The organism is Variovorax sp. FW305-3-2-15-B-LB1 (genome assembly GCF_058787635.1).
The window spans coordinates 227528-284058 of sequence record NZ_JBYSZY010000001.1; the positions used below are offsets into that span (position 1 = coordinate 227528).

General features: G+C 67.4%; 50 protein-coding genes (1 of these 50 cut by a window edge). 33 read left to right on the plus strand and 17 right to left on the minus strand.

What is annotated here, in order from left to right:
- A protein-coding gene (locus tag AC3WQR_RS00960; RefSeq protein ID WP_447745421.1) for a porin crosses the window boundary here: on the plus strand, positions 1-12 show its end. 1149 nt of this gene lie to the left of the window's left edge; 12 of the gene's 1161 nt are visible here — the last part of the coding sequence; its start codon lies beyond the left edge, outside the window; its stop codon occupies positions 10-12.
- A gap of 10 nt (positions 13-22) precedes the next feature.
- On the opposite strand, the gene AC3WQR_RS00965 is transcribed toward AC3WQR_RS00960, so the two are convergent.
- Positions 23-427 carry an OsmC family protein gene (locus tag AC3WQR_RS00965; protein ID WP_307693297.1) on the minus strand — a complete coding sequence of 135 codons (405 nt, stop codon included), beginning with the start codon at positions 425-427 and terminating at the stop codon, positions 23-25.
- Between the two features lie 178 nt (positions 428-605).
- Here AC3WQR_RS00965 and AC3WQR_RS00970 point away from each other — a divergent pair, with 178 nt between their 5' ends.
- From AC3WQR_RS00970 to AC3WQR_RS00985, 4 genes are all read left to right on the plus strand, one after another.
- Positions 606-815: a hypothetical protein gene (locus AC3WQR_RS00970; protein WP_139702348.1), complete on the plus strand. Its 210-nt coding sequence runs from the start codon at positions 606-608 to the stop codon at positions 813-815.
- 293 nt (positions 816-1108) lie between these two features.
- Positions 1109-1573, plus strand: a complete 465-nt coding sequence (locus AC3WQR_RS00975; protein WP_062471967.1) for a hypothetical protein — start codon at positions 1109-1111, stop codon at positions 1571-1573.
- Positions 1574-1707: 134 nt separating this feature from the next.
- Complete coding sequence (gene fusA / locus AC3WQR_RS00980) at positions 1708-3768, plus strand: elongation factor G (RefSeq protein ID WP_447745425.1); 2061 nt, start codon at positions 1708-1710, stop codon at positions 3766-3768.
- Positions 3769-3841: 73 nt separating this feature from the next.
- Entirely contained in the window at positions 3842-4405 is a 564-nt protein-coding gene (locus AC3WQR_RS00985; protein ID WP_447745428.1) for a hypothetical protein, read from the plus strand.
- Between the two features lie 13 nt (positions 4406-4418).
- On the opposite strand, the gene AC3WQR_RS00990 is transcribed toward AC3WQR_RS00985, so the two are convergent.
- The 7 genes from AC3WQR_RS00990 to AC3WQR_RS01020 all read right to left on the minus strand — a co-directional run bounded on the left by AC3WQR_RS00990 (position 4419) and on the right by AC3WQR_RS01020 (position 15623).
- Entirely contained in the window at positions 4419-6806 is a 2388-nt protein-coding gene (locus AC3WQR_RS00990; protein ID WP_492740935.1) for a DNA polymerase II, read from the minus strand.
- A 127-nt stretch (positions 6807-6933) separates the two neighbouring features.
- Positions 6934-8910, minus strand: coding sequence for a penicillin-binding protein 2 (gene mrdA, locus AC3WQR_RS00995; protein ID WP_447745432.1), 1977 nt, complete (start codon positions 8908-8910; stop codon positions 6934-6936).
- Between the two features lie 99 nt (positions 8911-9009).
- On the minus strand, positions 9010-10125 hold the full coding sequence (locus AC3WQR_RS01000) for a DUF3800 domain-containing protein (protein ID WP_447745434.1): 1116 nt from the start codon (positions 10123-10125) through the stop codon (positions 9010-9012).
- 34 nt (positions 10126-10159) lie between these two features.
- Positions 10160-11368: a branched-chain amino acid ABC transporter substrate-binding protein gene (locus tag AC3WQR_RS01005; RefSeq protein WP_447748781.1), complete on the minus strand. Its 1209-nt coding sequence runs from the start codon at positions 11366-11368 to the stop codon at positions 10160-10162.
- 65 nt (positions 11369-11433) lie between these two features.
- Positions 11434-12195, minus strand: a complete 762-nt coding sequence (locus AC3WQR_RS01010; RefSeq protein ID WP_062471949.1) for an SDR family NAD(P)-dependent oxidoreductase — start codon at positions 12193-12195, stop codon at positions 11434-11436.
- A complete protein-coding gene (locus tag AC3WQR_RS01015) occupies positions 12192-13757 on the minus strand; it encodes a class I adenylate-forming enzyme family protein (protein ID WP_492740936.1) in 1566 nt (521 codons plus the stop codon). Before AC3WQR_RS01015 ends, AC3WQR_RS01010 begins: the two co-directional genes overlap by 4 nt.
- Before the next feature lie 102 nt (positions 13758-13859).
- Complete coding sequence (locus tag AC3WQR_RS01020) at positions 13860-15623, minus strand: acyl-CoA dehydrogenase family protein (RefSeq protein ID WP_447745440.1); 1764 nt, start codon at positions 15621-15623, stop codon at positions 13860-13862.
- A 234-nt stretch (positions 15624-15857) separates the two neighbouring features.
- Here AC3WQR_RS01020 and AC3WQR_RS01025 point away from each other — a divergent pair, with 234 nt between their 5' ends.
- The gene (locus AC3WQR_RS01025) at positions 15858-16508 is read left to right on the plus strand and encodes a TetR/AcrR family transcriptional regulator (RefSeq protein ID WP_492740937.1); all 651 of its coding nucleotides are present in this window, start codon (positions 15858-15860) and stop codon (positions 16506-16508) included.
- A gap of 134 nt (positions 16509-16642) precedes the next feature.
- Here AC3WQR_RS01025 and AC3WQR_RS01030 read toward each other — a convergent pair whose 3' ends face one another.
- Both AC3WQR_RS01030 and AC3WQR_RS01035 read right to left on the minus strand, forming a co-directional pair.
- Positions 16643-17665, minus strand: coding sequence for a leucine-rich repeat domain-containing protein (locus tag AC3WQR_RS01030; RefSeq protein WP_447745445.1), 1023 nt, complete (start codon positions 17663-17665; stop codon positions 16643-16645).
- Between the two features lie 63 nt (positions 17666-17728).
- A complete protein-coding gene (locus tag AC3WQR_RS01035; protein ID WP_447745448.1) occupies positions 17729-19069 on the minus strand; it encodes a UDP-glucose dehydrogenase family protein in 1341 nt (446 codons plus the stop codon).
- A 96-nt stretch (positions 19070-19165) separates the two neighbouring features.
- Here AC3WQR_RS01035 and AC3WQR_RS01040 point away from each other — a divergent pair, with 96 nt between their 5' ends.
- Genes AC3WQR_RS01040 through AC3WQR_RS01055 form a run of 4 tightly spaced genes read left to right on the plus strand, consistent with a single transcriptional unit; the run spans position 19166 to position 23085 of the window.
- Entirely contained in the window at positions 19166-20197 is a 1032-nt protein-coding gene (locus tag AC3WQR_RS01040) for a glycosyltransferase family 2 protein (RefSeq protein ID WP_492740938.1), read from the plus strand.
- The gene (locus AC3WQR_RS01045; RefSeq protein WP_447745453.1) at positions 20194-21192 is read left to right on the plus strand and encodes a hypothetical protein; all 999 of its coding nucleotides are present in this window, start codon (positions 20194-20196) and stop codon (positions 21190-21192) included. Before AC3WQR_RS01040 ends, AC3WQR_RS01045 begins: the two co-directional genes overlap by 4 nt.
- Positions 21182-21943, plus strand: a complete 762-nt coding sequence (locus tag AC3WQR_RS01050; RefSeq protein ID WP_447745455.1) for a hypothetical protein — start codon at positions 21182-21184, stop codon at positions 21941-21943. Before AC3WQR_RS01045 ends, AC3WQR_RS01050 begins: the two co-directional genes overlap by 11 nt.
- 8 nt (positions 21944-21951) lie before the next feature.
- Positions 21952-23085, plus strand: coding sequence for a glycosyltransferase family protein (locus AC3WQR_RS01055; protein ID WP_447745458.1), 1134 nt, complete (start codon positions 21952-21954; stop codon positions 23083-23085).
- A 69-nt stretch (positions 23086-23154) separates the two neighbouring features.
- On the opposite strand, the gene AC3WQR_RS01060 is transcribed toward AC3WQR_RS01055, so the two are convergent.
- Positions 23155-24096, minus strand: a complete 942-nt coding sequence (locus AC3WQR_RS01060; protein WP_447745461.1) for a DMT family transporter — start codon at positions 24094-24096, stop codon at positions 23155-23157.
- 135 nt (positions 24097-24231) lie between these two features.
- On the opposite strand from AC3WQR_RS01060, the gene AC3WQR_RS01065 reads away from it, so the two are divergent.
- From AC3WQR_RS01065 to AC3WQR_RS01095, 7 genes are all read left to right on the plus strand, one after another.
- Complete coding sequence (locus AC3WQR_RS01065) at positions 24232-24828, plus strand: TetR/AcrR family transcriptional regulator (protein WP_447745464.1); 597 nt, start codon at positions 24232-24234, stop codon at positions 24826-24828.
- Positions 24829-24965: 137 nt separating this feature from the next.
- Entirely contained in the window at positions 24966-25085 is a 120-nt protein-coding gene (locus tag AC3WQR_RS01070; RefSeq protein ID WP_235926458.1) for a LuxR C-terminal-related transcriptional regulator, read from the plus strand.
- Between the two features lie 192 nt (positions 25086-25277).
- Positions 25278-26240 carry a homocysteine S-methyltransferase family protein gene (locus AC3WQR_RS01075; RefSeq protein WP_447745468.1) on the plus strand — a complete coding sequence of 321 codons (963 nt, stop codon included), beginning with the start codon at positions 25278-25280 and terminating at the stop codon, positions 26238-26240.
- A 364-nt stretch (positions 26241-26604) separates the two neighbouring features.
- The gene (locus tag AC3WQR_RS01080) at positions 26605-27654 is read left to right on the plus strand and encodes an SAM-dependent methyltransferase (RefSeq protein ID WP_447745470.1); all 1050 of its coding nucleotides are present in this window, start codon (positions 26605-26607) and stop codon (positions 27652-27654) included.
- Positions 27654-28445 carry a DUF1295 domain-containing protein gene (locus AC3WQR_RS01085; protein WP_492740939.1) on the plus strand — a complete coding sequence of 264 codons (792 nt, stop codon included), beginning with the start codon at positions 27654-27656 and terminating at the stop codon, positions 28443-28445. Before AC3WQR_RS01080 ends, AC3WQR_RS01085 begins: the two co-directional genes overlap by 1 nt.
- Positions 28442-29074, plus strand: coding sequence for a DUF6134 family protein (locus AC3WQR_RS01090; RefSeq protein WP_447745476.1), 633 nt, complete (start codon positions 28442-28444; stop codon positions 29072-29074). Before AC3WQR_RS01085 ends, AC3WQR_RS01090 begins: the two co-directional genes overlap by 4 nt.
- Complete coding sequence (locus AC3WQR_RS01095) at positions 29071-29502, plus strand: DUF2177 family protein (protein WP_447745479.1); 432 nt, start codon at positions 29071-29073, stop codon at positions 29500-29502. The genes AC3WQR_RS01090 and AC3WQR_RS01095 overlap by 4 nt, the downstream gene beginning before the upstream one ends.
- Here AC3WQR_RS01095 and AC3WQR_RS01100 read toward each other — a convergent pair.
- Both AC3WQR_RS01100 and AC3WQR_RS01105 read right to left on the minus strand, forming a co-directional pair.
- On the minus strand, positions 29465-30121 hold the full coding sequence (locus AC3WQR_RS01100; RefSeq protein ID WP_307693336.1) for a ChrR family anti-sigma-E factor: 657 nt from the start codon (positions 30119-30121) through the stop codon (positions 29465-29467). The genes AC3WQR_RS01095 and AC3WQR_RS01100 overlap by 38 nt on opposite strands.
- A 2-nt stretch (positions 30122-30123) precedes the next feature.
- Positions 30124-30672: a sigma-70 family RNA polymerase sigma factor gene (locus AC3WQR_RS01105; protein ID WP_447745483.1), complete on the minus strand. Its 549-nt coding sequence runs from the start codon at positions 30670-30672 to the stop codon at positions 30124-30126.
- A 215-nt stretch (positions 30673-30887) separates the two neighbouring features.
- Here AC3WQR_RS01105 and AC3WQR_RS01110 point away from each other — a divergent pair, with 215 nt between their 5' ends.
- Genes AC3WQR_RS01110 through AC3WQR_RS01120 form a run of 3 tightly spaced genes read left to right on the plus strand, consistent with a single transcriptional unit; the run spans position 30888 to position 34281 of the window.
- Positions 30888-32273, plus strand: coding sequence for an NAD(P)/FAD-dependent oxidoreductase (locus tag AC3WQR_RS01110; protein WP_447745485.1), 1386 nt, complete (start codon positions 30888-30890; stop codon positions 32271-32273).
- Complete coding sequence (locus tag AC3WQR_RS01115) at positions 32270-33058, plus strand: DUF1365 domain-containing protein (protein ID WP_447745488.1); 789 nt, start codon at positions 32270-32272, stop codon at positions 33056-33058. The genes AC3WQR_RS01110 and AC3WQR_RS01115 overlap by 4 nt, the downstream gene beginning before the upstream one ends.
- Positions 33055-34281 carry a class I SAM-dependent methyltransferase gene (locus AC3WQR_RS01120; RefSeq protein WP_454900689.1) on the plus strand — a complete coding sequence of 409 codons (1227 nt, stop codon included), beginning with the start codon at positions 33055-33057 and terminating at the stop codon, positions 34279-34281. Before AC3WQR_RS01115 ends, AC3WQR_RS01120 begins: the two co-directional genes overlap by 4 nt.
- Positions 34282-34559: 278 nt before the next feature.
- Here the strand turns inward: AC3WQR_RS01120 and AC3WQR_RS01125 are convergent, their stop codons facing one another.
- Positions 34560-35501, minus strand: coding sequence for a LysR family transcriptional regulator (locus tag AC3WQR_RS01125; RefSeq protein WP_492727614.1), 942 nt, complete (start codon positions 35499-35501; stop codon positions 34560-34562).
- A gap of 136 nt (positions 35502-35637) precedes the next feature.
- Between AC3WQR_RS01125 and AC3WQR_RS01130 the strand changes: the two genes are divergently transcribed.
- The 3 genes from AC3WQR_RS01130 to lhpI are packed head-to-tail and all read left to right on the plus strand — an operon-like array spanning position 35638 to position 41585.
- Entirely contained in the window at positions 35638-37116 is a 1479-nt protein-coding gene (locus AC3WQR_RS01130; protein WP_492740940.1) for a short-chain fatty acid transporter, read from the plus strand.
- A gap of 16 nt (positions 37117-37132) precedes the next feature.
- Positions 37133-40600, plus strand: coding sequence for a molybdopterin-dependent oxidoreductase (locus AC3WQR_RS01135; RefSeq protein ID WP_447745498.1), 3468 nt, complete (start codon positions 37133-37135; stop codon positions 40598-40600).
- Positions 40601-40640: 40 nt separating this feature from the next.
- Complete coding sequence (gene lhpI, locus AC3WQR_RS01140; RefSeq protein ID WP_447745500.1) at positions 40641-41585, plus strand: bifunctional Delta(1)-pyrroline-2-carboxylate/Delta(1)-piperideine-2-carboxylate reductase; 945 nt, start codon at positions 40641-40643, stop codon at positions 41583-41585.
- A 21-nt stretch (positions 41586-41606) separates the two neighbouring features.
- Here lhpI and AC3WQR_RS01145 read toward each other — a convergent pair whose 3' ends face one another.
- Positions 41607-42575, minus strand: a complete 969-nt coding sequence (locus tag AC3WQR_RS01145; protein ID WP_095946992.1) for a LysR family transcriptional regulator — start codon at positions 42573-42575, stop codon at positions 41607-41609.
- 103 nt (positions 42576-42678) lie between these two features.
- On the opposite strand from AC3WQR_RS01145, the gene AC3WQR_RS01150 reads away from it, so the two are divergent.
- The 4 genes from AC3WQR_RS01150 (at position 42679) to AC3WQR_RS01165 (ending at position 46843) form a co-directional block, all read left to right on the plus strand.
- Positions 42679-43665, plus strand: coding sequence for a Bug family tripartite tricarboxylate transporter substrate binding protein (locus tag AC3WQR_RS01150; protein WP_082818001.1), 987 nt, complete (start codon positions 42679-42681; stop codon positions 43663-43665).
- Between the two features lie 90 nt (positions 43666-43755).
- Entirely contained in the window at positions 43756-45387 is a 1632-nt protein-coding gene (gene ggt, locus AC3WQR_RS01155; RefSeq protein ID WP_447745504.1) for a gamma-glutamyltransferase, read from the plus strand.
- A 398-nt stretch (positions 45388-45785) separates the two neighbouring features.
- On the plus strand, positions 45786-46580 hold the full coding sequence (locus AC3WQR_RS01160) for an alpha/beta hydrolase (RefSeq protein WP_447745507.1): 795 nt from the start codon (positions 45786-45788) through the stop codon (positions 46578-46580).
- Positions 46577-46843, plus strand: coding sequence for a hypothetical protein (locus AC3WQR_RS01165; protein ID WP_447745510.1), 267 nt, complete (start codon positions 46577-46579; stop codon positions 46841-46843). The genes AC3WQR_RS01160 and AC3WQR_RS01165 overlap by 4 nt, the downstream gene beginning before the upstream one ends.
- Positions 46844-47051: 208 nt before the next feature.
- Here AC3WQR_RS01165 and AC3WQR_RS01170 read toward each other — a convergent pair whose 3' ends face one another.
- Entirely contained in the window at positions 47052-47738 is a 687-nt protein-coding gene (locus AC3WQR_RS01170; RefSeq protein ID WP_447745512.1) for a TetR/AcrR family transcriptional regulator, read from the minus strand.
- Between the two features lie 95 nt (positions 47739-47833).
- Between AC3WQR_RS01170 and AC3WQR_RS01175 the strand changes: the two genes are divergently transcribed.
- From AC3WQR_RS01175 to AC3WQR_RS01200, 6 genes are all read left to right on the plus strand, one after another.
- Positions 47834-48634: a cyclase family protein gene (locus AC3WQR_RS01175; protein ID WP_447745515.1), complete on the plus strand. Its 801-nt coding sequence runs from the start codon at positions 47834-47836 to the stop codon at positions 48632-48634.
- A gap of 12 nt (positions 48635-48646) precedes the next feature.
- Positions 48647-49633, plus strand: coding sequence for a fumarylacetoacetate hydrolase family protein (locus AC3WQR_RS01180; RefSeq protein ID WP_447745518.1), 987 nt, complete (start codon positions 48647-48649; stop codon positions 49631-49633).
- 1 nt (position 49634) lies between these two features.
- Positions 49635-50876 (plus strand): thiolase family protein, encoded by a 1242-nt coding sequence (locus tag AC3WQR_RS01185; protein ID WP_447745521.1) that lies wholly within the window; start codon positions 49635-49637, stop codon positions 50874-50876.
- Complete coding sequence (locus tag AC3WQR_RS01190; RefSeq protein WP_492740941.1) at positions 50873-51871, plus strand: Bug family tripartite tricarboxylate transporter substrate binding protein; 999 nt, start codon at positions 50873-50875, stop codon at positions 51869-51871. Before AC3WQR_RS01185 ends, AC3WQR_RS01190 begins: the two co-directional genes overlap by 4 nt.
- A 1-nt stretch (position 51872) precedes the next feature.
- Positions 51873-53486, plus strand: coding sequence for an AMP-binding protein (locus tag AC3WQR_RS01195; RefSeq protein WP_492740942.1), 1614 nt, complete (start codon positions 51873-51875; stop codon positions 53484-53486).
- Positions 53487-53559: 73 nt separating this feature from the next.
- The gene (locus AC3WQR_RS01200) at positions 53560-54855 is read left to right on the plus strand and encodes a porin (RefSeq protein WP_492740943.1); all 1296 of its coding nucleotides are present in this window, start codon (positions 53560-53562) and stop codon (positions 54853-54855) included.
- A gap of 195 nt (positions 54856-55050) precedes the next feature.
- Here AC3WQR_RS01200 and AC3WQR_RS01205 read toward each other — a convergent pair whose 3' ends face one another.
- Entirely contained in the window at positions 55051-56427 is a 1377-nt protein-coding gene (locus AC3WQR_RS01205; RefSeq protein WP_492740951.1) for an MFS transporter, read from the minus strand.
- Positions 56428-56531 lie beyond the last annotated feature (104 nt).

A 56531-nucleotide genomic window follows, 5' to 3' on the forward strand; every position in this document is an offset into this window, starting at 1 on the left:
CATGCCTTCTGACCGGCCTGGATCAGGCCGCCGCCACCCCACGCTCGCTCGTGATCTCGGCGCCTTCGCGCATCGTCTTCGTGACGGGCGTGTTGGCCACCACCTCGAGCAGCCGGCTCCACTGCGCATCGGTCAGCGGTGCGCTGGCGTGCAGCACGCGGTGGATGTGCGCCTTGCCGTCCGCGTCTTTCGTGAAGCTCAGCTCGGCCTTGAACTCGCCCAGCTCCCAGCCCTTGCGCTGGGCGTACATCCGCAGCGTGATCGCGGTGCAGGCGGACAGCGCGGCCAGGTAGTAGTCATAGGGCGCCGGCCCCGCGCCCTGCCCGCCCAATGACGCCGGCTCGTCCGCCACCAGCTGGAACTTGCCGACCTGGATGCGGTGGTTGAAATTGACGTCGGTGGAGACGATCGTTGCGGTGTGGCCCATGGGTGTGCTCCTGTTGACAAGCAAGCATTCTGGCGCGGCCGAACGCCCGAAAACATCAGCACCAACGGGGTTGATCCAGACGCTCATAATGCTCGCCGGGCGGCCATGCCAGGGGTCGCCAGCCACCCGGCACAAGCGGGTGCGCCGCCTTCCTGCCTGGCATCGACGGAACGACACCATGAGCGCTTTGCACATGTTTCTACCGGTCTCCGAGCCCGCGCGCAGCGAGGCGCTGGCGCTTTTCATCAAGACACACCACGTGCCCCGCCACCTCGTGAGAGGCACCTCGCGCAAGATGCCGGACGACTGCGGTCCCCCCGCGCCGGTTCGCACCTCGCAGGAACAACCGCAGGCCGCATCCGCCCAGCCATCGGCCGCATCGGCCTAGGGCGGACAGACCGCAAGGAAAACAGCCCTCGCCGCGCCGGTCGCGCGCGGCGCGTGTTCGTGCGCCCTTCTTGGCTCGCCTCCGGCGGCCGCTGGGCATCGCGTGCCACATCGCCGCGAGGCAGCCCATCTTTCCATTCGCCTACACCGAAAACCCGGGATAAAACCCACCTTCATCGGTCACACTGGCGACATCGACAAAAGAATGCGCGAGTTGTCGCGACATACTGCACGAATGCAAAAAAATCACATGGAAACGAGCCGCCCCACGATGCGCTCGTTCCGCAGCCAGCCATGACGGAGTTGAGGGTCAGCTGGGAGCACACGTTCCCCGACGACGGGACGAAGCTGGTCATCCATTCGAACTGGGTTTCCAACACCCCCGCCACGCAGGCCTACCTCGAGGCCTTGGTCGCGCGGGTCGGGCAGATGGACCCGGCGCCCCACTGCGTTTTCGAGAAACGCCAGGCCGTCCCTTCGCGCTCGTTGCCGCCGGACCTCGGCACCTTCACCTCGGCCGAGTTCTGGCAGGTGGCCGAGCTGCTGCACCTGCAGGCCACCCCCTCCCTCGCCGCCGCGCGGCTGGTGCTGGTCGAGGGCATGCGTCCGGCCAAGGCGGCGAGGCAGCTCAACACGAGCCCGCAGGCGTTGACGAACACGTTGCGCAAGATCCGCACGGAGCGCGCGACCTCGTCGCGGCTGGGCAGGTTGCCCGCCGACCGGCCGCCATCCGAAGGCACCGCGCCACAGGAGCCCTGAGCGGCCGACCGGCGCACCCTCCCCGGCTTGCATCGGCACGGTCAATCCCGTACGCTGGCCCGGCGTCGATGCGCAGCACCCGAGCCCTTGCGGGCCGCCGGGCCGGCCTTGCGGACGCGCAAAGGAGTCCCGCCATGCCAAGCCGATCGAACGGCCTCGCGGCCGAAATGGAAGCAGTGCGAACGCTGGCGCTGGTGGGCGCGGCGGCCGCTGGCAAGACCTCCCTGGCCGAGGCCCTGTTGTTCAAGGCGGGCGCCGTCGGCGCGTGCGGCAGCATCGAGCGCGGCAGCACCGTCAGCGACCACGACCCGCTCGAGCGCCGCATGCTGCATTCGCTCAACGCCTCGGTGATGCACCTCACGCACGCCGGCACGCGCATCCACCTCATCGACACGCCCGGCGGCCCCGACTTTCTCGGCCAGAGCCTGCCGGCGCTGGAGGCGGTCGAGACGGTGGCGGTGGTCATCAATGCCGCCACCGGCATCGAGCCGATGGCGGTGCGCATGATGGAGTACGCGGCCTCGCGCCACCTCGCCCGCGTGATCGTCGTCAACAAGATCGACTCGCAGGGCGTCTCGCTGTCAGGCCTGCTGGCCGACATCCAGGCCACCTTCGGCCGCGAATGCCTGCCGCTGAACGTGCCCGACGGGGTCAACCGGCAGGTGATCGACTGCTTCTTCAACCGCTTCGGGCGCTCCGACTTCGGCCCCGTCGAAGCGGCGCACCGCGCGCTGGTGGAACAGGTGGTCGAGGTCGACGCGGCCTTCGTCGACCGCTACCTCGAGGAAGGCGACGTCGACCCGTCCGAGCTGCACGCACCGCTCGAGCAAGCGCTGCGCGAAGGCCATCTGATTCCGGTGTGCTTCACCTCGTCGCGCAGCGGCGCCGGCGTGGCCGAGCTGCTGGACGTGATCGTCAAGCTCCTGCCCGACCCGACCGAGGCCAACCCGCCGGAGTTCCTCGCCGGCGAAGGCGCGCAGGCCCAGCCCATGCAGGCCAGTCCCGACCCGTCGCTGCACGTGCTGGCGCATGTGTTCAAGGTCACGATCGACCCCTATGTCGGCAAGATGGGCATCTTCCGCGTGCACCAGGGCACGGTCACGCGCGACAGCCTTCTCTACATCGGCGACGGCCGCAAGCCGTTCAAGGTGGGGCACCTGTTCATGCTCCAGGGCAAGGACCATGTCGAGGTGTCGCACGCGGTGCCGGGCGACATCGTGGCGGTGGCCAAGGTCGACGAGATCCATTTCGATGCCGTGCTGCACGATGCGGCCGAAGACAGCCATGTGCACCTCGCGCCGCTGCCGTTCCCGGTGCCGGTGTACGGCCTGGCCGTGGAGCCCAAGCGCCACGGCGACGAGCAGCGCGCCTGGGAAATCCTGGGCAAGCTCGCGGCCGAAGACCCGTGCCTGCGCATCGAACATGTGGCCGCGACCAACGAGACGGTGCTCTACGGCCTCGGCGAGCTGCACCTGCGCCTCGTGCTCGAACGCCTGCGCGAGGTGTACCGCTTCGAGGTCCAGACGCGCCCGCCACGCATCGCCTACCGCGAGACCGTGACCGCGCCGGCCGAGGGCCACCACCGCCACAAGAAGCAGACCGGCGGCGCCGGCCAGTTCGCCGAAGTCTTCCTGCGCATCGAGCCGCTGGCGCGCGGCGCGGGCTTCGAGTTCGCGGACGAAGTCCGGGGCGGCGCCATTCCGAACCAGTTCATCCCCGCGGTCGAGAAAGGCGTGCGGGAGGTGCTGGCCTACGGCGCGATCGCCGGCTACCCCGTGGTCGACGTGCGCGTGGTGGTGTACGACGGCAAGCACCACAGCGTGGACAGCAAGGACATCGCCTTCGCGACCGCCGGCCGCAAGGCCTTCATGGCCGCGATCCGCGAGGCGCAACCGGCCGTGCTCGAGCCGATCGTGCAGATCGAGATCGCCGTGCCCGAGCATGCCGTGGGCGACGTCACGAGCGACCTGTCGTCGCGGCGCGGCCTGGTCACCGGCACCTCGGGCCTGGGGGCCGGCACGGTGGCCATCGGCGGACAGGTGCCCGAGGTCGAGCTGGCCAACTACCAGTCGCGGCTCAATGCGATGACCAGCGGCCAGGGGCGCTACACCATCGCGCTGTCGCACTACGAGGCCGTGCCGCCGACCGTGCAGCGCACGCTGATGGGGCAGTACCGGGTGCGCGACGACGACTAGGCACCCACCGGGGGCATGACGCTGCCATGGCCTAATGGCCGGCATCCGTCATTCGTCCCGCACGGGCTCCCCGATGAAGAAACTGCTGCCGCTGGTCCTGTCCATCTTGTTCGCCCTGCCCGCTTCCCAGACCCACGCCGCACCGCGCCAGCCGTACACCCCGGACCAGGCGCGGGCGCTGCTCACGCAGCTCGGTGCCCACGTGATGGTCATCAATTCCGACCAGACGCTGATCAAGAAGAAGCCAGCGAGCGCGTTCGACGTGCTGACCTACTACCCGCTGCCCAAGGCCAAAGTCGACGAATACCAACGCAACGGCCACATCGTCAACACGAACGACGACATCGCCGACGCTGCCACCTACCGGATCAAGGACTACGCGCTGACCAACGAGAAGAACGAAAAGCTGCGCCTGAAGGACGACGGCGGTGCGCCGTCGCTGCAGGACTTCTCGCTCTGGACCTACGACAACGCCCTGAGCAGCCAGCGGGGCTTCTACGTGAAGCTGGACAAGCCCTTCGAGCGCGTCAAGGGGCACCTCACGGTGGTGTTCGAGATGCCCGGGAACCTCCGGCACGAGACGCGGGTGCCGGTCGACCTGTCCATCACGGACAAGGACCCGCGGCCCGGCACCTGATCCTGCGGTCGCTTCACGGCGATCCTGGCTCGAAGAGCTCGCGCTGCGACGTCGTCAAGGCCGCGAAGCTGTCCCCCATGGGCTGAAGAATGGCATCGGCGATCGGCTGCAATTGCCGGGTGAGGTAGTGCTCGTAGTCGATGCGCGAATGGCGGGTTTCCAGCGGCTCCGGCCCGTTGCGGGTCATGACGTACTGGATCCAGCCGCCCTTCTGATACTGCTGGGTCCGGCCGACCCGGGCGTTGTGCTCGTCGGCGATGCGCGCGGCCCGCACCTGCGGCGGCACGTTGACCAGGTAGTCGTCGAGCCGATGGCGCAGGCGCTTGCGGTAGATGAGCAGGTCGTCCTTGGCGCCCGCCAGCGTCGCCTTCGCATAGTCGGTCACGAACGCCTTGTAGGGCTCGCCCTGGAAGATGCGTGACAGCAGGCCCTCCTGGAACTGGCGCGCCAGCGGGGTCCAGTCGCTGCGCGCCATCTCCAGGCCGCGGTACACCATCTCCTCCTTGCCCGCGGCATCCACGCTGAGACCGGCATAGCGCTTCTTGCTGCCCACCTCCGAGCCGCGGATGGTGGGCATGAAGAACTTCTTGTAGTGCGTGTCGACCTCGATCTCGAGAAAGCTCTGCAGGCCCTGTTCCTCGCGCAGCGTGCGCGCCCACCAGTCGTTGATGTCGCCCGCCAAGCGAGCCGCGACGGCATGCGCCTCCTCGTTGGTGTGGGTGCGCCGGAGCCAGATGAAGATCGAGTCGGTGTCGCCATAGATCGCCTCGTAGCCCCGCTGCTCCACGAACTCGCGCGTGAGCTTCATCATCTCGTGCCCGCGCAGGGTCACGGCGGACACCAGCTTCGGGTTGAAGAAGCGGCACTCGGACGCGCCCAGCACGCCGGCGAAGGAGTTCATGAGCAGCTTCAGCGCCTGCGACAGCGGCTCGTTCTTCGCCCGCTTGGCCTCGTCCCGCGCGTGCCAGAGCGTGGTCACGATCTGCGGCAGGCAGTGCCTGTCGCGCGAGAAGACGGTCTCCTGCGGTCCGTGGATGAGCCCGGTCGGATCGGCGGCGTTCGAGCCCTCGACGAGGCCCACCGGATCGACCAGGAAGGTGCGGATGATCGAGGGATAGAGGCTCTTGTAGTCCAGCACCACGACGGAGTCGTAGAAGCCCGGCTTCGAGTCCATCACGTAGCCGCCCGGATAGGCCTTGCTCGCGATCTCGCCCACGTTCGGCGCCACGTAGCCCAGGCGATGCATCCGCGGCAGGTAATGGTGGCTGAATGCGGCGATGGAGCCGCCGAAGTGGTCGGCCTGCAGGCCGGTGACCTGGGCACGCTCCATCATGAACTGCAGCAGCTTCGCCTTCTCGAAGATGCGCAGGACCAGCTCGCAGTCGCGGATGTTGTACAGCGCGAGCGCGGGCTTGTCGTGCTGGTAGCGCCGCTCGATCTCCGCCATCTTGTCGTACTCGTCGCCGATGGCCTTGCCTTCGCCCAGCAGCGTCTGCGAGACGTTCTCGAGGCTGAACGACGGAAAGCTCCACACCGCGGCCCGGAGCGCCTCGATGCCATCGAGGACGATCCGCCCCGGCGTGGGCGCGAACAGGTAGCCCTGCTTGCCCGGGTGCGTGCGCCACTCGATGGGCCGGCGCTCCCGCCCCAGCAGCAGCGGCACGCCGCAGTCGTTGGCGGTTTTCTGCAGCACGCGCAGGTCGAACTGGACCACGTTCCAGCCGATGAGGACGTCGGGGTCGTTGCGCTCGAACCAGTCGTTGAGCTGCTCGATCATCGCCTTGCGGGTCGGGCAGTAGACGAGCGAGAAATCCATGGGGTCGCCCGGCTCGGGCGACGGCTCGCCGAGCATGAAGACGACGCGCTCCGCCGTGCCGTCCAGCGCAATGGAGTAGAGCCCTTCATGCTGGCTCGTCTCGATGTCCAGCGACACGACCTTCAGCACCGGCCGGAACTCGGGCGCGGGGCTGAGCTTGCAGTCGACGAGCGTGGCGTGCTCGGCGCGCCCGCCTTCCACCCGCACGCCGGCGGTGATGAAGCGCTCCATCAGGTAGCGGTCGTGCGGGCGCACATCGGCTTCGAGCAAGGGGATGCCCTGCGCCTGCAGGGCGCGCGCCAACCGGCCGATCTGGCGGAAGTGCGTCGCATAGATGCCGAGGACGGCTTCCTGCTGGAAATTCTGGAGCGCGAGCTCACGCAACTGCACGCCCGGCATGGCCGCGAGGTGGACTTCCACCGCCGCCCTGTGCCGGGCGGCGACGAACGCGACGCTGCTGCGGGAGGTCAGCACCACTTTCCTCGGCCCGGCCTCGGTGGCCAGCCAGTACTCGATCTCCGTGCCGGTCGGTGCATCACGCCAGTGGCGCGTGAGGATGAAGCCCTGGAGGTCGGTGGAGGTCACGGGCGCTTGAAGATCGGGGCGAGGGAGAAGGCGGACTTGGGATCAGGAGATTCTCGCCCGGCCGCGTGCGAGCTGCAGCCGGCGTGGTGGCTTGCCATCCGCAAGGGGGCGCATCCGCCCCGCCCCCTCAAAGCACCGCAGCCTCATCCCCCTGCGCACCGTCGTCCACCACCGGCACCTCGCTGGCCACCAGCGGCTTGCCGATGGGCGCGCCGGCCTTCCCCACCCGGACCGCTGCCATGTCGGCGTCGTTCGGGTACTGCCCCGCAATCCAGTAGTCGAACACCCGCCGGACGATCGGCGCCGCGTGCGCCGCGCCGAAGCCCGCGTTCTCGACGATCGCGGCCACTGCGATGGTCGGGTCTTCGGCCGGGGCGAACGCCATGTACAGCGCGTGGTCGCGCTGGCGCGCCTCCAGCGCCTTGCCGCTCGCGCGCGCCTTCGGGCTCAGGCCCACGGCCTGCGAGGTGCCGGTCTTGCCGGCCGAGGTGTACGCCGCGCCCGCGAACACGCGCGTGCCGGTGCCGCCCTTGGTGACCGCCACCATCGCGTCGCGCACCACCTCGACGTGCTTGCGCGCATAGCCCAAGTCCTGGGCCGGCGGTTGGACCTGCCGCACCACCTCGCCGGTCGCCGTGTCGCGGATGGCCCGCACCAGGTGCGGCTGGTAGCGCACGCCGCCGTTGGCCAGCGTGGCGTTGGCCGAAGCCAGCTGCAGCATCGTGAAGCTGTTGTAGCCCTGGCCGATGCCCAGCGAAATCGTCTCGCCCGGGTGCCAGGTCTTCATGTCGGCGCGCCGGTAGGCCGCGCGCTTCCACGCCCTGCTGGGCAGTACGCCGCGCGACTCGCCCTGCAGGTCGATGCCGGTGAACTGCCCGAAGCCCAGGGGCGCCATGAAGTCGTGGATCAGGTCCACGCCCATCTCGGCGGCCAGCGAATAAAAATACGTGTTGCTCGAGAACTGGATGGCGCGGTGCATGTCGACGCCGCCCAGCCCGCCCCGGTGGCTGCGGAAGGTGCGCCCGCCGAAGTTGTAGAAGCCCGGGTCGTTCTCCACCTTGTCGGCGCTGCGCTTGCCGGTCTGCAGCGCCGCCATCGCCATGAAGGGCTTGTAGGTGGAGCCCGGCGGGTAGGTGCCGCGCAGCGCGCGGTTCAGCAGCGGGTTGTCGGGCGACTCGGTCAGCGCCTTCCAGTTCTCCGTGTCGATGCCCTCGACGAACAGGTTGGGGTCGAAGGTGGGCTTGCTCACGAAGGCCAGCACCTCGCCGGTCTTCGGGTCGATGGCCACGAGCGCGCCCCGGCGCTCGCCGAACATGTCTTCCACCAGCTTCTGCAGCTTGATGTCGAGCGACAGCATCACCGTCTGCCCCGGCCTGGCGGGGTGGCGCGACAGGCGGCGCACCGCGTGCCCGCCGGCCGAGGTTTCCATCTGCTCCACGCCGGTCTGGCCGTGCAGCGCCTTTTCGTAGCTCTGCTCGATGCCGACCTTGCCGATGTAGTCGGTGCCCCGGTAGTTGGCGCGCTCGTCTTCCTCCCAGTCGTCCATCGCGGTCTTCTCGCGCTGGTTGATGCGGCCGATGTAGCCGATCACGTGCGCGCCCACCTCGCCGTGCGGGTAGGTGCGAAACAGCCGCGCCCTGATTTCCACGCCGGGAAAGCGGTAGCGCTGCGCCGCGAAGCGCGCCACCTCTTCGTCGCTCAGGCGGGTGCGGATGGGCAGGGAGTCGAAGCTGCGCGAATCCTCGCGCAGGCGCTGGAAGCGACGGCGGTCCCTGGGCGTCACTTCGAGCAGCTCGCCCAGCTCGTCGACGACGGTGGCGATGTCGCCCACCTTCGACGGCGTGATCTCCAGCGTGTAGGCCGCGTAGTTGGACGCCAGCACCACGCCATTGCGGTCGAGAATCTGCCCGCGGTTGGGCACCACGGGAACGATCGCCGTGCGATTGCTCTCGGCCCGGTCCGCCAGCGTTTCATGGCGCACCACCTGCAGGTAGACCAGCCGCGCGCCGATCAGTCCGAATCCGAACAACACCGCACAACCGACCACCACCACACGGCGGCGAAAAAGAGCGAGCTCGGCGGCGGCATTGCGAATTTCATTCATCGGGCGAAACGGGGTGGGGAAAGAAGCGGAGAAGCCAGATAGGAGGCCCCGCCCGCCCGAAGGTTCCGCGTCGGCGGTCGACGAAACGCGATCGTCCGCTCAGGCCCACGCCTCTTCGGCACCGATGCGAACCCGGCGGGTCGGCACCACCTGCTGGAGGCCGTACCCCGTGCGCTCGTCCCCTTCAGAGATCAGCCGCATCATGGCCTCGCGCAGCGCGGGGCACACGCATCTGCCTGCGTGCAGGTCACGAAAGAAGCGCATCGTGGCGCCCGCTACCACCTCGGCCATCTGCACGCCGGCCGCTTCGTGCGACTGCCTGAAATCGAGGGCGGCCACGTCCTCGAAACGGTGGTCGGACGGGGGCGTGCACAGCAGTTCCATCGCACGGTCCGGTCCTTCGGCGGCGGCCTTTCCCTGCCCCAGGATGCGCTGCACCTCGAAATTCTGGTCGTGCACCAGCCGGACATCGGACAGGCTGTGCCGGTAGTAGAGGTGGATCCGGGCGTAGATGCGCATGAACGACGTCAGGTTCGGCAGCGTCCAGGCCTGCGTCGACGACGTGTTGAGCTCGGGAGGCGGAAGAAACTCCAGCCAGGGCTGATGCTGGACCCCACTCAGCGCGTGGTACTCGGTGTTCGCCGCTTCGACGATGCGGCCGAACCCTTTCGCGACCTGCGCCGCGGCCTCTTCCTCCTCCTCCTCGGCGGTGTGCGTGGCCAGGTCGCGCAGGCTGGCAAACGATGCGTGAAGTGTTCCAGCCTCCGGCGTCAGGCAGGACGCGACGAAGCTGTCCAGCACATGCGCATCGGCATGGACGTGCAGGAAATCCGAGACGGCATTCCTGAGGAAGTCGAGCCGCATCGACTCGGGGTAGCCCAGGCAGGACGGCAGCAGCTGGAACGACGTGATGCAGCTGCAGATGAAGTAGCGCTTGTCGACCAGCTCGACGAAAAGCGGGGCCCGCCGGTCGAGCAAGGCGTGGATCACGGCCGCGGAGAACTCCGGCCTGGATGCCTGCGATCGGGCTCCGGGTTCGCCCGAGGGAATGCGATGACGATCGCGCAACGCCTGGAGGCGTGCATCCCACTCCTCTTCGTCCTGCAGCCCCACGCCCGCCAATGCAAAGTAGGGTTGCCGCTTGAAGTCGTAGCCCATGCCGCTGTCGAGCATGTCGCCGCTGTGGCCGCTTTCGTCGATGTAGATGGTGGTCATGGTGCCGGGGCGAACGCCTCGCGCCGTCGTGCGGTCACAGGGGCCTCTTCATGCGGCAGGTCGTGGGCTGCTCGGCCGCCTTGGCGTCCACGCTCGCGATCTGCTTCCAGCCGAACCCGGTGCCCTCCTGGTCGTAGCGGACGCTCGAGCCGTCGACCTTCTCCCAGCTCTGGACGAACATCGCCTGCTGGGCCTGGTGGTCGGACTTGCGCAGCACCACGGGGCCGTTGATGCCCTCGAAGCGCAGGCCCTCGAGCTGGGCGGCCACCTTAGCCGGCTCGGCCGACTTCGCGCTGCGGATGGCGCCGGACAGCGCGACGACGGCGTTGTAGCCCATGCCGTTGATGAAGTCCTCGCCGAACTGCTTCTTGAAGTTGCCGAGCACGGCCGAGCTCTTCGCACCGGGGTCGTTGGGGTTGAAGGTCGAGACCAGCTTGACGCGGCCCTCGCCCGTCGCGCCGATGGTGCCGGGCACGCCGTAGTTGCTGCCGTTGAAGGTGTAGAAGTCGACCTTGAGCCCGAAGTCGTTGGCCGCGCGCACGATGAGCGCCAGGTCGGAGCCAGAGCTGGCCGTGATCACCGCGTCGGCGCCGGACTGGCGGATCTTGGCCATGTAGGGCGCAAAGTCCTTCACCTGCGCGGTCGGGTGCAGGTCGTCGCCCACGATCTCGATGTCCGCGCGCTTGCGCGCGAGCGACTCGCGCGATGCGCGCGCCGTGTCCTGCCCGTAGGCGTAGTTGGGATTGAGCAAGTGGATCTTGCGGATGTCCTTGCGGCCGGCCAGGTAGGTGGTGAGCGCATCGACCTTCATGTCCGAGTGGGCGTCGGTGCGGAAGTGCCAGTAGCTGCATTTCTCGTTCGTGAGCACCGGCGCCTGCGATGCGTAGTTCAGGAAGACGATCTCCTTGCCCGGATTGCGGGCGTTGTGCTTGTCGATGGCCTCGCCCAGCGCGATGCCCACACTGGACGAGCTCGCACCCTGGACCACATAGCGGATGTCCTTGGCCACGACCGTGCCGAGCAGCGCCACGGCCTCCTGCGGCGAGAGCTTGTTGTCGAAGGGAACGATCTCGAACTGGTAGGGCCCCGCCCACTTCTCCTCGTTCGCCACCCGCGCCGCGTACTGGAAGCTCTTCAACACGTTCTGGCCCAGGCCGGCCATCGGGCCCGACAGCATGTCGAGCGTGGCGATCTTCACGGTCTGCACGGGTTGGGCGCTGGCGGCCAGGGCGATGCACAGCATCGGCGCGGCGATGGTTTTCTTCAGGCTCACGGTAAGTCTCCTTGTGGATGTCGATCTGCGGGTGTTCAGACGATGACGGCGCCGCCGTCGGCAACGAGCGTCTGGCCGGTCACGAACGCGGCCGCGGGCGATGCCAGGAAGGCGATGGCGCCGGCGATCTCCTGCGGCTGCCCGACGCGCCGCAACGGCAATTTCTTCTGCGTGAACGACTGGATCTCGGGGTCCGCGAGCAGCATGCCGGCCATCTTGGTGTCGATCAGGCCCGGCGCGATGCAGTTGACGCGAATGCCCTGCGGGCCCCACTCGACCGCCAGGTCGCGGGCCAGTTGCATGTCGCCGGCCTTGGACAACCCGTAGGCGCCGATCGTCGAAGAGCCCTGCAGGCCCGCGATGGACGAGACGATCACGATGGCGCCGCTGCCCCTGGCCTGCATGTCGGGCCGAACGAGATTGGCCAGCCAGAGATTGCTCAGCACGTTGTTGCGCACGATCTTCATGAACATCTCGTCCGCGATCTCGGCCAGCGGCCCGTAGTGCGGGTTGGTGGCCGCATTGCAGACCAGGATGTCGATGGCGCCGAAGCGCTCGCGCACCTGCGCCACCATCGCGCGCAGCTCCTCGGGCTGCGAGATGCTGGCCTGGCAGGCAAAGGCCTGCCCGCCTTGCGCCCGGATGCCTTCGGCCACTTCCTCGCAAGCCTCGAGCCGCCGGCTGGAGACACAGACTTTGGCCCCGAGCAGCGCCAGGTGCTCGGCGGTGGCGCGGCCGATGCCGCGGCTGGCACCGGTCACGACAGCGACTTTTCCGTTCAGGTCGAACAGGTTCATGCGTGGATATCCTTGAAAGTGGAAAGAAGAGAGGAAGCCGGTGCGCCGATGTCTTGTCGCAGCAGATGCTTTTGCAACTTGCCCGACGGCGTGCGCGGCAGCGTGTCGACGCAGATGTAGTCGCGCGGAATCTTGTAGCGGGCCAGCTTGTCGGCCAGGAAGGTCTTGAGCGCCTCCGCGTTCGGCTGCCGGCCGGGCCGGGGCACGATGACCGCCACCACGGTTTCGCCCCAGTCCGGGTGCGGGCGGCCGATGACGGCCACGTCGGCGACGTCGGGATGGGGCGACAGCGCGTCTTCCACCTCCTTGGAGTACACGTTCTCGCCGCCGGTGGTGATCAGGTCCTTGAGCCGGTCCACCACGTAGTAGTAGCCGTCCTCGTCGACCCGGGCCAGGTCGCCGCTTCGGTACCAGCCGTCGGGCATGTAGGCGGCGCGCGTGGCCTCGGCGTCGTTCAGGTAGCCGCGCATGGCGGCTTCGCTGCGCAGCTGGATCTCGCCGACCTGGCCCGCGGGCGTCGCGCTGCCGTCTTCGGCAACCACGCGCACCTGCACGCCCGGCAGGCTGGAGCGGCCGATCGACCCTGCCTTGCGCAGCGCGTCCTCCGGGAACAGCGCGGTGCCCAGCGGGCCCATCTCGGTCATGCCGTAGACCTGCATGAACTGCGTCGTGCGATAGCGTTGCATGAGCCGCTTCGCCATGTCCTCGCCCAGCGGACCGCCGCCGTAGATCCACAGCCGCATCGAGCCCAGGTCGTGGCTGTCGAAGTCAGCGAGTTCGAGCGGCGCGAGCAAGGCGATGGGCGCGCCGAAGGTCAGCGTGACGCGGTGCCGCGCTATCGCTTCCAGGAATCCGCGCGGCGCGTACTCGCGCAGGAAGACCAGCGTGCCGCCCATCAGCAGCGTCCCGAAGGTCCAGTTGTTGAGCGGCGCCGCATGCCAGATCGGCATCGCGATGAGCATCCGGTCGTTGTGCGTCATCGACAGCGCCGCCGCGCAGACCAGCGCCGTGGTGAAGACCGCGCGATGGCTGTGCAGGCATCCCTTGGGCTGGCCGGTGGTGCCCGAGGTGTAGAGCACCTGCGCCAGTGCATCGTCGCTGACCAGCGCAGGCAGCTCGCCCGGTTCCGTGCGCTGCACCAGCGTGTCGAAGTGATCGAAGCCGACGTCCGCCGCGCCGGCCACGTCGCCGGTGCCCAGCAGGCAGGCCTCGGTCTCGATGCGTTGCGCCAGCGCGCCCAGGGCGACGTCGATGATGCAGAGCCTGGCGTCGCTGTGGCGCAGGATGAATTCGACCTCGGGCTTCTGCAGCTTGTGGTTGACCGGCACGATGACCGCGCCCAGGCGCAGTGCACCCAGCACGCCGATGAGGAAGTACGGCGTGTTGAAGCACATGAGCGCCACGCGGTCGCCCTGCCCCACGCCCCGGTTGCGCAGCACCTGCGCGGCGCGGCGGCTGAGCGCCTGGATCTGCGCGTAGCTGAACGCCTCGTCGCCGCAGTGCAGCAGCGTCTTCGTCGGCCAGCGCGACGCGCTCTCGTCGAACATCGAGATCAGGTTCATGAAGTTTTTTCCAGTGGGATGCAGGGCCGGGCAGCGCGATGCCGCCGGGTGCCGCATCCGGTGTTTTTTGTGGGCGCGGCCGGGAGCGGCTGCGCGGCGGGATCAGAAGAAGTCGGCGTCCAGCGCCATCACGGCGTCGTCGTCCTGCGCGGCCACCAACAGGTGCTGCTCGACCTCGGGGAACAGGTGCGCGAAATAGAAGCGGGCGGTGGCCACCTTGGCGACGTCGAAAGCATCGGACTGTTGCGCGTCGATCCTGGGCTGCGCGATCGAGGCCATGCCGATCCACTGCCACGCGAGGGCCAGCACGCCGACGATGCGCAGGCAGCTGTGGCCGGACGCGCCGACTTGGTCGGGGTGCGATGGCGCCCGCGCGCTCAGCTGCCGGACCAGCGCATCGAGGCGCACGCACAGCGTGCGCGTCTGCGCCACCCACGGCTGCAGCACCGGGTGCGCCTCGTTCTTCTCGAGCACCTGTTGCACCACGTCCAGGAACCGGTGCAGCCTCGCGCCTCCGTCGCCGAGGATCTTGCGTCCGAGCAGGTCCTGGCCCTGGATGCCGTTGGCCCCTTCGTAGATCTGCCCCACGCGCACGTCGCGCAGGTACTGGTGAACGCCGCTGTCGTCCAGGTAGCCCCAGCCGCCCATGACCTGCTGTGCCAGGGTCGTGCTGGCGTAGCCGTTGTCCGTGGCGAAAGCCTTGAGCACCGGCGTGAGCAGCGAGACCAGCTCGTCGGCCTCGCGGCGCACCGGGGGCTCGGGGTGGTGCTTCGAGCGATCGACCTGCAACGCGAGCCAGTAGGCCAGCGCGCGCGAACCTTCCGTCCAGGCCTTCTGCATCAGCAACATGCGGCGCACATCGGCATGCACGATCAACGGATCGGCGGCAGGCTGCGCCTCGAGCCTGCGCGCGCCGCCGAAGCCGCGTCCCTGCAGCCGCGTGCGGGCGTGATCGCGCGCCAGCTGGTAGGCCGCCTCGGCCTGGTTCACGCCCTGCATGCCTGTGGCCAGGCGGGCGATGTTCATCATCACGAACATGGCCGCCAGGCCGTTGCCGGCGGTGTTCAGCAGTTCGCCGCGCGCACCGTCGAGCCGCAACCAGCAGGTCGGGGTGCCGCGGATGCCCATCTTGTCCTCGAGCCCTTCGCAGCGCACGCCGTTGCGCTCGGCCGCACCGGGCAGGTGCCGGGGCACGATGAACAGCGAAAGCCCCCGCGCGCCCTCGGGCGCGCCCGCGATCCGGGCCAGCACGAGGTGGACGATGTTGTCCGCCAGATCGTGCTCGGCGGCCGTGACCATGCGCTTGAGGCCGGTGAGGCGATAGCTGCCGTCCGGCTGCGGAACGGCCTCCGTGCGCAGCAGGCCCACGTCGGTGCCGGCCTCGCGCTCGGTGATGCACATGCTGCTGGTCCACGCGCCGCTGGCCAGGTGCGGAAGGTACGCCGCCTGCTGCGCGGGCGTGCCGTTGGCCCGGATGCATTCGTAGCCGCCGCGCGAGATGCTGTGGTACATCAGCCAGGAATGGTTGGCCGAGCCGATCAGCTCCGTCACCAGATGGGTAAGCACCGTCGGCCATGCACGGCCGCCGTGTTCAATCGCCGCGCCCAGGCCGGCCCAGCCCTTGCCCCGGAACATGTCGTAGGCGGCCTTGAAGCCGCCGGGGGTGGCGACTTCGCCATCGCGCCAGGTGCAGCCTTCGCGGTCCGCGCTCTGATTGAGCGGTGCGAGCACCTCTTCGGCGAAGGCCGCCATGTCCTCCATCAGCGCGTCGATGTCTTCGCGGGCGATGGCGCCGGGCAGGCGAAGCGCCTTCAGTTCATCATCGATGCCGAGCAGATCGTTCAGGACGAAGCGCAGTTCGCGCAAGGGTGCTTTGTAGGACGCAGGAGGTGACATGCAAGAATGACGAGTGCGCGCGTTGGCCTTGGGTTGAAGTGAGGTTCGGGGCTCGCGGCCACCGGCTGCCTTGGGTTGGAAGAAGTCTAGGAAATCGACCGGGCAGGCATGTTCAGTTTTCGGGACGCGCCCCGAAGCGTTGATTTCCCTCTGCAACGAGGCCCTCCTCCTTGCGTGCGCCGTCCCGGTGTTCGCTTTTCAGCCATGACGACCGCCCTCAAACCCCGACGCAAGCCCTCCCAGTCACGCGCATGGATGACCTCCATCGCCATCCAGGACGCCTTCGTGCTCCTGCTGCTGGAAAAGGGCTACGAAAAGACGTCGATGCGCGACATTGCCAACGTGGCCGGCGTCAGCGTCGGCAGCGTCTACCAATACTTCCCCGGCAAGGAAGCGGTCGCGGCCATGACGGTGCGCACCTGGGTGCGCAAGCTCTCGACGGCGCTGTCGAGCGCGGTGGACGAGGTCGTCCAGGCGGAAGGTCAACGCACGCTGCGCGAGATCACGCGCCTGCTGGCGCAGACCCAGGTGCACACGATGCTCGAGGGCGGCGGACGCTGGCGGGTGCTGAGCTCCATCGAGCGCCGTGTCTCGCCGCAGCTCGTCTACAACCGCCTGTACCAGCACAACGTCAACCTCTTTGGCAAGGCACTGACGAGCGCGGTGGACTGGCCCGAAGGGCTGCACGATGCGCGCGTCGCCTTCGGTGCCTACACCGTCGTCGATGCGTTGGTGAAGCAGACGCTGCTGGTGAGCGCGGTGTTGCCGAGCGCGGACGTCATGGTTCAGGAGGTCCTGCTTGCATTGGACGGGTACCTGCAAGCCGTGCGCCAAAGCAACGCGCGCCAAGAATGATCGCTGGCCCGAATATGCGAGTGGGGCTGCCCAAGCCGGTCAGTGCGGCCATGCTCATGCAGGCGGTCTCCGAATTGATGAGTACAGACGTCACCTCGCAGTTCAATGCGACGACCACACCAAGGGTCGCGATATCACCGCCACCATCCGCCATCGTCCCACAGGCCTGATTCCTCGATCGCCTGTCGCGCGAGCTTGTGCTCGCGGGCGCTTTTCAACCCCACCATCAGGCGCCTCAGGGGGCCGGGCTGACGCAGGAGACTCTGGATGTCACCGTGCACCAGCGTTGGCATCTGAAACATGGCCAGGCTTTCGAGCGCCGGTGCAGAGGCCACCCACCTCAGGTCCTTCAGCCCCACGTTGTTGAGGACGATCAGCGCCAGATCCTCGAGCGCAGCCAACGAGGGCAAGCTGGCAAGGTGTGGTTGATCTTGTGCGGTCAACCTTTGCAGCGTCTCCAGTTGGCTGACGACCGACAGGTCCGACAAATCCTTGATCCGCAGCAGTGCCAGGTGTCTCAAAGCGCTCAGGCCCGCAAGCGTGTCCAGGTTCTGCGCGCTTCCGAATCCCAGTTGAAGCGTATGCAGGTGGGGCAGATGCCGTAGAAAGGCCAGGTTCGACAGCGGCATCCCCATGAGGGACACCTCATTCAAGGTCGACAGCTTTCCAATCACCTCGAGGCCACGCGTGTGGCCGGCAACCACGAGTTGTCTCAGATGGGAAAAGCGCTCCAGCCCGAAAAGATCGGTCTTCTTCGTTTTCGTCTTGCCGATTCTGAGTCTTTGCAGGTCTGTGGGCACTGCGTTCAACACACCCAGTGAATCTGCTTCGTACACATCAAAGACGAACTCCTTCAACTTCGGCAAGGCCTCTACGGCATGCGTGTTGCTGACCCGAGTGAGGCAGTCAAGGCTCAACCTTTCGAGATGGGGCATGAGCCTCAGGCAAGAGAGATCGCACACGCGCGCGTAGCTTCCATACATCCGCCATGTGATGTCCGGCCGATGCCTGAAGAGATCTTCGTTCAGGATTTCCAGCAGCGAAGGCGGCACCTCCTGTGCGGCGGAAAACTGCAGGATGGACACCTCGCCGTTTGCGGCCAGTTGCCGGACCTGTTCTCTTGTCCAATCAAGCTTCAGTTCGATGCGTTCCGACATGGGGTTGACGTTTTCAATGAATCAAGAGCCGGCGAGTGACCGGCATGCGCTGCCGACGACGATTCAGCGCCGCACTGACCGGCCGCGCCCGATGCCGTAGTACGCGATGCCGGCGGCTTCGACTTCGGCGGCGTCGTAGAGGTTGCGGCCGTCGAAGATCGCGGGCACCTTCAAGGTGCTGGCGATGCGCGCCAGGTCGGGGCGGCGGAACACGGGCCATTCGGTCACGAGCGCCAGCACGTCGGCGCCCTGCAAGGCGTCTTCGGGCGTGTCGCACCAGCGCACATCGGCGCGCTCGCCGACGATGGCGCGTGCATTCGGCATCGCCGCCGGGTCGTGCACCTGCACGTGCGCGCCCGCCGCCCACAAGCGCTCCAGCAGCACGAGGCTCGGCGCATCGCGCATGTCGTCGGTGTCGGGCTTGAAGGCCAGGCCCCAGAGCGCGATGGTCTTGTTCGCGATGCGGCCCTCGAAGTGATGCGTCATCAGGTCGAAGAGGCGCCCCTTCTGCTCATGGTTCGCGGCCTCGACGGCCGCGAGGAGGCGCAGCGGCTGCCCTTCGCGATCGGCCGCATGCCGCAGCGCCCGCACGTCCTTCGCCAGGCACGAGCCGCCATAGCCCGCGCCCGCTTGCAGGAAGTCGGGGCCGATGCGCCGGTCCGAACCGATGCCGCGGCGAACCATCTCGATGTCGGCGCCCGCATGCTCGGCCACGCGCGCCATCTCGTTCATGAAGCTGATGCGGGTCGCGAGCATCGCGTTGGCGGCGTACTTGGTGAGCTCGGCGGAGCGCCGGTCCATCACCAGCAGCTGCTTCGCGGGATCGCGCACGAAGGGTTCGTAGAGCCGTGTCAGCAGGTCGATGGCCGCGGGGTCCGTCGCACCGATCACCACGCGGTCGGGCTGGCGGCAATCGCGCACGGCCGAGCCCTCGCGCAGGAATTCGGGGTTCACGGCCACCGCGACCCGATGTGCCGCACCGCGCTGCGAAAGCGCCGCGCGCAGCACGGCCTCGACCTGCTCCGCGGTACCGACCGGCGCGGTGGACTTGCAGACGACCACGGCGTCGCAGTCCCGGTGCTGGCCGATGCTGCGGGCCACGGCCATCACATGCCGCAGGTCGACATCGCCTTGCGCATCGGCCGGCGTGTTGACCACGATGAAGAGCGCGTCGCCATGCAGGCTCGCCGCGCGCTCGTCGGCCGTGAAGCGCAACCGCCCTGCCGCAAGGCCTTGTGACACCAGCGCCTCCAGCCCCGGCTCGTGCAGCGGCATTCGGCCCTGCTGCAGCCCCTCGATGCGGCCGGCATCGGCATCCGCGCACAGCACCTCATGCCCCGCTTCGGCCATGCAGGCAGCGAAGCTGAGGCCCACATAACCGGCGCCGAAGATGGCGAGCTTCATGCGCAGCGCCCTTCCCCAAGGCACTGGCCGCGGCGGCGGTTGTGAGATAAAAGCAGGATGCAAGCCTTCAAAACAATGTCCCGACAAGAAAATTCGATGATGCCCGATCACGTTGCCGCGCGTTGCGCGCTGGTCCTGGAGACCAACAACCTGCGCGGCGGAGCGGATGCCGAAGCCGCCGCAAGCACCAGCCTGCAGCGGCTGATCGCCCTGTTGGCCAAACAGAAGCTGCCGCTCACGGCCCTGGCCCAGGTGGTCATCACGCACGACGGCCTGAGCGCCGCATCGTGCGAGGCCGTCACGGCGCTGGCGGGCCGCCCCATCGACTTCGTTCGCATCGACGCCGCCACCGGCTACTACGACGCCAAGAACGTCGGCTTCGCGGCCACCGATGCGACGCGCTGCGACCACGTGGTGTTCGCCGATGCCGATTGCCTGCCCGACGACGACTGGCTTCTGCAGATGCTCACGCCCTTCACGCGCGGCGCCGATGCGCCCGCGGTGGTGGCCGGTCGCACGAGCTACGCGGCCAGCATCGTGGGCACCGCGCTCACGACCATCGACTTCATGTACTTTCCCAACGCCGACCACGCGGGCGCGACGAGCAACTTCTACGCGAACAACGTGGCCTTTCGCCGCGACGTGTTCGAGCAGCACAGCTACCAGGCGCTCGACGGCGTCTACCGCGCGCACTGCCAGGTGCTCGGCATGCGGCTGAAGGCGGCGAACGTTCCCATCCACTACGCGGCCGCGGCCCACTCCGAGCACCGCCTGCCCGACACGCGCGCCGAGGCGCTCAAGCTGCGCTGGATGCGCGGGCAGGACACGTATTCGCTCACGCCGCACCTGCTGCGCAGCTACGTTTCGGCGCGCTGGCAGTGGCTCGCGAAGAGCGGGCCGATCGGGCCGCTGTGCGTGCTGTTCACGCGGCTGGGTTTCAGCGTGCGCGCGCTCAACCACCAGGACCTGCCTCCCCTGCGCGGCCTGCGCTGGCTCGCGGGCGTGGCGCTGATCGTGGGCTTCTCGGCCATCGACATGCTGGGCGCCCTCGCGCGCGGCATCGGCCTGCACACGACGGGCCGCACGAACGCGGATGCGCAGGCGCTGTCCTACCATCGCCCGACATGAACAAGAAAAACATCTTCAGCCTTCTCGTGCTGGCCGGCGCATGCGCCACGGCAGGCGCCGCCGACTTCACCGGGCGCGGCGTCTTCAACTTCAAGTCCGACAGCGGCTGCCCCTTCTCCGCGCTCGCGGGCCCCGCCAACGAGTGCAACCGCCTCGCCCTCGACGACGCCGACACGCGCGCCGCACTCGACAGCACGGCGCACACCCTGCGCTTTGCGAACCCGCGCAGCTACGGCCGCAAGACCATCGTGGGCGACGTGCTGCTGCAAGGCTCCGGCCAGTCGCGCCACAGTGGCCAGCGCGTGCCGCTGACCTTCCATGCGTTGCTGAGCCGCTCAGGCAACGAGTGGTCGGTGAGCAGCCATGCGCACTCGCCCGTCGGTGGCGAGTTCAGCGACATCCGCATCGACCCGTACCAGGTCGTGGTGATCGAAGGCGGCGCCGAGCGCGTGGTGCTCACGCCGGCGCAGATCGCCGAGACACTCTCCAGGCCTTCGATCGCCGCGCGGCTCGCCAACGAATTCGTGCAGGTGCGGGACAACCGCAAAGGCGGTGCCGCTGATGCGGACATCACCGTCGGCCTGGGGTTGAGCCGCGCCTCCAAGTCGGTGGCACGTGCGCATTTCCACGCGTCGGGGGCCAAGGGCAGCGAGCTGTCCGAGGCGATGCGGCAAGGCGATTGGTCGCTCGAGTTGCAGGCGTTGAGCGGGCAGATTCCGCGCCAGGTGGTGCAGCGCGACCTGTTCCTCTATGGCCTCGAGTCGCAGTCGCTGCTGCTGCCGCTGATGCAGCGTGGCTTCCACAAGAACGAGAAGCTGGTGCTCGGTGCCGCGGGCGGCAAGGGCTACGTGCGCTACGACGGCCAGCAGCGCGAGTTCGCCGGTGCCGATGCATCGGCGCGCGCCTTCCTCCAAGGCAGCTTCATCGGCCTCGTGCTCGGTTGGCAGCAACTGCAGCCGCAGACCCCGGTGGCCAAAAAAACCGATGGACGCTGACACCGCCCCGGCGAACGCGGCATTCGACTGCCTCTCGCCGCCGCAACTGCGTGGCTGGCCGGCGCTGCAGGCCCGGCTGGTGCACCACATCAAACGCGCCGCATTGCGCCAGATGCATGCGAGCCGCGCCGGCGAAGTGATGTTGCTGCGCCTGTATCTGATCGGCGAGGAATCGTCCGAGCAGGCGCTGCAGCGCGAGCTGCGCACCAACGCGCCCGAGTGGCTCACACGCCAGCTCGACCAGCACCTGGCCGACGAGCAACTGCATGCGCGGCTCTTCGCCGACGCCATCGTCGCGCGCGGCGGCGCGGCGCAGGCAGCTGCATCGCCGGAAGCGGCGCCGAAGCCCGACTGGCTGAGCCAGCGCAAGCTCGCGCGCTGGCAGCGCCTCATCCAGCGCCATGCACCGTACTTCGCGCACGGTGGCCTCGTGCCGGCGTATGCGATCGGCCTCGCCGCCGAGCAGATGGCCTCGCGCATCCTGCAGCGCCACTGCGCGCTGATCTGCCCGCGGCACGCGCTGCACCCGTTGCTCACACGCGTGCTGGCCGACGAAGACCGCCACATCCGCCTGTGCAGTCACACGCTGCAGCGCTGCGTGGCGTCGCACGAAGAAGCAAGGCTCGCACAGCTGATGCGCGAGGTGCGCGACACCGAGCGCGGCTTCGGCATCACCGGCGCGCTGGGCATGTACCTCGCGGGCGTGGCCTTGCGCCTGCGCCCCGGCCGTGCGCGGCCGGTGGCGGCCTGAGTCCGTCGATGCCGCCGCGCATCGTCTACCTCGCGACTGCGGACGCGCGCGGCCACCTGATGCGCGCGCAGCTGCTCACCCATTCGCTGCGCGCTGCGGGCGCGAACGTGCAGGTGCTCACCACCTCCGATGAAGGCGCGCGTTTTCTTGCCGGCTTCGGCATCGAGGCGCCGGTGCTCTCGCGCCATTACGCGGTGCAGTTCGACCGCGAGCAGAACATGCTGCGCCGCGAAACCGACCGCAACGTGGCGCACTACGTGTTCCGCCCGGAGCGCATGCTGCGCGACATCCTTCGGCTGCGCACGTGGTTCCGCGATACGGACCTGGTGGTGAACGATTCCTTCCACCCCGCGCTGCTGTTCATGGGCTGGATGCCGGTCTGGCGGCGCAAGGTGGTGCATGTGTACGGCGCGAGCCTGCGGCATGCGCTGCAGACCAACTTCAGCGGGCGCATGCCGGCGTGGATAGCGAACATCTTCGGCCGTATCGTCGCGTGGCAGATCGACCGCAGCCGCGCGCGCGTCGCGCACGATTTCGCCTACGGCGAGCCGCAGCCCGACGGACGCGGCGGCCACCGGCTCGCCACGCCGGTGGCCGTAGTGGGCGTCGACACGGAAGCGCACGACGACCTCGCACCGCAGGCCGCCGTGTACCTCAACCCGCATTTCAAGGAAGCCGCACTGGCCGATGGCCTGGAACGCGGGCTGGCCGATGCCCGCGCGCCGGCGCACCTCGTCGGCGAAGGCTATGCGCAGCGCGCGGGCTGGCACGCGCAGGACGAGCACTGGATCGAGCGGGCCGCACGCAGCGCCTTCATCGTCTCCGCGCCCGGCATGGCGGCGCTGTCGGTCGCGGCGGTGTACCGCAAGCCGATCCTGCTGCTCCTGACCGACCAGCCCGAGCAGGCGATCAATGCGCAGCGCGCCGCGCAAATGGGCCTGCACCATCGCATCGTGGTGTGGCGAGGCCACACTGAGGACTTCGCGCGGGCCGTGACGACGGCTGCCCACGAACTGATCGCGCTGGCCGACGACGGTAGCGGTCCACAAGCGGCGCAGAGAGGCCGCGAGGCCGCCATGGCCCGACTGCAGCACTGGACGGTGCTGCTCCACGGCCTCGCGGCTGCGCCGTCTGTTCGATGAATGAAGCACGGAGGCAGCTGCGCCCTTCGATGCAGAAACTTCTCGACGGAAGTTGCCGGGTTCAGGGACTCAAGTTCCTCTGGATTCAACGGGGGACGAGGATCGACGTTGCTGTATCAGCATCGCAGTCATGCCGCCTGTGACGATGACCAGCCCGGCAATGGCTGTGGCGCTGGGTCGCTCGTCAAGGACCAGCAGGGCGAGCAGCGTCGCTGCGCCGGGAACGAGTGCAGCGAACGTGGCACCGACAGCTGCACCAAGAATCTGCACCGACTTGCTGAAAAAGAACAAGGCCACCGTGGAGACCATGACCCCCTGATAGAACGCCTGCACACCGATGTCGCCCAGCGGCGCTTGCAACAGGTGCAGCCCGCGCGTCGCGAGGTAGGCGGGCAGGTAGATGATCATCGAGAACACCGAAACGATGGCGGTGGCGTGCAGCGCCGATGCAGAGAACTGCTTGGACGAGACCGTGTAGATGGCCCACAGCAGCCCGCCCAGCAGGAAGATCAGGTAGGCCCACGGCGAGGAGCGGACGGCGCTGAAGTTGTGGAAGCCGACCAACGCGACCCCGAGGATGATCAGCGCAATGCCCGCCGTCTCCCTGCGCGAGAGCCTGGCGCCGAGTCCCCAGGCACTGATGAGCGCCGAGAACAGGATCATGCTGCCAGGCGTGACCACGGCGAACTGCTCCACCGGCGCCATGCCGAGGCCGAAGGCGACCACCAGCATGTAGGGCGCGCCAATGCCGGCGGTCATGAGCGCGATGGCGGTCCAGCGCAGCCCCATGAGGCCTCGTCGTACGAGAAACGGCAACAGCATCACGCCCGAGACCGTGTACCGGATGCATGTGATGTCGTAGACGTCCAATGCCGTGTGAGTCAGCCCGAAGCGAGTCACGACCGGAAAGGCGCCCCAGATCAGGGCCGAAGCGAGTCCGAACAGCACACCCACCCATCGACGATCGATGCCGAGTTGGGAAACTGGCGGTGAGGCAGAAAGCCGAGTCATCGAGTGGGTTCCTTCAAAGCGATGCGAGTGTCTTGCTTGGCGTCGCGGGCATCGCCTGCGTGGCGGACGGACTATCATTGACAGTATTGTCAAGTTTGACATCATTGTCAAAAATAGAAAGCGCGAGGATTTCTCATGGCAGGAGTCAGGCAGTTCGATGAGGCCAAGGTGTTGGACGCGGTGCTGGACGTGTTCTGGCAAAAAGGCTGGCGGGCCACGTCCATGGCCGATCTGGCAGAGGCCGCCGATGTGCAGCGTGGTTCGCTCTATCACGCCTATGGCGGCAAGGAGGAGCTGTTCTTGCTGGCCTTCGAGGCGTACGCCACCAGGTTTCTGGACAACGCGCGCACAGCCCTCGACAAACCGCGCGCAGAGGCGGCGTTGCGCGCCTTCTTCAAGGTCGCGATCGCCAACATGACGCAGGGCGTTCCGCCTCGGGGCTGTCTCACCACGAAGACGGCAACGGAGGTCGATGGTGCAGGGCCGCGCATCCAGGAGCGGCTGCGTCAGTTGCTCGATGAACTCCAGGTCGTCGTGTCAGCCGCCATGTCGAAGGGAGACATGTCGACACAGCTTTCGCTGTCCCCCAAGGAAACCGCGCAGGTTGTCATCACATTCACCCGAGGCCTGGCAGTGATGGAGCGCGTTTATCAGAATGCGCCTTCTCTGCATCGGATGGCCGACGCGGTGATCAAGGCCTTGGTTCCGAATGTGAAGCGCCGAACGAGCTGACGCCGTTGCACGGAGCCGCCGGGTGCAGGCGTCGACCGGAAAGGCTCAGCGGTTCGAGCATCGCCTGACTCCGCGCGAACAAACGGTCATGCGCTGGATGGCTGCCGGAAAGCCGCAGGCGGAAGCCGGCATCCAGCATGGGCCTTTCCGAACGCAACATCGAGAATCACCTGCGGCGCGTCCGCCGACGTTTGGGGGTCACGACGACAGCCGGAGCTGTACGCATGGCCATCCGATCCGGAGAGATCACTCCGTGAACTCCAGCCCCTCCGTCAGGCTTCGAGTGACCGCCACCGGCAGTTGCTCGACAGCCGAAGCCTGAAGGGGGAGGAAGGCGCGCCGCCGGCCATGCACTTGGCCCGCGAGGCGCTCACTGTCATCATCCGCTTCGCGGGCCCGGCGCCTTGGCGGCTGCGGCCATTCGGACACCCGAATGAGAGGAGTCAGCGATGGCAACCTACAGGAGCGCATTGCCGCAGCTCGGCGATGATTTCTTCATGACCGACGGCGGCATCGAGACCACCCTGATCTTTCTGGAGGGACAGGAACTTCCCGACTTTGCCGCCTTTCACCTGCTCCGGACGCCGGAAGGCGAAAGAGTGCTGCGGAAGTATTTCCGGACCTACGCGGCGCTGGCCAGAAGCTTCGACGTCGGGCTGATTCTGGAAACCGCAACCTGGCGGTCCAATCCAGACTGGGGGAACAGGCTGGGCTACGGCCCCGAGGAGCTCGCGGCGGTCGACCGGCAGCTGGTGGGTCTGCTGGAGGACATCCGCGATGCCTACCAGACCCGCCGGACGCCGATCGTCATCAGCGGATGCCTTGGACCTCGCGGCGACGGCTATGTCCCGGACCGTGCCATGTCGGTGCGCGAAGCGCAGGACTACCATCGTGCGCAGGTCGAGACCTTCGCCGGCACCGCAGCCGACCTGGTGACCGCCATCACCATGAACTACGTCGAAGAGGCGTCGGGGATCGCGCTGGCCGCAAAGCAGGCGAACATGCCCGTCGTCATTTCCTTCACGGTGGAGACCGATGGCAGGCTGCCGACGGGGCAGTCCCTGGCGGATGCCATCCAGCAGGTGGACGGCGCCACCGCGGGTTATCCGGCCTACTTCATGATCAACTGCGCCCACCCCAGCCACTTCCAGCAGGTGGTGCATGGCGACGCGCCGTGGGCCGAGCGGATTCGCGGTCTGCGCGCGAATGCCTCCAGGATGAGCCATGCCGAGTTGAACGAAGCGCCCGAACTGGATGCGGGCGACCCGGTGGAGTTGGGGCAGGCCTATGCCGCGCTCAAGATGCACCGGTTGAAACGCCTCAATGTCATGGGCGGTTGCTGCGGCACCGACGACCGCCACGTCAAACAGCTTGCAATGGCCTGTCTGCCCTTGTTCCGGGGCGTGGTCTAGCCGTTCACCCAGGGTTTGCACCCGCCCGCCCATCCGGCGATTCAGACGGCCCTTGCGTCTCCGATCCGGATCGTCGGCCGGTCGCGCCACGCGCCGATGCATCAAGCCTCGTGAAATCAACGTAGGCGCGGGCTCAGCGCTCTCTTGACGCCGGGGGCCGTGTGCACAGCTACGTCCGCGCAGCTCTTGCGGTGCATGTCCAGTTTGTCCAGAGATAGTGGGCCTGACCTGTGACGCCGCCAAGTGTCCGACCGCCGTACTTCGCACCGTCGCCTCAGTCCCCATGCGCTGAAGCCGACGAACAGTGATCCATTGCGGCCGGCCTGGCGTAGGAAGAAGAGACTCTCTTCCTGCACCCACCGCCATGCCCCAAGCCTCGAGCACCTCCACTGCCATCCATTGGGTTGAACAAGGCCTGGTGCCCGACGGCGCCGTTCGGGTGGGGGTGCGGCGGCTGCTGCGCCAGCGCCTGGTCGAGCTGGACAGCGGCGACCCGGAAGCCGTCGCCCTGCGTTCGGAGGCATTCTTCGATGAACTGCGCGAGGCACCGTTGGCCCTGCTGCCCGAAAAAGCCAACGAACAGCACTACGAATTGCCCGCCGAGTTCTTCACAGGCGTGCTGGGCCCCCACCGGAAGTACAGCTGCTGCTGGTGGCCTGAAGGAGTGCAGACGCTCGAGCAGGCGGAGGCGGCGGCCCTGGCCGAGACCTGCGCCCGCGCCGGCCTGGAAGACGGGCTGCGCATTCTGGAGCTGGGCTGCGGCTGGGGCTCGCTGAGCCTGTGGATGGCCGAACACTTCCCACGCTCCCGCATCACGGCGGTCTCCAATTCGCACTCGCAGCGGCTGTTCATCACGGCCGAAGCCGCGGCACGCGGCCTGGGCAACCTCGAGGTGATCACCTGCGACTTCAATGATTTCGAGACCGGCGAGAGCTTCGACCGGGTGGTGTCGGTGGAGATGTTCGAGCACCTGCGCAACTGGCCGCGCGCCTTTTCGCATGTGGCCCACTGGTTGAAACCGCAGGGGCGGTTCTTCATGCACGTCTTCGTTCACCGCGAAGCGCCCTACCCGTTCGAGGAGCGCGATGCCAGCGACTGGATGAGCCGCCACTTCTTCTCCGGCGGCATGATGCCGAGCGACGATCTCGCCCTGCGCTGCCAGGACGACTTGCGCCTGCTGCATCGCTGGCGCTGGGATGGCCGCCACTACGCGCGGACCTCGGCCGCCTGGCTGGCGCGCATGGACGCCCGGCGGGTCACCCTCATGCCCCTGCTGGCCGCCGTCTACGGAGCGCGCGACGCGCCGGTGTGGTGGACCCGCTGGCGGCTCTTCTTCATTTCGGTGGAAGAGCTGTTCGGCTACGCCGAGGGCGACCAGTGGTGGGTCGCTCACTACCTGTTCGAGAAACGGTGATGCTGTCGCTCGCATGCCTGGGTCTGGCGATCGCCCTTGGCCTGGCATTGCCGGTCTGGGTGTTCAGCGTCGTGGTGCGCGACGCCAGCCTGGCGGACCGGATCTGGCCCCTGATGATCGCGGCGCCGGCCCTGGCCTACGCCGGCGCCCATGCTCGCGCGCTCGACGCTCGCAGCGTCTGGATGCTCGGGCTGCTGCTGGCATGGGCTTGCCGGCTGGCGCTGCACATCGGGCGTCGCAACTGGGGCCACGGCGAAGACCGCCGCTACCAAGCCATGCGTGCGCGCAACGAACCACACTTCGGCCTGAAAAGCCTTTACCTCGTGTTCGGGCTCCAGGCGGTGTTGGCATGGATCGTCGGTTGGCCGCTGCTGGCCGCGTTCGCGCACCCGTCGCCCCTGTCCTGGCTGGACGTGCTGGCCCTGCTGCTGGCCGGCGGCGGTGTGGTCTTCGAGGCCGTGGCCGACGCCCAGCTCGCCCGCTTCCTGCGCAACCCGCGCCGCGAGGATGCGGTGATGGACCGCGGCCTCTGGGCCTGGTCGCGCCACCCCAACTACTTCGGCGAGGCCTGCGTCTGGTGGGGCCTCGGGTTGGCGGCGCTGTCGGCGGGCGGATGGGCGGTGGCGTGGAGCCTGGCGTCTGCGCTGCTGATGACCGTCCTGCTGCTCAAGGTGTCGGGCGTGGCGCTGCTGGAGCACGACATTGCCGAGCGCCGGCCTGCCTACCGCAGCTACGCGGCACGCACCAGTGCCTTCATCCCCTGGCCGCCGCGGCGTGGCGCCCGGCCATGAAGCACAGCGCCCTGGGGCTGATGCTGGGGTTGATGCTGGCGCAGGCGACCTGCCTGGCCGCGGCACAGGAAGCTGACGAGGAAGCGGGCGAATGGCACTTCACCGCCATGCTCGATGGCAAGCCGATCGGGACCCATCGCTTTGTCGTCGGCGGCACGGCGGCGACGCGCAGCGTCGACAGTCGTGCCCTGTTCACCGTGCGCGTGCTCGGCATCCCTGTCTACCGCTACCGGCACCAGGCCGAGGAGCGCTGGGCCGGCGACTGCCTGCGTGAGCTGCGCGCCGAGACCGACGACGACGGCACCCGCCAGCAGATCACGCAGCGCTTCGACGGCGACTGCCCGATGAGCTTTGCCTACTGGAATCCCCGGCTGGTGAAACAACAGCGCCTGATCGATCCCCAGACGGGCAAGGTCGAGCCGGTCCGCTTCGAGCCGCTGCCCGATGCGACCCTCGAGGTCCGCGGTCAGCCCGTGCGGGCGCGCGGTTGGCGACTGCAGGCGGCGCAGCAGCGCATCCGCATCTGGTATGCCGCCGACAGCGGACGCTGGATCGGGCTCGACGCTGACGCCAAGGGCGATCGCCAACTGAGCTACCGACTGACCTCTCCTGCACGGAGCACCCCATGAAGCCATCCCCGCGTACCTTGCTCGCTGCCTACCTGTGGGCGCTCGTGTGTTTTCTGGTGCTGGACGCCGTCTGGTTGTCGGTCATGGGACCGCGCCTGTACCAGCCCGCGCTCGGTGCGCTGATGGCGCCGCAGGTGGACTGGACGGCGGCGGCGCTGTTCTATGCGCTCTACCTGGTCGGCCTGGTCGTCTTGGCGATCGCGCCGGCACTGGAGGCTGGCGAGCCCGCCGTGGCGTTGCGTCGCGGCGCGCTGCTCGGGCTCGTGGCCTACGCGACCTATGACCTGACGAACCAGGCCACGCTGCGCGACTGGCCCTGGGTCGTCACGGCCGCCGACCTGGCATGGGGCACGGCCGTGAGCGGCGTGTCGGCGTGGGTCGCGGTGCGCCTCACATCCCGACCAGCGCGCCGAAGAAGCGCGCAATAGCCCCGTCGAAGCGCAGCCGGCCGTCCAGCGAGGCGAGGCAGATGCACTCGCTGCCGTCCTGGACCACCGGCTGATGGTTGATCTCGGCATCGGCCGCATCGAAATCGCCGGGGCCGAACAAGGCCCGGCCATCGTGGAAGCAGCCATGCAGCACCTGGGTGAACTCCTGCCCCTGATGCGTGTGCTGCGGCAGGTACTTGCCGGCCGCGATGCGCAGCAGAAAGACATTGGCCTCCGGGGCCTCGGGCACGGTGACACGGCTCCAGCGCATGCCGGGACCGATCCAGCGCCAGGGCGTGGCACTGCAGTGAGCGAGCGCACGCGGCCAGCGCGCGCCGGGCGGCAGCGGTGGGGGCGCGCTGACCCGCACGGGGGCAGGTTCTGCGCCTTCCTGCGCATCGATCCGGGCCCAGGTGCGCGCCAGCGCGTCATCGGCAAGCGGGACCGCTTCCAGGTCATCGAGCAGGATGCCGCCCACGGCATCGAGTGCGCGCGCGCGCTCGCGGCACAGCGGGCACAGTTCCAGGTGGCTGGCCAGGACCAGTCGCATGCCAGCCGGCAAGTGGCCGGAGGACCCTGCCAGCAGCAGGTCGTCGTCGGGGTGGTGTCGGATGTCCATCGTCAATGTTCCAGCAGGCGGCGCAGTTGGGCGACCGCCAGGCGCACGCGCGACTTCACCGTGCCCAGCGGAATGCACAGCTGGGCCGCGATGCGGGCATGCGGCGCGTCTTCAAAATAGGAAAGGTGCAGCACCTGCTGCTGCTCGGGCGGAAGCTGGCGCAGCGCGCCGCGCAGGCGTTCGTTCAGGCGCGCGTCGTGCAGCTGGTCTTCGACGGCCGGGTCGTCCGACTGGAGCAGGTCGAAGTCGAACACGTCTTCCGACGACTGCACACCCTGGCGCCGCCGCAGCGCGTCCACACGCAGGTTCCGCGCGATGGCGAAGATCCAGGTCGTGGCGGCCGCCCGGGCCGGGTCGAACAGCGCGGCCTTGCGCCAGACCGTGACCAACGCTTCCTGGGCCAATTCCTCGGCCTGGATGGCCGGGCTGCCGCTGTGCATCAGGTAGTGCTTGATGCGCGGCGCGAAATGCGAGAACAGCTGCGCGAACGCGTCCCGGTCCTGTCGCTGCGCCACGGCGGCCATCGCCTCGGCCCAGAGGTCGTCGGGCAAGGCGGATGGCTCGGAATCGGGGGAGACAACGGTCAAGAGGGACGCTCGACGACTGCGGGGCAACGGAGTGCCCGCAGAGGGGTTGGACGGATCAGGAGCCGCGGTCATGTGCTGTCATACGCAAGGAAGCCGCGTTCGGATCATCGCAGCGGCACGCCGGTAATCCAAACGGCCATTTCCTGCGTACAGGCAGCACGACCCGACGGAGACTCTCCATGCTGCCTCTTCTTGCCCCGTCTGCCGCCTTGCCGACGCCTGCCTCCGTGCCTCCCGAGCAGCGCATCGCCGTCGTCGGCACCGGCATCTCGGGCCTGTCCTGCGCCTGGCTGCTGTCCCAGCGCCACGAGGTCACGGTGTTCGAGAGCGAGCCCCGGCTGGGCGGCCACAGCCATACCGTGGACGCGCCGGGCCGGGAAGGCCGGGTGCCGGTGGACACCGGCTTCATCGTCTACAACGAGCCCGCGTACCCGAACCTCACCGCGTTGTTCCAGCACCTGGCCGTGCCGACCGCGGCCTCGGACATGTCGTTCGCAGTGAGCCTGGACGCCGGCGGGCTCGAATACGCCGGCACCGACCTGCGTGGCTTGTTCGCGCAAAAGCGCAACCTGGCGCGCCCCCGCTTCTGGGCCATGCTGCGCGACCTGCTGCGGTTCTACCGCGAAGCTCCGCGCGATGCACAGGTCGCAGGCGACCAGGCGCTCGACGACTACCTGGATGCCCACGGCTATGGCCGCGCGTTTCGCGACGACCACCTCTACCCCATGGCTGCGGCCATCTGGTCCACGCCGGCGGCGCAGGTCGGTCGCCATCCGGTGGCAGCCTTTGTGCGGTTCTGCGAGAACCATGGGCTGCTGCAGATCAGCGGCCGCCCCATCTGGCGCACCGTGGTGGGCGGCAGCCGCGAATACGTGCGGCGCCTCAGCCAGCCTTTCGCCGACCGCATCCAGCTGGACCGGGCCGTGCTCGAACTGCATCGCGAGCCGGCGGGTGTGCGGCTTCGCACGAGCGCTGGCTGGTGGCCCGAACGCTTCGACCAGGTGGTCCTGGCCACCCATGCGGACCGCTCGCTGGCGCTGCTTGACGCGCCCACCGGTGCCGAGCGTGCCCTGCTCGGTGCCCTGCCCTACAGCCGCAACCTGGCCGTGCTGCACCGCGACCCTGCCCTGATGCCGGCGCGGCGCGCCGTGTGGTCGAGCTGGAACTACCTCGGCACGCGCGGCAGCGGCGCGGCTCCAACGGTGACCTACTGGATGAACCGGCTGCAGCCCCACCTGCCGCAGGGCGCGGCGGCCGAGCCGCTGTTCCTGACCCTGAACCCGGCGATCGACCCGCGGCCCGAGCACCTGATCCGCACAGAGGTCTACGACCACCCGCTGTTCGATGCCGCGGCCATGGCCGCGCAGCGCCAGCTGTGGCAGCTGCAGGGCCAGCGCCGCACCTGGTTCTGCGGCGCCTACTTCGGCGCCGGCTTCCACGAGGACGGATTGCAGGCCGGCCTGGCCGTCGCCGAAGCGCTCGGCGGCGTGCGCCGGCCCTGGCGCGTGGCGCAGGAGTCCGGACGCATCCACCTGCCGCAAGGCGCACAGACCGTCGCATCATGAATGTGCACGGAGGCTCGGCACTCTACATCGGGCGCGTCATGCACCAGCGGCTGCGGCCGAAGCGGCATCGGCTGAGCTACCGGGTCTACAACCTGCTGATCGACATCGACGAACTGCCGCAACTGCACGCCCGGTTGCGCTGCTTCTCGGTGGACCGGTTCAACCTGTTCAGCTTTCATGCCGCCGACCATGGCGACGGTTCGGGCCGCGATCTGCGGGCCCAGGTGGAAGCGCGGCTGCGCGAGGCCGGCCTTCCAACCGGCGGCGCGATCCGGCTGCTGGCCATGCCGCGGCTGCTCGGCCATGTGTTCAACCCGCTCAGCGTCTGGTTCTGCCATGCACCCGGCGGCGCGCTGCAGGCGCTGTTGTACGAGGTCAACAACACCTTCGGGCAGCGGCACAGCTACCTGATCCCGGTCGCTGCCGACGGCGCGCCCATCGTCGAGCAGCACTGCGACAAGCAGATGTACGTCTCTCCCTTCAACGGCATGGACCTGCACTACCGGTTCCGCGTTGCACCGCCGGGCGAGGCGGTCTCGGTCGGCATCAGCGTGCACGACGCGGCGGGCGCCGTGCTCAACGCGCGGCTCGACGGCCAACGCGCCCCCCTGAGCGACCTGGCGCTGCTGCGCGTGTTCATCACGCATCCGTTGCTGACCCTCAAGGTGGTGGCCGCCATCCACTGGCAGGCCCTGCGTCTGTGGATCAAGCGCGTGCCGCTGCATCCGCGACCGGCTGCCCCCGACCACGACCTCACCATCGTTCCTTCGAACAAGACCCCATGAGCCTGACCACACCTTCCGCACCCGCTCTCGATGCCGCTCCGGTCTTCTCCCCGCTGCGCCGGCTGCTGGCCCGCACGCGTTTCGGCCGGCTGAGCTTGAGCCTTCCGGGCGGCCGATGCATCGAGGTGGCCGGCCGCGAACCCGGGCCGCACGCGAGCCTGCGCCTGCTGAGCTGGCGCCCTCTGCTGCGCCTGGCGCTGCAAGGCGATCTGGGCCTGGCCTTGTCGTTCCGCGATGGCGAGTGGGACAGTCCGGACCTGCTGGCCTTGTTCGAATTCGGCCTGGCCAACGAGTCGGCCTGGGGATCGCTGCTCAAGGGGCGCGGGCTGGCGCGCTGGGCGGCGCGGCTGCGGCACCTGACCCGCAGCAACAGCCGGCGCGGAAGCCGGCACAACATCGCGTTCCACTACGACCTGGGCAACGCGTTCTATCGGCACTGGCTGGACGACAGCATGCTGTATTCGAGCGCGATGTTCAGCGACGCCGACGACGACACGCTGGAAGCCGCCCAGGCGCGCCGCCTCGCTGCCATCGCCGACATGCTCGACACCCCGCAAGGGGGCGACGTGCTCGAAATCGGCTGCGGCTGGGGAACGCTGGCTGCGAGCCTGGCCCGCCGGCACGAAGCGCACGTCACCGGCGTCACGCTGTCGAGCGAGCAACTGGCCTTCGCCCGCGAACGCGCGCAGGACTGGGGCGTGGCCGACCGGGTCGACCTGCGGCTGCAGGACTACCGCGACGTGCAGGGCCGGTTCGACCGCATCGTGTCCATCGAGATGATCGAGGCCGTCGGCGAGGCCTACTGGCCCACCTACTTCGCCACCTTGCGCGAGCGCCTCAAGCCCGGTGGCGTGGTGGTGCTGCAGGCGATCACGATCGCCGATGCGCAGTTCGACAGCTACCGCCAGGGGACCGATTTCATCCAGCACTGCATCTTTCCCGGCGGCATGCTGCCCAGTCCACGCGTGCTGCGGGAACAGGCGCAACGCGCAGGGTTGGTGATCGAGGCTTCCCACTGCTTCGGCAAGGACTACGCGCGAACCCTGGCAGAGTGGCGTCGCCGGTTCCTCGCCGCCTGGCCGCAGATCGAGCCACTCGGCTTCGACGCCGCGTTCAAGCGCTTGTGGACCTACTACCTCTCCTACTGCGAGGCCGGCTTCCGCGCGGGGCTCGTCGACGTCGGCCTCTACCGGTTGCGCGTGGCTGAAGCCGGCCCCGCCTGATCGGTCGGCGCAGTGCGAAGCGCCCCCTTCCTTCTTCTTAACAGGGTGACACACCGCAATTCCGGCTGTTCTGAAATATCCTGTGCGAACGCAGCAACTGCTGCCCGTATTGCGCGGCCTGCCGGGACAATGCCGATGAGGCTGCCAGAGACGCGGTCCTGGACGCGATTCTTCTGGCTTGCGATAAGCCCGCCTTCGATGACTGAGCGACAACTGCCGGTAGCTGTCGCTCACCCCACGCCTGCCATGCGTGTCGCAGGAAGCGGCCCACTCGAAAGCTACAGCGGCTCGTCATCCATCCGCGGCTGTGACTCTCTCGTCAGTGTCTTGGCCAGCAACCGCAAGGTGCTTGCAGAGGCTGCCGTAGCTTCGGAAAGAACAGCCCCGCGCCGGTAAGCCAGTCCCAGGTCCATCGAGGGCACCGCGCTCGACACCACTGTCCTGCGGATGCGCCCACCATCGTGTGACCAGGGGCGAAACACCAGGTCCGACAGGATGGTCACACCCACGTTCTGTGCGACGAGGCTGCGCACGGCCTCGATCGATTTGGTGCGGAACACGACCTTGGGCTTGAGCTTCATCGCGCTCCAGTAGCGGCCCACGGTGTCCACGTGCTCGTCCATGTCCAGCAGCACGAAGGGCATCTGCGCGATCTCGCGCAGCGACACCGACTTCTGCGCCACCAGCGGATGGTCGAACGAAGTCCACAGACGGCGCTCCGACTTGAGCAGGTTCTCGCGCCGGATGTCCGGCGCGCGCGAGAGGTTCGACACCAGGACCACGGCCAGGTCGAACTCGCCGCTGCGCAGGCCGTTCTCGATCTCCACCCGGTTGCGCTCCACGGGCTCGAACTCGACCAGCGGCAGTTGCCTGCGCATCGCGCCGATGATCTTGGGCAGCATGTATTCGGACACGGTGTCGGTGATGGCGATCTGCACCCGCCCCTCGACCGAGGACACCGAGTTGCGCGTCTCCTCCACCGCCGCATCGAGCGTGTGCAGCATGTGCTCCGCGTGCCGAAGAAAGCCCTCGCCCTGCACGGTCAGCCTTAGGCCGTCGGAGTGTCGCGTAAAGAGCTGCACCTTCAGCGTCGACTCCAGGTTCTTGAGCGAAGTGGTCAGCGACGGCTGGCTCACATAGCAGCGCTGGGCTGCGCGGGACACCTGCCCCGTGTGCGCAGCAGCCACGAAGTGCTGCAGCTGCTTGATCGTTATCGACATAGATACATCCTATATCGCTCTATTGAAAATAGAGATTATGAATTGTCGATGGCAATTCCTAACATCCGGACAGCACGCCATGTCAGGCGTGTGACGAGGACGCCCACCGTTCCAGCAGCAGTAGCAGGAGACCCCCATGCCATCGACATCACACACTTCCGCCGGACACGGCGCCCACCCTTCTGTACCCCAGGAAGCTTCGACCGATGCCGGGCTGTTGAGCCGCCTGGGCCTGCGCTTCACCGCCTGGGCCGAGCGCTGGTTTCCCGACGCTTTCGTGTTCGCGGCCATCGCCGTGGTGGTGATCGCGGGCGCCGCGCTCCTGAACGGGTCGAGCCCGCAAGCGGTGGCCAAGTCTTTCGGCGACGGCTTCTGGAGCCTCATTGTTTTCACGATGCAGATGGCGCTGGTGGCCGTCGGCGGCTACGTGGTGGCGACCTCGCCGCCGGCTGCGCGACTCATCCGCAAGCTGGCCGCACTGCCCGTGTCGGGGCGCCAGGCCATCGCGTACGTGGCCGCGATCAGCATGATCCTGTCGCTCTTCAACTGGGGCATCTCGCTGATCTTCAGCGCGCTCTATGTGCGCGCGCTGGCCGGCCGACTCGACCTGTGCATGGACTACCGCGCCGGCGGCGCGGCGGCCTACCTCGGCATGGGCGCGACCTGGGCGCTGGGGCTCAGTTCGTCGGCAGCACAGTTGCAGGCCAATGCCAGCAGCCTGCCCAAGAGCATTCTGGACATCACCGGCGTGATCCCGTTCAGCCAGACCATCTTCCTGTGGCAGTCGGTCGCCATGGCGCTGGTGTTGATGGTCGTGTCGGTGGCCATCGCGCTGTGGTCGGCGCCTGACGCGAAGCACGCGGTCACGGCGCAGGACCTGGGCGTGGACCTCACGGAAGCCAAGCCCGCTTCCCCCGAGTCCGCCGAGCGCCGCCCCGGCGAGTGGTTCGAGCGCAGCCCGTTGCTCACGCTGCTCTTGTGCGCGCTGGGCTCCGGCTGGCTGGCGCAGGAGTTCATGGCCAAGAGCCCGCTGATCGCGATCTCGGGCCTCAACACCTACAACCTGCTGTTCCTCATGATCGGGCTGCTGCTGCACTGGCGCCCGCGCAGCTTTCTCGACGCGGTGTCGCGCGCAGTGCCGTCGACGGCGGGCGTGATCATCCAGTTCCCGCTGTACGGTGCCATCGCGGCCATGTTGACCGGCGCCAAGGGCGACGCAGGCATCACGCTGTCGGACCGCATCGCGCATCTGTTCGTGAGCATCTCCAGCGTCGACAGCTTCGCCGTGGTGATGGGCGCGTATTCCGCCGTGCTGGGCTTCTTCATTCCCTCGGGTGGCGGCAAGTGGATCATCGAGGCGCCCTACGTCATGCAAGCGGCCAACGACCTGAAGGTCCACCTGGGCTGGGCCGTGCAGGTCTACAACGCGGCCGAGGCGCTGCCCAACCTGATCAACCCGTTCTGGATGCTGCCGCTGCTGGGCGTGCTGTCGCTGAAGGCACGCGACATCGTGGGCTTTACCTTCCTGCAATTGCTGGTGCATGCGCCGCTGGTGCTCTTCATGCTCTGGGCCTTCGGGCGCACGCTGAGCTATGTCGCGCCGGTGATGCCTTGAGTCACGCAGATACCGGATGCAAGTGATGACGACGACGGCGCCCACGCAAACCAAGCAGGGCTACTGCACACTGTGCCGTTCGCGCTGCGGCACGCTCAACGAGGTGCGTGACGACATGCTGGTGTCGGTGAGGCCCGACGCTTCGCACCCCACCGGCCAGGCGATGTGCATGAAGGGCAAGGCCGCGCCCGAACTGGTGCACAGTCCGCACCGGCTGCGCTACCCGATGCGTCGCACGAGGCCCAAGACCGAAGCGGATCCTGGCTGGGTGCGCATCGGCTGGGACGAGGCACTGGCCGAGACCGCCAAGCGCCTGAGTGCCATCAAGGCCGAGAGCGGTGCCGAGTCGGTGGTGTTCGCTGTGACCACACCCAGCGGCACGCCATTGACGGACAGCATCGATTGGATCGAGCGCTTCGTGCGCCTCTTTGGCAGTCCCAACATCTGCTACGCGACCGAGGTCTGCAACTGGCACAAGGACTTCGCGCACGCCTTCACCTTCGGCTGCGGGATGCCTGCGGCCGACTACGCGCAGGCCGAACTGATCGTGCTGTGGGGGCACAACCCAGCGAACACCTGGCTGGCGCAGGCCAACGCGATCGGTCGAGGCCGCGCGAACGGGGCGAAGATGGTGGTGATCGATCCGCGCCCCACGGCGCTCGCGCGGCAGGCTGACACCTGGCTGCCCGTGCGGCCCGGAACCGATGCGGCACTGGCGCTGGGGCTGATCCACCTGCTGATCGCGGACGCGCGCTTCGACGAAGGTTTCGTGCGCGCGTGGACCAATGCCCCGTTGCTGGTGCGCGGCGACAACGGACACTTCCTGCGCGAGCAGGACCTGTGGCCCGATGCCCAGGGCAACCGCTTCGTGGCGTGGAACGACGCGCTCGCCTGCGCGGTGCCCTATGACACCGAGCAGGCAGTGCAAGACCAGGACGCCGCCCACTTCCGCCTGCGCGGCGCGGTCGAGATCGACGTGGGCGCACATCGCTTGTCGTGTGCGCCAGCGTTCGAACTGCTGGCCCAGGGCTGCGCGGCCTACACGCCGCCGAATGTCGAACGCATCACCGGCGTTGCTGAAGCGTCTTTGCGCGCGGTCGCAGAGCTTTTCGGCACTTGCCGCCGCGTGGCCTATCACGCCTGGACTGGCATCGGCCAGCACACCAACGCGACGCAAGCCGAGCGCGCTGTCGCCACGCTGTATGCGTTGTGCGGCAGCTTCGACCGCATCGGCTCGAACCGCGTTCGCGTCGGTCCGCGCGTCAACGCCGTCAACTCGCTCTCACTGCTGCCCGACGCGCAGCGCGCCAAGGCGCTCGGCCTGGCGCAGCGCCCGATCGGCCCTCCCGCACACGGCTGGGTGACGGCGCGCGACACCTACCGCGCGATTCTCGAAGGCGAGCCTTACAGGGTGCGCGCGATGATGGCCTTCGGCACCAACCTGCCCGTGTCGCAGGCCGACAGCGCACTCGCGCATCAGGCACTGTCGCAGCTCGAATTCCACGTGCACTGCGACTTGTTCGAAACACCCGCCGCCCGGTACGCCGACATCCTGCTGCCGGTCAATACACCCTGGGAGCGCGAAGGCCTGCGCATCGGCTTCGAGATCGACGATCGTGCGGCCGGCTGGGTGCAGTTGCGCCAGCGCATGGTGACGCCGCGCGGTGAATCGCGCGCCGACAACGACGTGCTGTTCGACCTGGCCGTTCGCCTGGGCATGGGCGACGACTTCTTCGGCGGTAGCCTCGACGCGGGCTGGAACCACATGCTCGAGCCGCTCGGCCTCACGGTCGACCAGTTGCGTGCCCGGCCCGAAGGCATGGCCTGCGCCATCGACGCGAGCGAGCAGAAGTACGCCCGCGCCACGCCCACCGGCGTGCGCGGCTTCGACACCCCGACGCGACGCGTCGAGCTCTATTCCGAAACCCTGCTGCGCCACGGCCAGCCGCCGATCGCCACCTTCGTCGAACCGGCAGACACGCCGCGCGATGCGAAGGCCACGCGCCAGGGCCGCTTTCCCTATGTGCTGAGTTCGGCCAAGAACGGCTTCTATTGCCACAGCCAGCACCGCAGTCTGGTCTCGCTGCGCAAGCGCGCGCCCGATCCGGTGGCCGAATTGAGCCCCGCGCTCGCGGCCGCCAAGGGCATCGTGGACGACGACTGGATGCGCATCCGCACGCGCGTGGGTGAGGCCCGCTTCGTCGCACGCGTCACGCCCCAACTGGCGGACGACGTCATCGTGGCCGAGTTCGGCTGGTGGCAGAGCTGCCCCGAGCTCGACCGCGACGGCTTGCCGGTCGAAGGCGCGTTGGGCAGCAACTTCAACGCGCTGATATCCGCCGACAGCTGCGACCCGGTGAGCGGCTCGGTGCCGCATCGCTCGTTTCTCTGCGACATCGAACGCGACCCGGCTACCGAGACGCGGCAGCGCAAGTGGTCCGGCTACCGCCCCTTCCGCATCAGCGCGCTGCGGCCCGAGGCCGACGGCGTGCTGGGCATCCACTTCGAGCCAGTCGACGGCAGCGAACTGCCCGACTACCGACCCGGTCAACATATCGAGATGCAATTGCATCTGGACGATGGCACGCAGGTCACGCGCGCCTACTCGCTCACGGGCGCGGCCGAGGTGCCGGGCCGGCGCAGTTACAGCGTGGCCGTGCGCCACCAGCGCGGCCGCTCGGCCGACGGCACGCCGCACGAGGGGCGCGTGTCGAGCCATCTGCACCGCGCGTTGAAAGTCGGCGACACCCTCGCGCTGCGGGCGCCGTCCGGCGGCTTCGTGCTGCCGCGCCACTCGCCGCAGCCGCTGGTCTTTTTCGCGGGCGGCATCGGCATCACGCCCTTCATCAGCTTGCTCGAATCGCTGCCCGACGGCGCGCAGGGGCCGGCCATCTGGCTCTACTACGCCAACCAGAACGGCACGACCCACGCGTTTCGCGAGCGCATTGCGCAGCACCGCGCGCGGCTGCCGCAGTTGCAGGTTGTCGACCACTACAACGCACCACAGCCGCAGGAGCGTCAGGGCATCGACTACCAGTCGGATCGCTTCATCGACGCGAGCGTGGTGGACGACGCGTTGATCGCGCAGCGCGCCCGCTTCTACCTGTGCGGACCGCCGGCCATGATGGACGCGGTGACCGCCGGCCTCGTGGCGCGGGGCGTTCCGCGCTTCGACATCTTCAGCGAGGTCTTCCGCTCGCCCACCACGCCGCCCACCGACGGCGACCAGCGCTTCACCGTCAGCTTTGCGCGCTCAGGCCGCGCCCCCGCGACGTGGACGCCCCGGCAGGGCACGTTGCTGACCTTTGGCGAATCGCTCGGCGTGCAGATGGCCAGCGGCTGCCGTGTGGGCCAGTGCGAGAGCTGCGCCGTGCGCGTGCTGAGCGGCAAGGTGCGCCATCTGCACGGCAGCGAACCGGAAGACCCGGCCGTGTGCCTGGCCTGCCAGGCCGTTCCACTCGAAGACGTGGTGCTCGAGGCATGACGGCCGGCACTTTCACTCAACTGACTCCATCCGTGACCCCATGAAAATCATCGATACCGAAAGCACCCGCCGTGCATTGCCCTTCGACTGCCTGATCCCGGCGCTTAGGGAGATGTTCATCGCTGGCTGCGAGGTGCCCTTGCGACACACGCATTCGCTGCAGGCCGGGACGCACACCTCGCCCCGCACCGTGCTGGTCATGCCGGCGTGGCAGCACGACCGCTACCTGGGCATCAAGACAGTGACCATCTTCCCGGACAACGCGCAACGCGGCCTGCCCGGACTGTTCTCGACCTATGTGCTGTACGACGCCAGCACGGGTGAGCCCCTGGCGCAGATCGACGGCAACGAGATCACGTCGCGCCGCACCGCTGCCGCATCGGCCCTGGCCGCGTCCTATCTCGCGCCTGCCGATGCGCGCAGCCTGCTGGTCGTCGGCTGCGGACGTGTCGGCAGTCTGATTCCCGAGGCCTACCGCGCCGTGCGTCCCATCGAACGCGTGGTGGTGTGGGACCGTGACGAAGCTGCGGCGAAGGCGCTCGCTGCGCGGCTGTGCGCGCAGAACATCGAAGCGGCCGTTGCGCCGGACCTTGCCCACGCGGTGAACGATGTCGACATCGTGAGCTGTGCCACGCTCGCCACCCAACCTGTGGTGCAGGGCGCGTGGCTGCGGCCTCGCAGCCACCTCGACCTGATCGGCAGTTTCACGCCGCAGATGCGCGAAGCCGACGACGCCTGCTTTGCGGGTGCACGTCTGTTTGTCGATACACAAGAGGCGTTGCAAAAGAGTGGCGAATTGCTCGGGCCCCTGTCGCGCGGCGTGTTCGCCGCCGACGATGTGGCAGGGGAGTTGGCCGACCTGGCCGCGGGCCGGATCCAGGGACGCGCCGAGAGCAACGGGCGGACCGTCTTCAAGGCCGTGGGCACCGCCTTGGAGGACCTGGCCGCGGCAGTGGTGGTCTACGAAGCTTCCGATTCGACCTGAGACACTTGCCTTGGCGGGCCGCTAAGCGCTGGGCGCCTCCTGCACGTGTGCGGCAGGCAAGCCCCGCGCATGCGCCTTCAGGCAGGCAATGAAATCCATGAGCGTGGCCGAGACGTGCTCGCGGTTCCACACCACGGTGATGGGGCCGAAGCGGATGTTCGAATCGACGGCGACCTTGCGGAACAGCCCCAGCGAGGCCATGTAGTCCGCCATGGATTCCGCACACACGCCGACATAGTCGCCCTTTTGCAGCAGCGCCTGCATCATGGCCAACGAGGCGGTTTCTGCCTTGGGCACCAGCCACGATGCCTGTTGCTCGATGAGATAGGCATCCATCTGGATGCGAGTGAGCGTGCCAAGGGGTGGCATCACCCAATGCTCGCGCAGCACGTCGGCAAAGCCCAGCGGCTGGTTGCTGTCCCAGTGCTTGCTGCCCTGGCCGATGACGATGCTCACCCGGTCGTCAAAGAGCACGTGGTGCGCCAGTTGCGGCTGGTGCGCCCGCGCATCCAGAACGCCGATCACGGCATCCATGGCACGCGTGTCCAAGCCCTTGAGCAGGTCGTCGAACAGGCCGTCGTGGATGGACACGGCCACATCGGCATGGCGCTGCTGGAACGCGGTCACGGCTTCGGGCAGGCCGCCGGCGATGCCTGCCCAGACGCTGCCCACGTTCAGTCGCGGCACGCGTCCCGCAGCCACCGCATGCATTTCGAGGCCGGTGCGGGCGATATCGCCCAGCACCGTGATGGCCAGGCGTTTGAGCAGATGCCCGGCAGGCGTCAGCTGCACCTTGCGCCCGCGCACCACCAGCGGCGTGCCCGCCACGCGTTCGAGCTCCGCCAGCCAGTGCGACATGGCAGATTGCGTCATGTGCAGCCGCGCCGCCGCTTCGGTCAGCGTGCCGGCCTCGTCCAGCACCAGAAAGGATTCCAGATGCCGGACCTTGATGCCTCGTGCCCAGGACAGGCCTTCCGAACGCTCGATCATGAGTAAACCTTCATGCATCCATTTTGCATTTTCACTAGGAGGTTGGCAGGGGTTGTCATGAAAATTACTTCATCTTCCATGACAGACCCTCTGAGGAATCCCTGTGCCCAAAGCAATCACGAACGTCTACAAGATCCTGATGGGTGTCGCGGTCGCAGCCGCCACGGCCACCACCGTGTTCGCGCAAGCCTCCTACCCCAGTCGTCCCGTGCGCCTGATCGTGTCGCAGGCCCCGGGCGGCAGCAGCGACACGATCGCGCGCATGTGGGCTGAACACGCAGGCAAGGCCATTGGCGCCACCATCGTGGTGGAGAACAAGCCCGGTGCGGGCGGCCTCATTGCCGCACAGAACGCGCTGAATGCGCCCGCCGATGGCTACACCTTGCTGCTGGGCAGCGTGTCGCTGATGGTGCTCAATCAGTTCACCTACAAGCCACTGCCCTACAACCCCGAGAAGGATTTTGTTGGTGTGACCATGCTGACGACGGTGCCGTTCGTGCTGTCGGCCAACCCGGCCACGGGCATCAAGACGCTCAAGGATCTGACAGAAAAAGCCAAGGCGGCACCCGGCAAGCTGAACTTCGCGTCCGCCGGCCTGGGCAACTCCACCCACCTGGCTGTCGAGCTCGTGTCCAACGCCCTGGGCATTTCGATGACCCACATCCCTTACAAGGGCGAGGCCGACGGCATCCTGGCCACCATTGGCGGGCAAACCGAGGTGATGGCACCGGTGTATGGCACCGCCCTGCCCCACATCAAGAACCACAAGCTCAATCCACTGGCCGTGTTGTCGCCGCAACGCACCCCTGAGCTGCCTGATGTGCCCACCCTGGGCGAGTTGGGCGTGAAGGGCTTTGACAACATGGGCTGGAGTGCCGTGGTGGCGCGCGCCGGCACGCCGGCCGACATTGTGGAAAAGCTCAACAAGGCGACGACGGCCTTCCACCAGAGTCCCGACGTGCAGGCGAAGCTCAAGAGCATGGGCGTGATCCCCATGTCCGGCCCTTCCGCGCTCGTCATGGAAACGGCGGCGCGTGACGCCAAGGCCTGGGGCCCCACGCTCGGGGCACTGAACCTCAGCGCCAAGTAAGCCGGCGACCGCGCAAGCACCGCCCCCTTTTCTTCCATCTTCACCCCTTGCCGTATCGCCGATGCAGCACGGGGTTCGTCATCACACCTCATGAAAAAAGAAGCAATGGTGGTCTGCCCGCAGCCGGAGGCCGCCGAGTCCGGCATCGACATCCTGCGTGCAGGCGGTAACGCGGTGGATGCCGCCGTGGCCACCGCGCTGGCCCAGACCGTGGTCGATCCGCTGATGTGCGGTATCGCAGGTTTCGGCACCGCCGCCGTCTACCTGCCGGGCGCCCAGGTGCATGAATATTTCGACTTCCATTCGCCCGCGCCGCTGGCGGCCAAGGAAAACATGTGGGAGCACCTGCTCGAGGGCGAGACCAAGGACGGCTTCGGTTTCATCCTCAAGGGCCGCGTCAACGACATCGGCCCCCAGTCCATCGGCACGCCGGCCACGCTCAAGGGCCTGGAGGCCATGCATCAGGCGCACGGCCGCCTGCCGTGGCAGCAGGTGGTGGAGCCCGCCATCCGCTGGGCCGCGGACGGCTACTTTGTGCGACCCGGCATGCACGCCTTCTGGATCGACGAACCCACTATGGGGCGCGTCGGCAACCTGGAGCGGCTGCAGTACTGCGAGGAAAGCCGCCAGCTGTACTGCCGCCCCGATGGCCGCCCCAAGCCCATCGGTGCGCCGCTGCGCAACGAAGGCATGGCTGCGGTGCTGCGCCAGATTGCCGAAGAAGGTGCGCGCCCGTTCTACCAGGGCGACCTGGCGCAAAAGATGGTGACGCACCTGCAGTCGCTGGGGGCGCTGATCACGCTCGACGACCTGGCCCGGTATCAGGTGCAGCGCAACCCGCCGCTGGTGGGCAGCTACCGCGACCGCACCATCACGACCAACCAGCCCCCGGGCGGCGGCGCCATGCTGCTGGAGATGCTCAACATCCTCGAGCACTTCGATCTGGCGAGTCTGGAGCACAACAGCCCCGCCTATCTGCAGAGGGTGTGCGAGGCCATGAAGAAGGCGACCATCGACAAGGACCGCTGCATCGGCGACCCGAAGTTCTTCGATGTGCCGCTGGATCAGCTCCTGTCCAAGGACATGGCCCGCGAAGTGGCCGAGCAGATTCGGGCGGGCCATCGCTTCAACGTGGAGCGCGTGAACCCTGGCGCACCCGTGCCGCGCGACACCACCCACCTGAGCGTGGTGGACGCCGACGGCAACGCCGTCTCCCTGACCCACTCGCTGGCCATGCCCTCGGGCATCATCACCCCGGGCATGGGTTTTCTGTACAACGGTTGCATGGGCGTGTTCGACCCGCGTCCGGGGCGCGCCGGCAGCATCCAGCCGGGCAAGAGCCGCTTCACTTCGTCCTGCCCCAGCATGACCTTCAAGGACGGCGAGCTCGACGTGGTGCTCGGCGCGCCCGGTGGCACGCAGATCGCCATGGGCGTGCTGCAGGTGCTGCTCAACGTGATCGACCACGGCATGGAGATGCAGGCAGCCGTGTCGGCACCTCGCTTCTCGTCCACCAGCAACGCCATCGACGTGTGCAACCGCATTCCGCGCTTCACCACACGCGCGCTGGAAGCACAGGGCTACGCCATTGGCCGCAACCCGTACAACTACACCATCGGCTGGGTGCACGGCGTGCAGGTACAGGCCGACGGTCTGCATGGCGGCGCCGACCCTGGACGCGATGGCGTTGCGTACCGGCTGCGCATGGATCCTGCGCACTGATCGGCCACCGTTTTCAGCTATCGACTGTGTGGCTTATGAGGAACTCATTCCCATCCCGCCTTCTTTGCATGTAGCCAGCCGCGCTTGTCTGCTTCGCAGCGATTTCCGCCGCCGGACTCGGGGCCGCCGATGTCTGCTTGAAGGACGATCCCGACAGGCAAGTCCGTAGAACGGCCTGTCGTAGACCGCATTGAAACTCCCTTTGACCTGAAATTCCCTGTGCGATCGCAGCAACTGCCACCCGCTCGCTCGGCAATGCACAACTCGATGCACTGAGCGCTCGCGGCGACGCGCCGATGATCTGGCCATCGGCCCCGACAGCGATCTGCGTTTCGACGTGGCGATGCGCGCCTATGACTACACGCCGTCGGTGCGCGCGGACGGTCCGACCTGGGACGATGAGGAATCTGGCCGACCAGACGGCGGCGCCGATCATTTTCTCGACTTCATCGTCGCCCAAGCGGTGCCGGCCCTGGCGGCGCGCGCACCGCTGGATCCGCGACGCCGCACGCTGTGCGGGGCACTCGTACGGTGGTTTGTTCGCGCCGCACGCGTTGTTGCGCCGACCGCAGTTCTTCTCGCGCTGCGCGGCGGCGGCCCCCTCGTTGTGGTGGCAGGACGGCTTCATCCTGCGCGAGGCCGAACACCCCGCCCCCCTGCCGGCGGGGCGCGAGACCATGCTGTTGTTCATGCAAGGCGCCTCGACCGAAGGCGAGAGTCCTGCCGCGCCACCTCCTGCAGGTGTCAGCGCGGCGCGCGCCGAACGCCTGCGACGCCAGCGTGCCGCCGTGCCACCGCAGGCTGGCCGGGACCTGGCGGGGCGACTCGACCGCGCAGGCGTGCGTGCGCAGTACCTCGCCTTTCCCGGCATGCCTCATGGCCCGATGCTGGCGGCATCCCTGCCGCCCCATTGGCACTGGCTGCGCGCCCGTCGCCGGCTTGAGCCGAAAGCTGGAGAAAAGTCGTTTCGTCCCCCACAGGTCGCGAGGATTCTTGCGGGATCCATGGCCGCATATCCGACCCGGGCAGCCGGAATTCGGATGCATCAACCATTGCGCATGAGAAGCTCGGTGCGCTTCATCACTTTGAGAGTGCAATGGTCAAAAAGACAACTGAACAGAAAGCTGCAGAGGCGCTTCGTTACATCGCTGCCAGTGGAGCGGCCAATGCGGTTGAGCTCGAGCCCTTCTTGACTGATCCCAATCAGGCCATACGCGCCGTGGCGGCCATGAACCCGGATGCAGACGAAGAGATCCTGGATCGTTTTGCGAATGACAAGTTCTGGGGCGTCCGCATGGAAGTGGTGCGCAATGCCAATGTCAGCCAGGCCACGTTGCGCAGGCTGCTGGAGTCCGACACGCGCAAACGCGGCGTGGTGCACCACGCCGCGCGCGAGAAGCTGGAAGAGCGCGGTGTCGCATTTGGTGCTGATGGCATGCCGGAAGACGCGGCGTAGAGAACGAAGTCGCATTTCCTGAGCGTCATTTGATCGGGTCGCTTTCGATCTCGATCACTGCGGCCGGTGTTCGTGAGGGGTCCTGTTATTGGCGCCCCGGCCTCTTGTTTCGGACGAGCAGTGCCATGGCCGCCAGCGCGACCGGAACATTCGAATCGCGTATCTCAGTGCTGCCCCCCAACCAGACGCTTGTCTGTCAGGTGGCCCGTCAACCCGCGGACCTGGGCGCCGGCTTTGCCTTGAGGCCCGCCTCGATGAAGTTCACCAGGTAGTCGACACCGGCCTCGATGCTGGTCTGCTGCAACTTCTCGGGCCACAGCGCCTGCACCCGCGTGTGCGTGCTGTGCGAATAGAAGAAGGCGCCGTAGACGAAGATGACGCGCCAGTAGAACTCTTCGCTGCTCAAGTGAGGAAGCTCGTGGCTCACGACATCCACGAAGCGTCGCGCGAAATCGTCCACGATGGAGGCTGTCAGCGCATGCACTTCATCGGCAGGGTCCATCAGCATGCGGCCGTAGAACGCACGGAACGACTCGCGCTCCTGGACACTGGCTCCCGCGACAAGCAGTGAGGGCGCCATGGAGGCCCGCAGGATGTCTCGCAACGGGACCTTCCGACCCTCGAATGCATCCAGGCGCTCCTTGCGCTCCTTCATCACCGGCCCAAGGCGGCGCTCCAGCACGGCCTTGCACAGCGCTTGTTTCGATCCCCAGTAGTAGTGGAAGGCTCCCAGGTTGGCGTTGGCCCGCTCCGCGATCGCTCGCATGCTGGTGCCCCCGTAGCCATGTGCAGCAAACAGGGCCTCGGCGGCGTCGAGGATCTGGTTTGCGGTGGTGTCGGAAAGCGCCTGCCGCTTCGAAGAGACGGCGGTTTTCGCTGCGGTGGGCTTGGGCATGAGGGAAGTGGCGAGGTATTGAAGTTCGTTGACAGCCAATCCTTGAAATCATACAGTTGTATATTTATACGCACGTATGACTTAAAGGAGACTTCATGAGATTGATCGATCTGTCCTCGACGCTGGACCCGCACGACCGCGATCTGCTTCCTCCCGCCATGGCCGCCGCCGCGGGCGTGGTGGCGCCCCGGGTGGACTATTCCCACCCGGCGACGCCGGACGGCCGCGACCGCTTCTGCCACTTCTTCGGCTGCAGCCACGACGACTTGCCCGACGGCGAGGGTTGGGGTTCGGAGGTGCTCAACGACATGTCGTCGCATTGCGGCACGCACGTGGACGCACCGCTGCACAGCGGATCGACCTGCGAGGGGCGAACCTCACGCACCATCGACCAGGTCGAACTGAACGAGCTCTTCTGCCCCGGCAAGGTGCTCGATGTGCGCCCTTGGGCACAGCCTGGGCAGGCCATCCCCGTCGACGCGCTTCGCCAGGCGTTGTCCGCAGTGGGCGAGCCCATCCGTCCCGGCGACGCCGTGCTGATCCGGACCGGGCAAGAGCGATATCGCCTGGGCGAGCCGGCCTTCTTTCGGTACCCGGGGATGAGCCGCGAAGGCACGCTGTTCCTGTCAGAGCAAGGGGCCACCGTGCTCGGCACGGACGCGGTCGGGTGGGATCGTCCCTTCGCCGTGATGGCCCAGGCCTTCAAGGAAACGGGCGACAAGCAGCAACTGTGGGATGGCCACAAGGCGATCCGCGAGAAGGAGGCCTTCATCGTCCAGCAACTGTGCAACCTCGGCGCCTTGCCGCTTCGCGGCTTCCACGTCGGCTTCTTCCCGTTGAAGCTGGCACGCGCCAGCGCCGCCCCCGCCCGTGCCGTGGCCTTCCTGTCCAACTGAGGAGCGACTTCAATGCGTATCGTGACTTTTGTGCGTGAGGGCTTTGACGCACCTCGCCTCGGTGCCCTCATCGGCGTCGACGGCGTGCTGGACCTCACGGCTCGCCACCCTGGCGCAGAGGCCTTCGGCTCTGCGTTGGCTTTCCTGCGCGCAGGCCCTGCATCCTGGGACCTTGCGCGTGCGCAGATCGCCAAGCACGGCGGCGCTGCAGAGTCCCTGGCCGGCGCCGCGTTGCTTCCCCCGCTGCCCAATCCGCCGCTGATCCGGGACTGGGGAACCATGATCGAGCACCCCAGGTTCTTCCTGCGGCGACGCGCCGAGCAACTGGCCGCCCGAACAGCCGACCCGGAGGCCGCCATGGCCGCCGCACAAGCCGATGGCTCGCTCGAGCTGCCCCCGAACTGGTTCACCGTGCCTCGCTTCTACACCGGCAATCCGCTCAACATGACCGGGCCGGATGCCGAGATCGCCTGGCCGGCTTTCGCCGAATCGCTGGACTACGAACTCGAACTGGCCGTCGTCATCGGCGTGGGTGGCAAGGACATCCCCGTGTCGCGAGCACGCGACCACATCTTCGGGGTCACGCTGTTCAACGACTTCACCGCGCGGGATACGCAAGTGGCTGAAGGCAGCCCGGCCGGCAAGAGCAAGGACTTCGATGGCGCCTACGCCATCGGCCCTTGCATCGCCACGCTCGACGAGATCCCCGACCTCTACCAGCTGCAGGTGCAGTCGAGGCTCAATGGCATCGTCCAGACCACCCGCAGCACCGCCGACATGCAGCTGACCTTCGAGGACATCGTGAGCTATGCCAGTCGCTCGTGCACGCTGCACCCTGGCGAACTCTTCGCCTCGGGCACCTTCGAAGGTGGCTGCGGCGTGGAGACCGGCCGGCTGCTGCGCGATGGCGATGTCATCGAACTCGAGGCGCAGGGCATCGGCACGCTGCGCAACCGGATCCGCCGCACGGCAGCGCCCGCCGCGGCAGCGAAGGCCTGAGATGACGGTTCCGCTCTACATCGTGGGCGTGGGCAGCACGCCCACGGGCCGCTCCGCGGATGTTCCGCTGCGCACGATGGCCCGCCAGGCCATCGATCTCGCCCTGGCCGACGCTGGTGCGACGGCCGACCAGGTGGGTGCGGCGTTCTTTGCCAACGTCGGCCAATCGCTCCTGCAGGGGCAGCACATGATCGGTGGTCAGGTGGCGCTGCGCGAGGCAGGATTGGATGGCATTCCGATCATCAACGTCGAGAACGCATGTGCCAGTGCGTCGACCGCCTTCTACCTCGCCTGCGCCCATCTGCGCGCCGGACTGTGTGACGTCGCATTGGCGGTGGGAGCGGAGAAGCTGTCGCACCCGGACAAAGCCCGCACCTTTTCCATCTTCGATGGCGCCCATGACGCCGAAAGGCCTGAGGCACTGCTGCGCTTTCTTGCACAACAAGCTGGTGAGGACCCCACACAAGCCGCCGTCGCACAGCAACGCAGCGTCTTCATGGACATCTATGCGGCCCTGGCCCGCGCGCACATGGCACGCCACGGCACCACGCAGCGACAGCTGGCCCATGTGGCCGCCAAAAACCACAGCCACTCCGTGCACAACCCGCTGGCCCAGCATCGCGTCGCGATGTCGGTCGACGAGGTGCTCGCGGCGCGCGCCATCACCTGGCCCCTGACTCTGCCGATGTGCGCGCCGATCGGCGATGGCGCGGCTGCGGCGTTGATCGTGCGCGAGGACGCCCTGGAGCGCTTCGATGCGAAGCGTGCGGTGCGCGTTCGGGCCAGTGTTCTGGCCAGCGGGTCGGCACACGCCGGCGGAAGCGAGACGCCCATCAGCCGCCGCGCGGCACTGCGCGCCTACGCAGATGCCGGCGTCGGGCCCGAAGACATCGACGTGAGCGAAGTCCATGACGCCACGGCCTTCGGAGAAATCGTCCAGTGCGAACACCTGGGCTTGTGCGAGCCCGGCCAGGGTGGATGGCTCGCGGAACAAGGCCACACCACCTTGGGCGGTCGTCGACCCGTCAACCCCTCGGGGGGGCTGGAGTCGAAGGGCCACCCCATCGGCGCCACCGGCCTGATGCAGATCCATGAGCTCGTCCTGCAATTGCGCGGCGAGGCCGGCGGGCGACAGGTGGCCGATGCGCGCCTGGCCCTTGCCGAGAACGGCGGCGGCTTCCTGGGCCATGAGGAAGCGGCCGCGACCATCACTATTCTTGAACGGGCTGCACAACACGGATGAAGCACGCCACCATGTATTCCAGACGCACTCTCCTCGGGCAATCGATCGCCTTGGGCTTGTCCGGCCTTGCCGGCAACGCTGCCAGGGCCGCCACCGCGGCCTGGCCGTCCAAACCGATCCAGGTCATCGTGCCCGCAACCACCGGCAGCGCACCCGAGATCGTGGCCCGTCTGATCGCCGACGCGTTGTCGGCGCGCCTGTCGAACCCGGTCTATGTGGAAGGCATGCCGGGGGCCTCGGGGATCATCGGCACCGACAAGGCGCTCAAGGCACCCGCTGACGGGCACACGCTGCTCTACGCCATGAACCAGGTGGCGACGATGAACCCGCACCTCTACCCGCGGCTTCCCTACAACCCGGCCAGGGACATGGCGCCGATCAGCCTGGTCGCGCGCGGCGGGTACGTGCTGCTCGCCCACAGCGGCCTGCCGGCCTTCGACCTCCCGTCGCTGATCGCCCTGGCGAAGCGCGAGCCCGGCAAGCTGGCCTATGCCTCCACGGGCAACGGCAGCGCCTTCCACCTGGGCATGGAGCTGATCAAGGCGCACTGCGGCATCGATCTGCTGCATGTGCCCTACCGCAGCGGCGCCAATGCCAACACCGAGTTGATGGCGGGGCGCGTGCAAGTCCGACTGGAGCCCCAGGCCTCGGCGTTGGCGCTCGTTCGCGGCGGCCGCGTCAAGGCCTTGGCGGTGACCACCCCCACGCGACTCCCCGTCCTGCCGCAAGTGCCGACGGTCCGGGAGACCCTGCCCGGATTCGAGCTGAGCGGCTGGAACGCCCTGTGGGCACCGGCGGGCACGCCCGCGCCGGTCATCGTGCGACTCAACGCCGAGGTGCAGGAGATCCTGAAGAGCGACGCATTCCGAAGCCATCTGCTGCAACTCGGCCTGGCCCCCGAGGGCTCGACACCGGCTGAACTGGCTGCGCTGACGGCGCAAGAGACGGCGCAATGGAAGGCCCTGATCGACAAGACGGGCATCAAGGCGGACTGACATGACGGATTTCAAGACCCTGGCCGATCTCGTCGGCCATCACGCACGCACGCGTCCCCATGCGATCGCCCTCACCTTCGAGGCGGGCCCGGCCTTGCCCGAGCAGCACCGCTGCTTCCTGCAACTGCACGAGAACGGCCTGGCGCTGGCCCGGGCCCTGCAAGGCCTGGGCATCCGACGTGGCGACGCCATCGCGCTGGTGATGGCGAACCACCCCGAGTTCGTCGAAGCCATGGTGGCGACCGCGCACCTCGGGGCGGTCCTGGTACCGATCGATGCGCGGGCGCAAGGCGACAGGCTCGCCGCACTGATCGATCGCACGCACTGCGTGGGTGTGATCGCGGCGGACTATGCCGCCGCTGCGGTCGCGCAGATTCGACCGCGCGCCACCCACCTGCGCTGGGTCGTGCGTGTGGTCTCGGGCGAACTTGCGCCAGATGCGCCGCGCGCCTGCGAAGCGCTGGACTACGCGCAACTGCTGGCCCGCCACACACAGGCAGGCCTCCCCTCGGCACACTTCACGCCCGTCGATCCCGATGACCCCATGCAGATTCTCTTCACCTCCGGCACGACCGGAGAGCCGAAGGGGATCGTGATCACCCACCGCCGCTTCGTCGACACGGCGGCACTGGCGGCCTCCGCCTTTGGCTACACCGACGACGATCGCCTCTACTCCGGCCTGTCGCTGACGCACGCCAATGCCCAGTTGGTCACGCTGGGTGCAGCCCTGAGGCTCGGGATCGCCTGCGTCATGTCGCGCCGCTTCACCAAGTCACGGTTGTGGGAGATCGTGCGTCGGCACCGGTGCACTGCCTTCACCCTGCTGGGCGGCATGACCACCGCCGTCTATTGCGAGCCGCCGTCGCCCGGCGACCGGGCTCATGTCGTGCGCTTCGTCGTCGCCGCGGGCATGCCGCAGGCCATCTGGCGTGACTTCGAGCAGCGCTTCGGCGTCCATGTTCTGGAGTTCTACGGCACCGCCGAAGGCGGGCTGACGGTCAACCCTTTCGGGAAAGGTCCGATCGGCAGCATCGGCCGCCCGCACCCGGCGTTCTCCGTCCGCATCGTCGCCGAAGACGGCAGCGATGCGCCTGCGGGCACGCCGGGCGAACTGGCGTTCCGGCCGGCCAGCGGCGCGCCCTTCGACATCGCGTACTTCGAAGACCCGCAGGCCTCGCAGAGCAAAGGCAAGGACGGTTGGCTCTGGACCGGCGACATCGTGCGCGCCGATGCGCACGGCTGGCTCTACTTCGAGCACCGCCGCGGCCATGGCATTCGCCGCAACGGCGAATTCATCGACCCGGCGCAGATCGAGAAGGCCATCGCGGACACCGGACTGGTCCGCGATGCGTTTGTGTTCGGCACGGCAGCGGCCTCGGGGGCGCCTGGCGAACGCGATGTCGTCGCAGCCGTCGTCCCCCATCACGCCGACCTGGACCTTTCGGTGCTCCATGCGCGTTTGCGCGAGACGCTATCGAAGAACGCCCTTCCCGGGCGGCTGATGGCCATCGAAGCGATCCCCAAGACCGCGTCGGAAAAGCCGTTGGCGCGGGTTCTGGAGGAATGGTTGCGCGAGGGGACGGTCGCGACCGTGTTCGAGGCGCCCTCAGCCTAGACACACGACCTGGGCGCAGGCGGCGGCAGGCCGTTTTTCCCCTGCGCAATCAACAACAACGAAGGAGACATTCATGCACAACCACGGGCGTAAGCTTTTTCTTCCCATCTCACTTGCATCGCTGTTCATCGGGCCTTCGAGCTGGGCGCAGTCTTCTGTGACGCTCTTCGGCGTCGTCGACATCTCGGTGAGCCACTACCAGACCAAGAGCGTGCTGCCCGCAGGCCTGCCTTGGTGGTCCCTGGCAGCGCCGACATCCATCTCGCAAGGCGCCACGAAGCTCGCGTCGGGCGCGCACACCCCTTCTCTCCTGGGCATTCGCGGACAGGAGGATCTGGGCGGCGGGCTTGCTGCAGGCTTCTGGCTGGAATCCACACTCACACCGGACGACGGAGCCCAGGGGCTTGGCGTTTTCGACCGCCGCTCGACGGTCAGCCTGTCGGGGCCGTTTGGCGAAGTGCGCCTGGGCCGGGACTATGTGCCGACCTATTGGAATCTGACGGTCTTCGATCCCTTTGGCACGGTCGGGGTTGGCGCGAACCTATGGAATCCGATCGGCACGGGGCTCACCACCAGCCACGGAAAGTCGCCCGCGAACCTGATGCCCTTTGACAACTACGTTCGCGCCTCCAACAGCGTCGGCTATTTCCTGCCGGGCAATGTTGGCGGGTTCTACGGCCAGGTCATGTACTCGCTGCATGAGAACCTGAAGCAAAGTGGTGTGAGCCACAGTCCGAGCAAGGGCGGGCGAAACGTCGGGGGGCGGTTCGGCTATCAACGTGGCCCGCTCAACCTGGCCATCGCCTACCAGGAAGACACCAAGGACGATCTCAGCGGATTCGACAAGGACCGTTTGAAGATCCTCAACGCTGGGGTCTCCTACGATTTCGATGTCATCAAATTGTTCGGCCAGTTGTCGCAGATCAGGGATGAGCGCAGCAAGATGAACGTAGCCAACATCGGCGGCATTCCGCATCCCTTCAGGAACGAGAGCAATGGGAAGTACACCGGTGGCTTGATCGGCATCACGGCCCCGGTCGGGCCTGGATTGATCCGTGCGTCCTATTCGCGCGTGAACTACGCCTCTCCCCGTACGGTGAATGCTTTGAATCCCGCGACATGGCTGCAAGACAACGATGCCAGGATCGAGAAGTTCGCCGCCGGCTATGTGTACAACCTGTCAAAGCGCACCGCGCTCTATGCCACTGTTGCGCGAACCAAGATGAAGTGGAACGGGTCCGTGAATGCGGCGATGGCCATCAGTCCCGGAGGCGGGGTGAGGTTTGCGAACGGCATTGCCGGGATCAGCGCACCTTATGTCCCCTCGAGCACCACCGGCTACGACATGGGCATTCGGCACGCCTTCTGAGGGCACTGACTCGCGCGGCGGACCTTCCAGGTGGTCGGCCCTGAACTCCCGCGTGCTGCAGCGCTGCGCGCTTGCCGGGCAAAGGGAAGGCCCGCACAGGGGCCGTCTCTTCCGGCCCGGAAGGGCAACGCTCTTTGACTCGCAAGGCGCATGCGGTGCAACGGCAAAGATCCAGAAGGAGCGATGCATCACTGTCTAGCGTGCTCGATTGCGCATCGCATACAACAGCACGAGCGTAGCGATGATTTCCAGTCCCGCGACCGCATAGAGGCCCGCGGCCACGCTTCCCGTCGACGTCTTCAGCCACCCCATCGTGAAGGGCGCAGCGAACCCCGCCAGGTTGCCGACCGAGTTGATGAAAGCGATGCCACCCGCCGCAGCGGTGCCCGTGAGAAAAGAAGCGGGGATCGACCAGAACACGGGAAAGGCGGCGAGGATGCCGATGGTCGCAAAGCTCAACGCGACCATGGCGAACACAGGTTGCTCGATCAACACGCCGGTGGCCACGAGCCCGACGCCGGCGATCAGCGTCGCATAGGCGCAGTGCCGCCGCCGCTCACCGGTGGCATCCGAATGCATGCCGTTGAGCACCATCGCGACCGTTCCCAGAATGAACGGAATGGCCGACAGCAGGCCGATGTTCAGCGTGCCCTTCACGCCCAGCTCCTTGACGATCGAGGGCGTCCAGAACGCAATGGTGGCGTTGCCGCTCACGATGCAGAAATAGGCGGCGGTGCACAGCCACAGCATGGGGTTGCGCAACGCCCGGCCGAAGCTCGATTGTTTGGGGGCATCGGCGTTCTCCTTCTGCAGTTCGGCGGCCAGCGCATGCTTCTCGGCCTCGGTCAGCCAGCGTGCGGATTGGGGCCGGTCCGGGAGCCAGGCCAGCACCGCGAAGCCGGCAAGCACCGAAGGAATGCCTTCGAGCAAAAAGAGCCATTGCCAGTTTCGAAACGGCGCGACGCCTTCCATGCCGCTCATGATCAACCCTGCGAGCGGCCCGCCGACGACGCCCGCGATGGCAAACGAGGTCATGAAGAGCCCGTTGATCTTGCCGCGGCGATGCGCCGGCACCCAGTACGTCAGGTACAGCATCACGCCCGGGAAAAATCCGGCCTCGAATGCGCCGAGCAGGAAGCGCAGCACATAGAAGGACGTGGGCGTTTCCACGTAGATCATCGCCATCGACGTGAGGCCCCAGAGGATCGTGATGCGCGCGAGGGTCTTGCGCGCGCCGATCTTCTGCAGCAGCAGGTTGCTCGGCACCTCGAACAGAAAGTAGCCGATGAAGAAGATGCCGGCGCCCAGCCCGTAGACCGCCTCGCTGAACTGCAGGTCCTGCAGCATCTGCAGCTTGGCGAAGCCCACGTTGACGCGGTCGATCCACGCCAGCAGGAACAGGAACACCAGGAACGGCACCAGCCGCCATGCGATCTTGCGGTGCATGCGGTCGTGGTCCGAGGGAACATGGGCGCCGGCCGAAGGCCGCGCGAGGGATGAGACGGAGGTAGCTTCCACAGCAGTTTCCTTTTTCTTCAATGACAGAACTCCAGGAATGCGCCAGCCCTTCATGGTGTACGCATAATGTTTATAAATATATTTATAGGCATTCCATCGCACATTGGTAGTTACCCTCCGTGGGATCTGTCTCCGCCGGTTTCATCGTTCGCGAATCG

Coding starts and splice junctions, on each gene's coding strand:
- AC3WQR_RS00965 (WP_307693297.1), bottom strand. CDS start 427: ATGGGCCACACCGCAACGATCGTCTCCACCGACGTCAATTTCAACCAC.
- AC3WQR_RS00970 (WP_139702348.1), top strand. CDS start 606: ATGAGCGCTTTGCACATGTTTCTACCGGTCTCCGAGCCCGCGCGCAGC.
- AC3WQR_RS00975 (WP_062471967.1), top strand. CDS start 1,109: ATGACGGAGTTGAGGGTCAGCTGGGAGCACACGTTCCCCGACGACGGG.
- fusA (WP_447745425.1), top strand. CDS start 1,708: ATGCCAAGCCGATCGAACGGCCTCGCGGCCGAAATGGAAGCAGTGCGA.
- AC3WQR_RS00985 (WP_447745428.1), top strand. CDS start 3,842: ATGAAGAAACTGCTGCCGCTGGTCCTGTCCATCTTGTTCGCCCTGCCC.
- mrdA (WP_447745432.1), bottom strand. CDS start 8,910: ATGAATGAAATTCGCAATGCCGCCGCCGAGCTCGCTCTTTTTCGCCGC.
- AC3WQR_RS01000 (WP_447745434.1), bottom strand. CDS start 10,125: ATGACCACCATCTACATCGACGAAAGCGGCCACAGCGGCGACATGCTC.
- AC3WQR_RS01005 (WP_447748781.1), bottom strand. CDS start 11,368: ATGCTGTGCATCGCCCTGGCCGCCAGCGCCCAACCCGTGCAGACCGTG.
- AC3WQR_RS01010 (WP_062471949.1), bottom strand. CDS start 12,195: ATGAACCTGTTCGACCTGAACGGAAAAGTCGCTGTCGTGACCGGTGCC.
- AC3WQR_RS01015 (WP_492740936.1), bottom strand. CDS start 13,757: ATGAACCTGATCTCGATGTTCGACGAGAGCGCGTCGCGCTGGCCGACG.
- AC3WQR_RS01025 (WP_492740937.1), top strand. CDS start 15,858: ATGACGACCGCCCTCAAACCCCGACGCAAGCCCTCCCAGTCACGCGCA.
- AC3WQR_RS01030 (WP_447745445.1), bottom strand. CDS start 17,665: ATGTCGGAACGCATCGAACTGAAGCTTGATTGGACAAGAGAACAGGTC.
- AC3WQR_RS01035 (WP_447745448.1), bottom strand. CDS start 19,069: ATGAAGCTCGCCATCTTCGGCGCCGGTTATGTGGGCCTCAGCTTCGCT.
- AC3WQR_RS01040 (WP_492740938.1), top strand. CDS start 19,166: ATGATGCCCGATCACGTTGCCGCGCGTTGCGCGCTGGTCCTGGAGACC.
- AC3WQR_RS01045 (WP_447745453.1), top strand. CDS start 20,194: ATGAACAAGAAAAACATCTTCAGCCTTCTCGTGCTGGCCGGCGCATGC.
- AC3WQR_RS01050 (WP_447745455.1), top strand. CDS start 21,182: ATGGACGCTGACACCGCCCCGGCGAACGCGGCATTCGACTGCCTCTCG.
- AC3WQR_RS01055 (WP_447745458.1), top strand. CDS start 21,952: ATGCCGCCGCGCATCGTCTACCTCGCGACTGCGGACGCGCGCGGCCAC.
- AC3WQR_RS01060 (WP_447745461.1), bottom strand. CDS start 24,096: ATGACTCGGCTTTCTGCCTCACCGCCAGTTTCCCAACTCGGCATCGAT.
- AC3WQR_RS01065 (WP_447745464.1), top strand. CDS start 24,232: ATGGCAGGAGTCAGGCAGTTCGATGAGGCCAAGGTGTTGGACGCGGTG.
- AC3WQR_RS01070 (WP_235926458.1), top strand. CDS start 24,966: ATGGGCCTTTCCGAACGCAACATCGAGAATCACCTGCGGCGCGTCCGC.
- AC3WQR_RS01075 (WP_447745468.1), top strand. CDS start 25,278: ATGGCAACCTACAGGAGCGCATTGCCGCAGCTCGGCGATGATTTCTTC.
- AC3WQR_RS01080 (WP_447745470.1), top strand. CDS start 26,605: ATGCCCCAAGCCTCGAGCACCTCCACTGCCATCCATTGGGTTGAACAA.
- AC3WQR_RS01085 (WP_492740939.1), top strand. CDS start 27,654: ATGCTGTCGCTCGCATGCCTGGGTCTGGCGATCGCCCTTGGCCTGGCA.
- AC3WQR_RS01090 (WP_447745476.1), top strand. CDS start 28,442: ATGAAGCACAGCGCCCTGGGGCTGATGCTGGGGTTGATGCTGGCGCAG.
- AC3WQR_RS01095 (WP_447745479.1), top strand. CDS start 29,071: ATGAAGCCATCCCCGCGTACCTTGCTCGCTGCCTACCTGTGGGCGCTC.
- AC3WQR_RS01100 (WP_307693336.1), bottom strand. CDS start 30,121: ATGGACATCCGACACCACCCCGACGACGACCTGCTGCTGGCAGGGTCC.
- AC3WQR_RS01110 (WP_447745485.1), top strand. CDS start 30,888: ATGCTGCCTCTTCTTGCCCCGTCTGCCGCCTTGCCGACGCCTGCCTCC.
- AC3WQR_RS01115 (WP_447745488.1), top strand. CDS start 32,270: ATGAATGTGCACGGAGGCTCGGCACTCTACATCGGGCGCGTCATGCAC.
- AC3WQR_RS01120 (WP_454900689.1), top strand. CDS start 33,055: ATGAGCCTGACCACACCTTCCGCACCCGCTCTCGATGCCGCTCCGGTC.
- AC3WQR_RS01125 (WP_492727614.1), bottom strand. CDS start 35,501: ATGTCGATAACGATCAAGCAGCTGCAGCACTTCGTGGCTGCTGCGCAC.
- AC3WQR_RS01130 (WP_492740940.1), top strand. CDS start 35,638: ATGCCATCGACATCACACACTTCCGCCGGACACGGCGCCCACCCTTCT.
- AC3WQR_RS01135 (WP_447745498.1), top strand. CDS start 37,133: ATGCAAGTGATGACGACGACGGCGCCCACGCAAACCAAGCAGGGCTAC.
- lhpI (WP_447745500.1), top strand. CDS start 40,641: ATGAAAATCATCGATACCGAAAGCACCCGCCGTGCATTGCCCTTCGAC.
- AC3WQR_RS01145 (WP_095946992.1), bottom strand. CDS start 42,575: ATGATCGAGCGTTCGGAAGGCCTGTCCTGGGCACGAGGCATCAAGGTC.
- ggt (WP_447745504.1), top strand. CDS start 43,756: ATGAAAAAAGAAGCAATGGTGGTCTGCCCGCAGCCGGAGGCCGCCGAG.
- AC3WQR_RS01160 (WP_447745507.1), top strand. CDS start 45,786: ATGAGGAATCTGGCCGACCAGACGGCGGCGCCGATCATTTTCTCGACT.
- AC3WQR_RS01170 (WP_447745512.1), bottom strand. CDS start 47,738: ATGCCCAAGCCCACCGCAGCGAAAACCGCCGTCTCTTCGAAGCGGCAG.
- AC3WQR_RS01175 (WP_447745515.1), top strand. CDS start 47,834: ATGAGATTGATCGATCTGTCCTCGACGCTGGACCCGCACGACCGCGAT.
- AC3WQR_RS01180 (WP_447745518.1), top strand. CDS start 48,647: ATGCGTATCGTGACTTTTGTGCGTGAGGGCTTTGACGCACCTCGCCTC.
- AC3WQR_RS01185 (WP_447745521.1), top strand. CDS start 49,635: ATGACGGTTCCGCTCTACATCGTGGGCGTGGGCAGCACGCCCACGGGC.
- AC3WQR_RS01190 (WP_492740941.1), top strand. CDS start 50,873: ATGAAGCACGCCACCATGTATTCCAGACGCACTCTCCTCGGGCAATCG.
- AC3WQR_RS01195 (WP_492740942.1), top strand. CDS start 51,873: ATGACGGATTTCAAGACCCTGGCCGATCTCGTCGGCCATCACGCACGC.
- AC3WQR_RS01200 (WP_492740943.1), top strand. CDS start 53,560: ATGCACAACCACGGGCGTAAGCTTTTTCTTCCCATCTCACTTGCATCG.
- AC3WQR_RS01205 (WP_492740951.1), bottom strand. CDS start 56,427: ATGAAGGGCTGGCGCATTCCTGGAGTTCTGTCATTGAAGAAAAAGGAA.